This is a genomic window from Pseudomonas morbosilactucae (assembly GCF_023241715.1).
In the GTDB taxonomy this organism is placed as follows: Bacteria; Pseudomonadota; Gammaproteobacteria; order Pseudomonadales; family Pseudomonadaceae; genus Aquipseudomonas; species Aquipseudomonas morbosilactucae.
On the sequence record NZ_JALQCW010000070.1, the window covers coordinates 1 to 55247 of the forward strand.

A 55247-nucleotide genomic window follows, 5' to 3' on the forward strand; every position below is an offset into this window, starting at 1 on the left:
GGCCCTCAACGCCGCCATCGAGGCCGCCCGGGCCGGTGAGGCCGGACGGGGCTTTGCGGTGGTCGCCGACGAAGTGCGCAACCTGGCCCGACGCACCCAGGAGTCGGTGGAAGAAACCCGCACGGTGATCGAAGCCCTGCAGCAAGGCACCCAAGTGGTGGTGGACGCCATGCACAACAGCCACAGCCAGGCCCAAGGCAGCGTCGAGCACGTGGGCCAGGCGGCCAGCGCCCTGCGCCAGATCGGCGATGCGGTCACGGTGATCAGCGACATGAACCTGCAGATTGCCAGCGCCGCCGAACAGCAAAGCGCGGTGGCCGAAGAGATCAACAGCAATGTGGCGACCATCCGCGACGTCACCGAGTCGCTGTCGGAGCGGGCCAATGAGTCGGCGCGGGTCAGCCGCTCGCTCAACAGCCTGGCCAACCAGCAACAAGGCCTGATGGATCAGTTCCGGGTCTGACCCCATCAACCGCCGGGGCCAAGCGCCCCCGGCCAGCGCCCTTTAGCGGTGGGGCAACTCGATCAGCACTTGCAAGCCCCCCAGGGGGCTCTCGTGCAGTTGCAGCACGCCACCCCAGGCATCGACGATGTCGCGCACGATACCCAGCCCCAGGCCGTGGCCATCGGTCTGTTCATCCAGGCGAGTGCCACGGCTGAACACCTGGGCCCGTTGCGCCTCGGGAATGCCCGGCCCGTCGTCCTCCACCTTCAAACAGAAACCCTCGGCGTTGGCCTCGATGCTCAGGTGAATCTGCGCATCCGCCCATTTGCAGGCGTTGTCCAGCAGATTGCCCAACAGCTCCAGCAAGTCTTCCCGGTCCCAGGGCAATTGCAGCCCTGGCACGCCTTGGTAACTCAACTCCAGGTGCTCGCCGTGGATCATGTTCAAAGTGGCCAGCAGGCCGGGGACCTCGGCATCGCAATCGAATAACGCACCGGGCAACGCATCGCCGGCCAGGCGCGCGCGGTTGAGCTCGCGGTTCAGGCGTTGCTGCACTTGCTCCAGTTGTTCCTGGAGCACCTTGCGCAGCTCCGGGTAGGCCTGCAGCTTGGGGTTCGAGGCCAGGCTCAGCAGCACCGCCAAGGGCGTTTTCAAGGCATGGCCAAGGTTGCCCAAGGCATTGCGCGAGCGCTTGAGGCTGTCTTCGGTATGGGCCAGCAAATGGTTGATCTGCGCCACCAGGGGCTCCAGTTCCAGGGGCACCTGGGCATCGAGCTGGGAGCGCTGGCCCTGCTGCAACTGGGCGATCTGTTCGCGGGCGGTCTCCAGGGGGCGCAGGGCCCGACGCACAGTGACCCGCTGCAACAGCAGAATCAGCAGCAGGCCGGCCACACCCAGGCCCACGCCGATCTGGCGCATGCGTTGGAAGCTCTCGCGGACCGGGGTGTAATCCTGGGCCACGCTGATGGAAATCGACTGCCCCAGGCGGCGGTAGTCACTGCGCAGCACCAGCAACTGCTGGCCTTCGGGGCCCAGTTGCAAGTTGCTTTGCAGACCGACCTGGGGCAACTGCGGCAGCTCCTGGTCCCACAGGGAACGGGAGCGCCAGTGCACGTCGGCAAAATCGATGCGGAAGTAATGCCCGGAGAACGGCCGCTGGTAAGCCGGCGACAGGCGTCGCTCATCCAGCTGCAAGCCTTGGGGGCCGCGCACCAGGGCCAGCAGCAGGTTTTCGCTGTCGTTGCGCAAACCGGCTTCAAGGTAACGCTGCAAGCCCACCTCAAACAGCCAAAGGCTGGTCTGGGCCAGCACCAGACCAACCACCAGCATCACGCTGATCAGGCCCAGGCTCAGGCGGCGCTGGATCGACCTCACGCCGCCCCGCCAAACAGGTAGCCCTGGCCGCGACGGGTTTCAATCACGCTTTTGCCGAGCTTGCGCCGCAGGTGGTTGACGTGGACCTCCAGCACATTGGAGTCGCGCTCGGTCTCGCCGTCGTACAGGTGTTCGGCCAAGTGGCTTTTGGACAGGATCTGCTGCGGGTGCAGCATGAAGTAGCGCAGCAGGCGAAACTCGGCGGCGGTCAGCTGGATGTCTTCGCCGTCGCGCACCACGCACTGGCGGCCTTCATCTAGGTGCAGGCCGGCCGCCTTGAGGGTCGGCTGGTTGGCCTGGCCGTGGGAGCGGCGCAAAAGAGCCTGGACCCGCAAGTGCAACTCTTCAGGATGGAAAGGTTTGCTCAGGTAGTCATCGGCCCCCGCCTTGAGCCCCTCGATGCGCTCGGCCCAGGAACTCCGCGCGGTGAGGATCAGCACCGGCGTCGCAAGCCCGCCGGCGCGCCACTGGGCCAGCACCTCCAGGCCCGGCAAGCCCGGCAGGCCCAGGTCGAGAATGATCAGGTCGTAAGGTTCACTGGCCCCCTGGTAGACCGCATCGCGGCCATCGGCCAGCCAGTCCACCGCATAGCCCTGGCGGTTGAGGCCTTCAAGCAGCTCATCGGCCAGGGACACATGGTCTTCCACCAACAACAGGCGCATCAGTCGTCTTCCTCGTCTTTCAATAAACGCCCGGTGGCGGCTTCAAGGTCAATCTCGCGGACCACGCCGTCGGTGGTCAGCAACTCGACTTCATAAATGTACACATCGTGTTTTTCTTCCAGCTCGGCTTCCAGCAACTTGGCCCCGGGGTAGCGGTCCATGGCCTGCTGCAGCAGTTGCTCCAGCGGCAGGATCACCCCCTGCTGACGCAGGCGCAGGGCTTCGTCCTGGTCCAGGTCGCGGGCCAGCGCCACGGAGCAAAAAGCCAGAAGCGCCAGGGCCAATCGACGGCCGGCGCGCAGATTCGACTTCATTAATTATCCTGATGATCCTTGAGGACCTGGCCGCTCACGGCGTCCAATTCCAGGTCCCATTCAACGCCTTGGGGATCGCGCAATTCCACCTGGTAGATGTACTTGCCGTATTCCTCTTCCAGTTCGGTTTCATTGACGGTGGAACCCGGGTGCCGGGCCACGGCCGTGGCGTTGAGTTTTTCGAAGGACACAATAGTACCAGCGTCACGCAGGCGCAGGGCTTCATCGGGGCCCAGATCACGGGCGTGTGCCAGGTTGGCAGTCAGGGTAACGAGGGCAGCGGTAAACAGGACAGTCAGGGTTTTCATCGGAAGTCTCCGGGACATACGGGCTAGCGGATGCTGCGCACGTTAACCGACTGAACTTAATTGAAACTGAATGGCCATCATTGCCGGGGCTGAAGTTTCACTCGGCCGATCCCGCCACTCCTCTTTATACTCACCCGCTTGCCAGAGACTGAGGCCGGTATGACCGCTATCCACATCAAGTTCCCCGCCCTGACCCTCAAGGCCGGCCCCCGCGCCTGGGCACGCATCCGCCAGCAAGGCCTCAGCGCGGCCGATGTGGGCACCCTGCCCGGCGCCGCCGGCGGGCCCAAGGCCCTGGGCATCCAGGGGCTGGACCTGGCGCTGTTCGGTGAGTGGCTGCCGGCGGCGCCAAGGGAGCGCTCGCTGATCGGCGCTTCGGTGGGCTCCTGGCGCTTCGCCAGTGCCTGCCTGCCGAACGCAGTCGAAGGCCTGCAGCGCCTGGGCCGGCTGTACAACGCGCAGCGTTTTGCCAAAGGCGTGACCATGGCGCACATCAGCCAAAGCTCCCAGCGCATGCTCGACGAATTGCTGGACGGCCACGACGCGTCGATCCTCGACAACCCCCATTACCGCCTCAACATCATGGTGGTGAAGAGCCACGGCCTGCTCGCCGATGACCATCGCGGCCGCCTGGGGCTGGGGCTGTCCTCGGTGATCGCCGATAACCTGCGGGGCCGCGCGCGGCTCTCACGGCACTTCGAACGCCTGGTGCTGCACGACCCGCGCCTGGCGCCGCCGCTGCACGCCCTGAACGACTTCCCTTCGCGCTTCGTGCCCCTGGACCTGGGCAACTTGCGCCAGGCCCTGCTGGCCTCGGGTTCCATCCCCATGGTCATGCAAGGGGTGCGCGACCTACCCGGCGCCGGAGCCGGCACCTTCCGCGACGGTGGCCTGCTGGACTACCACCTGGACCTGCCCTACAGCGGTGACGACGTGGTGCTGTACCCGCACTTCACCGACAAGGTCATCCCCGGCTGGTTCGACAAAGGCCTGCCCTGGCGGCGCGGCGATACCGGGCGCCTGCAAGACGTGCTTCTGCTGGCACCGTCGAAGCAGTACCTGGCCCGCCTGCCCTACGGCAAGCTGCCGGACCGTAACGACTTCAAACGCTTTATGGGCGACGACGCCGGCCGGCAGAAATACTGGCGCAGCGCCATGGACGAAAGCCGACGCCTGGGCGATGAATTCCTCGAACTCGCCAGCACCGGCCGCCTGGGAGACCACCTGCTGACCCTTTAGTCGTCGAACTGGCTATTCAACCAAGCGCTGAATACCCAATGAATCAGCGCACACTCGCGCCTTAACGAGCAACGTTAAGCATTCATAGCCATGATTCGAAGCTTCGCATGCGCGGACACGGAAGCGCTCTTCAGAACCGGGAAAACGCGACGCTGGGGCGATATCAAATCCGTCGCCGAACGCAAGCTAGCGGTGCTGGACGCCGCCAATGAGCTTCGCGACCTGGGCTCACCGCCCGGCAACCGCCTTGAGCCCCTGCGCGGGAATCGGGCCGGACAGCATTCGGATCAATGATCAATGGCGCGTGTGCTTCGTCTGGTCCGAAGAAGGCCCTGAAAACGTTGAAATTGTCGATTACCACTGAGGTACATCATGCTCAAAAATGGCATGCGACCCGTACACCCTGGCGAGATCCTGCGTGAGGACTTCCAGAAAGAAATGGGCTTCAGCGCTGCTGCCCTGGCCCGCGCACTCGGCGTCGCCACCCCCACCGTGAACAACATCCTGCTTGAACGCGGCGGGGTTTCTGCCGACATGGCATTACGCCTGGCCATCTGCCTCGACACCACTCCAGAGTTCTGGCTCAACCTGCAGACCACCTACGAGCTGCGCAAGGCTGAACAGGAGCATGGAGCGGAAATAGCCGGAGTCGTACAACGATGGGTTGCCTGAAGCGCAACAAAGCTGGCCTTCCCGGGTGAACGGTGAAGCCCTGAGTCGACAGCACGCCCCCGGGCTGGGCAGTCGAGTTCAGAACCGCCAGAAAGCACTGGCCTTGGCCGCAATACGGTTATCGGAGGATCAGCGAGGGCTGATTCCCAAAACAGGTTAGACTAGGCGCCAATTCGGTCGCCTGGCGCCCATCGGCCATGGTCGAATGGAGCACTTCAATGACGCCCAGTCACGACCCATCAGTACGTTGATCAGTACACCCCCTACTGGCAACCACCTAAAACCCGCGCTACACAAGCCCTACAGGTCACACCGTGGAAATCTTCAAAGAATTTACCTTCGAATCCGCCCATCGCCTGCCCCACGTACCGGAAGGCCACAAATGCGGGCGCCTGCACGGCCACTCGTTCAAGGTGGGCATCCATCTGAGTGGCGACATTGACCCGCACACCGGCTGGATTCGCGATTTCTCGGAAATCAAGGCGATCTTCAAGCCGCTGTACGAGCGCCTGGACCATAACTACCTGAACGACATTCCTGGCCTGGAAAACCCCACCAGCGAAGTGCTCGCCCAGTGGATCTGGAATGAGCTCAAACCCCTGCTGCCCGAGCTCAGTGCGATCCGCATCCACGAGACCTGCACCAGCGGCTGCATCTACCGCGGCGAGTAAGCCCGGCGCACAAAACCACCCCAGGGTGGTTTTTTTATGCCCAGGCGTTCCCACGCCTAAGCTTTACCGCAACCTCAGCCATCCCTGCGCCGGAGCCCGCGTCCCATGTCGCCGATCATTCGTCCCGCCGTCCTCGCCGACCTGCCCGCCATCGAGCGCATTGCCAAAAGTGCCTATGCGCCCTACATCGCCCGCATCGGCCGCGAGCCGGCCCCCATGCTCGAGGACTATTCCTGCCTGGTGCTGGCGCAGCAGGCCTGGGTGCTGGAAGAGGACGAAACGATCGCCGGCTTTATCGTCCTGCTCGACGCCCAGGAAGCCCTGTTGCTGGACAACGTCGCCATCAGCCCCGAGGCCCAGGGCCAGGGGCATGGCCGTCGATTGCTGGCGTTTGCCGAACAACAGGCACGCTTGGCCGGTCACAGCTGTGTGCGCCTGTACACCAACCAGGCCATGACCGAAAACATTGCCCTGTACGGCCGCCACGGTTATGTGGAAACCCACCGCGCGGTGGAACACGGCCTGCACCGGGTGTACATGAGCAAGTCCCTGGATTGAGGAAAGCCCCATGCCCGCGCGTATCTACCTGGCCGGCTTCGATGTGTTCCGCGTCGATGCCATCGCCCACGGCGACTACCTGAAAAGCCTGTGCAGCGCCCAGGGCCTGCAAGGCCTCTACCCCTTCGACAACCAGGTCCCCGAGCACCTGCCGCCACCGCTCAAGGCGCAGCAGATCTGCCAGCAGAACCTGCAGATGATCCGCGACTGCGACGCCGTGCTGGTCAACCTGAACAACTTTCGCGGCCTGGAACCGGACTCCGGCAGCGCCTTCGAAGTGGGCATGGCGGTGGCCCTGGGCAAGCCGGTGTGGGCCTACTTCGACGGCCCCGCGACCTTGCGCGAGCAAGTGCCCCACGACGCCGAAGGTCGCGATGCCCAGGGCTTCCTGGTGGAAGACTTCGGGCTGTCACGCAACCTGATGCTGGCCTGCACCTGGGCCGGCTGCAGCGCCACGGTGGAAGCCGCCGTGCAGCAGCTCCAGCAACACCTGGGCCGCCCCACAGCCGCCAGCGCGACCCCGGACCACTGATCAACCCAACAAGGAATCGTCCATGGAAAGCCACTGGCTGACCCAGGCCAAACGCTTGCAAGCCATCGCCTCGACCGGCCTGCATTTTTGCCGCGACCCGTTCGATCGCGAGCGTTACCAGGAAATCGCCGACATCGCCCACGGCCTGCTGGCGCAACTGGGCAACGTGCCCCTGGAACGCATCACCGGGCTGGTCTCGGACTTTGCCCAGCGCTACTCGACACCCATGGTTGAAGTGCGCGGCGCCCTGATCGAGAACGACAAGATCCTCCTGGTGCGCGAACAGAACGACGAGCGCTGGGCCCTGCCCGGTGGCTACGCCGACGTCGGCTTGTCGGCGGCGGAAAACATCGTCAAGGAGATCCGCGAGGAAGCCGGGCTTGAGGTCGCGGTGCAAGCACTGTACTGCGTGCGGCACAAAGCCAAGGGCCCGTACAAAGCCGACGCCCGGGACTTCTACAAGCTGTATTTCCTCTGTACCCGCCTTGACCAGAGCGCCCCCCGGGCCCAGGGCGAAACCACCGACGCGGGCTTTTTCGCCCTCGACGCGCTGCCCGAACTGTCCCAAGGCCGCACCGTGGAACGGGACCTGGAAGAAGCCTTCGCCTTCCAGCGCGGTGACACCACCCTGACCCTGTTCGATTGATGGCCAAGCGGTGATCCAATCTGTATCACCGCTGCACCGCTTTCGTGCCGAACTGGGCACGGCGCCCCACCTCAACGGCAAAAATCGACGCGTTGGCTATAAACCTTGTGCAGGTTGCACAAGCGGCGCTGTGCGTCGATCACCCCGGGCGGGTTGGCACGACCACTGCAAAGGGCCTGTATCCCCCACCCGACCGGAGCAGGCCCATGACCCAGAACGATCCAGGCAACGACTACCCCTTGAGCGAAGTGCCCATGCACGCCCGCAAAGGCCTGGCCTCCACGGCAATGGTGCTGCTGGGCTTCACCTTTTTCACCGCCACCATGTTCGCCGGCGGCAAGCTGGGGGTGGCCTTCAGCTTCGGGGAAATGCTCGGGGTGATTGTCCTCGGCAACCTGCTGCTGGGGCTGTACGCCGCCGGCCTGGGCTACATCGCCTTCAAGAGCGGGCTGAACTCAGTATTGATGGGGCGTTTCTGTTTCGGTGAAGTGGGCAGCAAGCTCAGCGACCTGATCCTCGGCTTCACCCAGATCGGCTGGTACGCCTGGGGCACCGCCACCGCCGCGGTGGTGCTGGGCAAATACTTCGAACTGAGCCAAGGCACGGTGCTGGGGTTGATGGTGCTGTTCGGCATGGTGTTCTGCGCCACCGCCTACATCGGCTATCGCGGCCTGGAAATCCTCTCCTACATCGCGGTGCCAGCCATGGCCTTGTTGCTGTTGCTGTCGATGTGGGTGGCCACGGTCAAGGTCGGCGGCCTCGACGGCCTGATGGCCGTGGTGCCCAGCGGCAGCCTGGACCTGTCCACCGCCATCACCCTGGTGTTCGGGACCTTTGTCAGCGGCGCCACCCAGGCCACCAACTGGACCCGTTTCTCACGCTCGGCCAAGGTGGCCGTGCTTGCCAGCCTGATCGGCTTCTTTATCGGCAATGGCCTGATGGTGCTGATCGGGGCCTACGGCGCCATCGTCTACCAGCAACCGGACGTGGTCGAAGTGCTGCTGTTGCAAGGTTTCGCCCTGGCGGCCATGGCCATGCTTCTGCTGAACATCTGGAGCACCCAGGACAACACCATCTACAACTTCGCCGTGGCCGGCTGCAACCTGCTGCGCACCGGCCGCCGCAAGACCGTCACCCTGGTCGGCGCGGTGATCGGCACCCTGCTGGCCCTGCTCGGCATGTACGACATGCTGGTGCCCTACCTGATTTTGCTGGGCACGGTGATCCCACCGATTGGCGGGGTGATCATGGCCGACTTCTTCTACCGCTATCGCGGCCATTACCCACGCCTGGCCGACACCCGCTTGCCGGCCTTCAATTGGCCCGGCCTGAGTGCCTACGCCATCGGCACCGTGGCCGCGTTCAGCTCGCCGTGGGTCGCGCCCCTGGTGGGCATCGGCGCGGCGGCCCTGAGCTACGTGCTGATCAGCGCGGTGCTCGGCTCCCGCGCGCCCGTCGCCGTCGACGCCCGGGCATGAGCCTGACTGTCGAAGACGTGCTGGCCCTGCCGGGGCTGGAGTCCATGCAACTGCGGGCCGGCGCGGTCGGCCTGGGCAACCCGGTGCGCTGGCCCTACGTAGCGGAAAACAGCGGCATCGCCGACTGGGTGCTGGGGGGCGAGCTGGTGTTCGTCACCGGCATCAACCACCCGCGGGACGAAACCAACCTCCTGCAATTGCTGGATGAAGCCCGCGAACGCCGGGTGGCCGGGGTGGTGATCCTCACCGGCACCGACTATATCCAGGCGATTCCACCACGGGTGCTGGCCGAGGCCGAGGCGGCCGGGCTGCCGCTGATCGAGCAGCCCTACTGGTTGAAAATGGTGCTGGTGACCCAAGCCATCGGTTCCGCACTGGTGCAGGCCGAACAACTGGGTCGTTCGCGCCACGAGGTGCTGGAGCGGCTGCTGGCCGGCGAGTACCAGTCCCTGGACCTGCTGCTGCAGCGCGCCGGGCAACTGGGCATGGCCCTCCAAGGCCAGTGGCAGGTGGCACAACTGCACCTTGAAGGCGGTGACGGCCTGTTCGTCCAGGGCCATGCCGACGCCGCCCAAGCCCAACTGGACCGCCAGCGCGATAGCATCGCCCGGCACCTGCGGCAACTGGCCCGGGAGCACTGGCCCGAATGCCCGGTGCTCGGGCGTGCCGGGCAATGGCACCTGCTGCTGCCCGCCGCCGATGCCAGCGCCGCCCAAGCCAACCGTCAGCGCCTGGCCACCTGGCTGAAACAGCTGAATCCGCGCCTGGCACCGCTGAAACTGCTGATCGGCCTCAGCGCCGCCGGGCACCGCGCGGCGGATCTGCCCCAGGCCCAGGATCAGGCGCGTCAGGCCCTGACAGCGGCCCGGCGTTTCAGCGAACGTGCCGGCCTGTGTGTCTACGACGAGCTGGGTGTGCTCAAATTGCTCAGCGGCGTGCACAACCGCGCCTTGCTCGACCAGTTTCTGGAGGAACGCCTCGGCCCGCTGTTGCGCCATGACCGGCGCCACGGCCCCAGCCTGATGCCGACCCTGGAAGCCTGGTTCCATGAAAACGCCAACCTGATGGCTGCGGCCCAGCGCCTGGCGGTGCATCGCAACACCCTGACTCACCGTGTCCAGCGCATAGAGGCCCTGACCGGCCTGGCACTGGACCATCCATACGACCGTCTGGACATCGGCGTGGCGCTGATGATCTGGCGGCTATCCGCCTGATTGCCTGAACGAGGAACTGCCCAATGCTTATCACCAACGCCCGCTTGCGCCACCGTGAAGGCTTGCACCAACTGCACCTGGAAAACGGCCGCATCGCCCGCATTGCCCGGCAAACCGAAGCCCCGACCCTGGGCCCCGACGACCTCGACGCCGCCGGCAATCTTGTGGTGCCGCCCTTTGTCGAGCCGCACATTCACTTGGACGCCACCCTCACTGCCGGCGAACCGCGCTGGAACATGAGCGGCACCCTGTTCGAAGGCATCGAGTGCTGGGGCGAACGCAAGGCCACCATCACCCAGGAAGACACCAAGACCCGGGCCAAGAAAACCATCCGCACCCTGGCCGCCCACGGCATCCAGCATGTGCGCACCCACGTCGACGTCACCGACCCGGACCTCACCGCCCTCAAGGCCATGCTCGAAGTGCGTGAAGACAGCGCGCACCTGATCGACCTGCAGATCGTCGCCTTCCCCCAGGAGGGCATCGAGTCGTACCGCAATGGCCGGGAACTGATGGAAGAAGCCATTCGCCTGGGCGCCGACGTGGTGGGCGGCATTCCGCACTTTGAATACACCCGCGACCAGGGCGTGAGTTCGGTGAAGTTCCTCATGGACCTGGCCGAGCGCACGGGCTGCCTGGTGGACGTGCACTGCGACGAAACCGACGACCCTCACTCGCGCTTTCTCGAAGTGCTGGCCGAAGAAGCCCGCAGCCGCGACATGGGCGCCCGGGTCACCGCCAGCCACACCACCGCCATGGGCTCCTACGACAACGCCTACTGCGCCAAGCTGTTTCGCCTGCTCGGGCATTCGGGCATCAGCTTTGTTTCCTGCCCCACCGAAAGCATCCACCTGCAGGGGCGCTTCGACAGCTTCCCGAAACGCCGGGGCGTCACCCGGGTCAACGAGCTGCTGGAAGCCGGGATGAACGTGTGTTTCGGCCAGGACTCCATCGTCGACCCCTGGTACCCCCTGGGCAACGGCAACATCCTGCGGGTCCTGGAAGCCGGGCTGCACATCTGCCACATGCTCGGTTACCGCAACCTGCAGAACGCCCTGGACCTGGTCACCGACAACAGCGCCAAGGCCCTGGCCCTCGGTGACGGCTACGGCCTGGAAGAAGGACGACCGGCCAACCTGCTGATCCTCTCGGCGGACAGCGACTACGAAGTGATCCGCAGTCAGGGCCTGCCGCTGTACTCGATCCGCCACGGCAAGGTGCTGATGCAACGGCAGATGGCGCAGTTCGAACTGCGGGAGGGTTGAAGGCGTGCGCTGGCGGCCTCGCGGTCGCCAGCGTCAAACGGCAGAGTCAGCGCGCGTTCAGGGAATCGAATGCGCGGTGCCGAACAAGCTCACGCGCACCAGCTCACCGTTGTGCTCGTCCAGGCGCAAAGGCGCGGTGCCACCCGGCATCACCACCTCCACCCGCCCGGCCTTGACCCAACCCACCCGCCACGCGGCACTGGCCACCGCGCTGGCGCTGGTGCCGGATGACGCGGTCGGCCCCTCGCCCCGCTCGAATACCCGGGCCACCAGGCGACCCTCGGACTCACGTGCCGCCCATTGCAGGTTGACCCCCGCCGGGCAGGGCTGGCCACTGCCCACCGGCAAGGCAAAAGCCGTCCGGGTCAGGCCCTCGGCCAAGGGCGCCTGGCCCATCTGCTGATTGCTCGGCAGCGCTGCGGCGTCACTCACCAGGGTCACGCAATGGGGGTTGCCGATGCGCACGAACTGGCTGTGCCCCCACTGTTCATGCAAGGCCTGCAACGCCGGCACCCGGCTCAGTTCGCGCCCTTCCAACTGCACCACCTGCACGCCACTGGCCGCCACTGCCTGCGGGCCAAACCCCGGTTGCCCGAGGTCCAGCCAAAACCCCGACTGCCCCTGTACCTGGGCCGGTTCGACCTGGGTCGGCACGGGCGACGGACCGCTCGCCTGATCGTGATGAACCCGCAACTCGCTGGGCCCCTGGGTCGGCAACAGCCCTTGCTCGGTCAGGGCCAGGGAGAAAATCGTCAGGCCATTGCCACTGCGCTCGGCCAGGGTGCCGTCGGTGTTGACGATCAGCAGGTCAAACGGCGGCTGCCTCTGAAACGGCCCCACCAGCAAGCCATCGCTGCGATGGGCCTTGGCCCCGGCCGGACGCTGGCCCGGCGCCCAGTCACAGAGCGCCTCGATGGCCTGCCCGGTCCACTGCGCCCGGGCCTGGGCGGCTTCGCCAGCCTGGGCCGGCAGCGCAATACCCAGCGCACGCAGGGCCTCGGGGGCCACCACACCATAGATATTGCCCCGTGCATCGTAAAAAGCCGCCATGGCCGTTTCTCCAGAAAAATCGTGGCGCAGACAGTACTGCCAATGCCCTGGCGCGGCCAAGCCCAGTTCGTGCCGTGATCAACACTCGGCGCAGCCGGTCCGGCTGTGGTCATTGATCCTGGGCTTGATTCGCCCGGGCGATCCCGCCGCGCCGACTGCAACCTTCAGCGCCCTGACCGGTCACAGCCCTGGGCGCTGGCAACCGGCCCTCGCGGCCGCCGGCCTGATGTGCAAGGATGTCGCGTTTTCTGCCGCCGCTGCACCACAGCCTCTGTACATTCCAGCACCCGCGGCATCCAGCCCAGGGCCGCTGAAACGGCACACTGGGTCAGCCAGGGTTTCCCCGCCGGGGCCTGGCCTGATCGACAAGGACTGATCTATGACCGCTATCAACTCCCATACCCAGGTCACGCCCGGGCGCCTTGAACAGATGTCCACGCGCATCGCCTTTTTCATCGCCGGCTTCGGCATCGCCGCCTGGGCGCCCCTGGTGCCCTACGCCAAGGCCCGGGCCAACCTGGACGAAGGCACCCTCGGCCTGTTGCTGCTGTGCCTGGGGGTGGGCTCGATTCTGTCGATGCCGATCGCCGCGCCCTGGCCTCGCGCTATGGCTGCCGTCGAGTGATGGCCGGTGGTTCGTTGCTCATCTGCCTGGCCTTGCCGCTGCTGGCCACCGTCACCTCGATTCCGTTGCTGGTAGCCGGCCTGTTCCTGTTCGGCGCGGGCCTGGGCTGCGTGGATTCCACCGTCAACCTGCAGGCGGTGATCGTCGAACGGGCCAGTGGCAAGACCATGATGTCGGGCTTCCACGGGCTGTTCAGCCTGGGCGGCATCGTCGGTGCCGCCGGGGTCAGCGCTTTGCTGGGCCTGGGCCTGTCGCCCCTGGGCGCCACCCTGGTGGTGGTCGTGCTGATCCTCATCGCCCTGCTCAAGGCCGCTCCGCACATGCTGCCCTACGGCAGCCAGAGTGCCGGCCCGGCCTTCGCCGTGCCCCATGGCGTGGTGCTGTTTATCGGTTGCCTGTGCTTTATCGTGTTTCTCGCCGAGGGCGCGGTGCTGGACTGGAGCGCCGTGTTCCTCACCGCCGAACGCAACCTGGACGCGGCCTACGCCGGCCTCGGCTACGCCGCCTTCGCCCTGACCATGACCGCCGGACGCCTGACCGGGGACGCCATCGTCCACCGCCTGGGGGCCCGCCGGGTGATCTTCATCGGCGGCGCCACGGCGGCCAGCGGCCTGCTGCTGGCCACCCTGGCACCGGCCTGGGAAGCCGCGCTGGTGGGCTACGCCCTGGTCGGCGCGGGCTGTTCCAACATCGTGCCGGTGCTGTACACCGCTGTGGGCAAACAGACCGTCATGCCGGAAAGCATCGCCGTACCGGCCATCACCACCCTGGGCTACGCCGGCATTCTCGCGGGCCCGGCGGTGATCGGTTTCGTCGCCCATGGCAGCAGCCTGAGCGTGGCCTTTGGCCTGATTGCCGTGCTGCTGTTGGCCGTCGCCGTCAGCGGCAAAATACTCAAGGTCTGAGGGCTGCCGCGCCGACGATTCGCGTTTGTGGGTCAAGGCATTACAGAGCATTTCCCCGACGCTTTGAGTCTGGAATCATGGGCGCCTTCATCAAGACAAGGACTCGGTCTTCCATGCAGCCTTTCTCTCTACGCCACACCCTCTGTGCCCTGCTGCTCACCGGCAGCAGCGCCTTCGCCGCCGACCCGCAGGAAACGCACCTCTACTACGGCATGGTTCCCGGCGAATACGCCGTGATCGGCCAGGAACCGGACGGCGGCGCGGCCTATCGAGGCCACGCCAGCATCCGCTTCGAAAACGGCGCCCTGAGCCTGGTGAAAACCGTCAACGGCATCACCACCCGGGCCATCGGCAAGGTCACCCGCACCACCATCGCCAAAGCCGACGTCCTCAGCTTCACCTGGCCCGAGCACGGCGCCACCTGTCTGGTAAGGGGCGACCTGGACAACTACAGCCGCCTGACCTGCTACTGGACCCGCAACGGTGTGGACCACAAGGCCCCGGGGCTGGAAGCCTATTTCCCCACCGCCACCTGGCCACAAGCCGAATAAGGCCCGGCGCCAAGGGCCACCCCAGCGCCTCGATCCTGCCCTCTTCATTCAGGTAATGTCATGACCGCAGCAACCCCTACCGCCAACGCCGCCGAACGCACCTTCTGGGACTGGTTCACCCGCCAGGAAGCACGCCTGTTCGCCTTCGAATTTCCCGACGAGCCCCTGCTGGATGAACTGGCCAAGGCCCTGTCGCACGTTGCCCCTGAACTGACCTTCGAACTGGGCCCCATCACCGATGGCAAACGGGAGTTTGTCATCAGCGCTGGCGGCATCCTCGAAGCCTTCCCGGCCGTGGAGTCGCTGCACCGCTGCGCCCCCGACCTGCCACGCTGGCACTGGACCGCCTTCCGGCAGCGCATGCAAACCCTCTATGACCTGGGCATGGGCGAACATCGGGTGAGCGCCGACGACGTGCATTACCTGTTGGCGGCGGACGAGCCGAAAGTCGGCATCGCCTTGTTCTTCGACGACTACCACGAGGAGCGCCACAGCGAGTTCCAGCAACTCGCCTACCTGTTCCTCGACCAGGCCCTGGGGGAATACGCGGTGGAAACCCAAGTAGGCTTTATCGAAGTCCTGCCACGCACCTCGGAGTACTTCCAGCGCGCCTACCCCCTGCGTGAACTGCCCGGGCACTTTGATCATTACTGGGGCAACACCACCACCTGAACCACCTGCACGGGCGCGCCCTTGCTCGCCCTATCCGACATTGGCCAGCGCTGGGACAAACAGTTGCCGCCCCAACTCCAGCGCCGCCGCCTCATGGGCGGCCGGGTCCTGAGTTTCCGAGTCCAGGCACAGTTGCCAGGTGCGGACCGGGGCGCCGCAGTAATCGAAAATCCCGTGTTCGATCTGGGTGCGCATGGCGTGCTCGTAGCCGTGGCGCTCATAGGTCGGGGCGTCGGCGCCGCCCACGGCCAACAGGTGCACCGGCAAGCGGCCGAGCTTCTTCACCAGCTTGGCCTCAGGGCTGAAATCAAAGGCCCAACCATTGGCGAACACCCGGTCGATCCAGCCCTTGAGCAGCCCCGGCATCGACCACCAGTACACTGGGAACACCAGCACCAGAGCGTCGGCGCGGTCGAGCCGAGCCTGCTCGGCGGCCACATCCGCCGGGGGTGCGGCTTGCTGGCGATGCACGGCGTGGTCCGCCGGGCCGAAGCGCGGGTCGAACCCTTCGGCCCAGAGGTCGGCGGTTTCATGGGAATGCCCGGCCTGCGTCCGGTCGATGCCCAGGGCCACCTGGGCCGCGAGATGGTGGGTCAGGGAACGGGGATCGTGATGGGCAACAACGATAAGCGCATGCATGGGCACACTCCTGGGCAATGATTGCGAGGGCAGCACGGACCTTATATGCTGCATCAAGTTACTTTTAGTAAGTTACTTTTGGTAGGTTATTCATGTCAAGCCACCCACACGATCCTTCTGCTGCGCCCCCCAAACGCCGCCTGGCCCGGGATGAACGGCAGCGCCAACTGCTCGACGTCGCCTGGCAACTGGTCCGCGACGAAGGCAGCGACGCCCTGACCCTGGGCCGCCTGGCCGAGCTGGCTGGAGTCACCAAGCCCGTGACCTATGACCATTTCGGCACCCGGGCCGGGTTGCTGGCGGCGCTGTATCAGGATTTCGACGGCCGCCAGACCCGGCTGCTGGACACAGCCCTGGAACACAGCGACGCCACCCTGATCAGCCGGGCCCGGGTGATTGCCGGGGCCTATGTGGCCTGCGTGCTGCTGCAAGGGCGGGAAATTCCCGGGGTGATCGCGGCCCTGGCCAGCTCGCCGGAACTGGAGCAGATCAAGGGCGAGTACGAGGCGATCTTCATGGACAAGTGCCGTGCCGCCCTCGCCCCCTTTGTCGGCACCGGCCAGATCTCCAACGCCGGCTTGCGGGCCATGCTCGGGGCGGCGGAAGCCCTGTCCCACGGCGCGGCCACCGGCGAGCTCAGCGCCGAGCAGGCCGAGGAAGAGTTGTTTGCGGTGATCGTGGCGATGGTCGAGCGCAGCCAGCGCTGAAGCGCTCGGGCCCCGATCCACTCGCCAGCAGATGGATGCCCCAGACAAAAATGCCCGGGCCAAAGGCCCGGGCATTGCCGTCACGCGTTGGGTCGGCGCCGATCAACCGGCGCTTTCACCCGCACTCGGTTCAGCCCCTTTGTACAGGCCCTGCGCCGGCTTGCGCCGCAACAGCGAGATGGCCAGGATCACCCCCGCCACCGCAGCGGTCATCAGGGTTTCGTAGCGGTAGTTCGGGCTGATCAGCATGTAGCCCAGCACCAGGGTAATCAGGCCGATCACCAGCCAGGTCAACCAGGGGAACAACCACATCTTGAACGCCAGGACCGTGCCTTCCCGGTCAGTGATGGCGCGCATGCGCAGTTGGGACACCGCGATCACCAGGTACACCAGCAAGGCAATGGCGCCGGTGGTGGACAGCAAGAAGCCGAACACCTTGCCGGGGAAGGCGTAGTTGAGGAAGCAGCCGACAAAGCCTGCCAGGGTCGACAGCACCACCGCCACGGTCGGCACGCCATTGCCCGAGATGCGCGCCACCTGGCGCGGCGCCTCGCCACGAGAAGCCAGGGAATAGAGCATCCGCGAAGCGGTGTACAAACCGGAGTTCATGCAACTGGTCACGGCCACCAGCACCACGATGTCCACCATCAGCTTGGCGCCGGGCACATTGAGGATTTCCAGGGCACGCTGGAACGAGCCCACCTGCAACAGCCGCGGATCGTTCCAGGCCACCAGGGACACGATAAAGAAGATCGAGAAGATGTAGAAAATCGCGATGCGGTACACCACCAGGTTGGTGGCCTTGCGGATTTTCTCCCGAGGGTTGGCGGTTTCATCGGCGGCAATGGTCACGATCTCGGCGCCGAAGAACGAGAAGATCGTCACCAGCACACCGCCCAGCACCGCGCCGAAGCCGTTGGGCATAAAGCCGCCGTTCTGCCACAGCTGCTGCACCCCGGAGGTTTCGGCCAGGGGCCAGAAACCCAGGACCGCCATGGCGCAGACGATGATGAAGCCGAGAATGGCGATCACCTTTATCAAGGCGAACCAGTACTCGAATTCGCCAAAATTCTTCACGCTGATCAGGTTGGTGCACGCCAGCGTGATCATGATCAGGAACGCGAACAGCCAGGACGGCACTGCCGGAATCCAGGCGTGAAGAATGTCCGCGCCGGCAATGGCTTCCACCGGGATGATCAGCACCCAGAACCACCAGTACAGCCAACCGATGGTGAACCCGGCCCAGGGCCCGATGGCCCGCCCGGCGTAGGTGGAAAAGGAACCGCTGTCGGGGTTGGCGATGGCCATCTCGCCAAGCATGCGCATCACCAGCAGCACCAGCAGGCCGGTCATGCCGTAGGAAATCAGAATCGCCGGGCCCGCAGTGGCGATGGCGTTGGACGAGCCGATAAACAGGCCGGCACCAATGATGCCGGCAATGGAAATCATCGAAACCTGGCGTGACGTCAAGCCGTGTTTCAACGAGCGTTTCTGACGTTTTTCATCTGTGGTCATGATCCACCCTCAAGGTCAAAAAGCCGCGCGCGCCGACACCCGCCCAAGCGGACGCCGCACGCCCGACTCGGGTTTGCACAAGCGTTTTTGTTAGTTCAGCCCGCAGGCTGTTTTATGGCTCTTGCCCTCAGGCGCCCGGCATGGGCGGACCTTGGGTTGCAGTGAGAGCGGTGACGGCGTGCCAAGACATCGTCAGGGGGTCAACAGCGGGGTCACGGCGATAACAACCGTGCAGTGAAGGTGCCATTTGCTTGTCCTTTCATGGTTCCGGCGGCAGCTGAAATTGCATGGGGTTTTCTTGTTTTATGGCGTGAAGCGGTTACAGCACGACGCGCAGGCACTGCCCGGCGTGGTAGAGACTGAAGCCGGCGTCATAGGCCAGGCTGCGCAGGCCCCGGACGCTGACGGCCGGTTTGCCGGAGAAGGCCACCGGCAGCGCCTTGGCATCCCCGCTCAACAGGTAATCGGCAAAACATTTGCCCACCAGGGTCCCAGTGGTTACCCCGCGGCCGTTGAAGCCGGTGGCCGCGAGCAAGCCCGGCGCCGGCTCGAACAGACGCAACAGGTGATCGGGGGTAAAGCCGATGCGCCCGGTCCAGGTGCATTGCCACTCGACCTGGCCCAACTGCGGAAAATAGTGACGCTGGATGCGGTCGGCCCATTGCCGGATAAACCACAACGGGTAGTTCGCCGCGTTGCCCAGGCTGCCCAGCACCAACCGTCCATGGGCGTCCCGGCGAATGCTGCTGAGCACCGTGCGCGTGTCCCACTAACCCTGGCCGCCCTGCAGAATGCCCGCCTGCTCCGCTCCGCTCAGGGGCAGCGACGCCACCTGGTAGTAGTAGCCGGCGAAGATGTGTTCCTTGACCTGGCTCCACTCACCCTCGGTGTAGGCGTTGGAGGCGATGATCACTTGCTCGGCGCGCACACGGCCGCGCTCGGTCAGCACCTGCCAGCCATCGCCACTGCGTTGCAGGCCGGTGACCGGAGAGTCGCCAAACAACTGACCGCCGAGACGAACCACATTGCGCGCCATGCCCGAAGCGTACGCCATGGGGTTGACCGTGCCCGCGCGGTGATCCAGCAAGGCCCCCGCCACCTGGTCAGTGCCACAGGCGTCGGCGCAGGCCTGGCCGGTGAGCAACTCGACGTTGGCGCCACGGCGCTGCCACTGCTCGACCCGGCTGCGCAGGTCATCCAGGCCGGCAGCATTGTGGGCCATGTGCAGGGTGCCGGTGCGGGTGTCCTGGCAGGCGATGCCGTATTTGTCGATGGTCGAGAAGACCAGCGCCGGGGCCGCGCCCAGGGCCATGTTCAAACGGTTGCCCTCGGCCTTGCCCAGGGTTTGCTCCAGGTCGTCCGGTGGCACCCAGGTCCCGGCGTTGACCAGGCCGACGTTGCGCCCGGAACCGCCGTGCCCCACCTGATGGGCTTCCACCAGGCACACGCTTTTGCCGTTTTCCAGCAGTTGCAGGGCTGCGGAAAGCCCGGTGAAACCTGCCCCGATAATGCATACATCCGCTGTACGCTCGCCCACCAGGGGCGGGTTGATCGGGCGCTCCGGCGTCAACTGTTCCCAGAGACAGCCGCGATGAAATTGCGCCATGTGAAAACTCCAGACCACAGGCCAGGCCGAGCCCCGAAGGGCCCGGCACCAAGGGTTCAGTCGAAAACGATGCCCTGGGCCAGCGGCAGCTCGCGGGAATAGTTCACGGTGTTGGTCTGGCGGCGCATGTAGGCCTTCCAGGCATCGGAACCGGACTCGCGACCGCCGCCGGTTTCTTTCTCGCCACCGAAGGCACCGCCGATTTCCGCACCGCTGGTGCCGATGTTGACGTTGGCGATCCCGCAGTCACTGCCCGCCGCGCTCTGGAAGGCCTCGGCCTCACGGATGTCCGTGGTGAAGATGCACGACGACAGGCCCTGGGGCACTTCGTTGTTCAGGCGCAGGGCCTCGTCGAAATCGTCGTAAGCCAGCACGTAGAGAATCGGGGCGAAGGTTTCGTGGCGCACCACCGCACTCTGGCCCGGCATCTCGACGATGGCCGGGGCCACGTAGTAGGCGTTGGGGTACTGGGTCTGCAATTGACGCTCGCCGCCAAACACCTGGCCGCCTTCGTCACGGGCCCGGGTCAGGGCGTCCTGCATGGCGCTGAACGCCTGCTTGTCCACCAGCGGCCCCACCAGGTTGTCCTGGCGCGGGTCGCCGATGCGCACCTTGGCGTAGGCGGCCTTGACCCGTGCCAGCACTTCGTCCTTGACCGAACGGTGCACGATCAAGCGGCGCAAGGTAGTGCAACGCTGGCCGGCGGTGCCCACGGCGCTGAACAGAATGGCGCGCACGGCCATGTCCAGGTCGGCGCTGGGCGCCAGGATCATCGCGTTGTTGCCCCCGAGTTCGAGGATGCTGCGGCCGAAGCGTGCGGCTACCCGCGGCCCGACTTCACGGCCCATGCGGGTGCTACCGGTGGCGCTGATCAGCGGTACACGAGGGTCGTCCACCAGGGCTTCGCCCGCCTCACGGTCGCCAATCACCAGTTGCGCCAGGCCCGCCGGGGCCTCGCCGAAAATCTTCAGCGCCTTGTCGAACAGCGCCTGGCAGGCCAAGGCGGTGAGCGGGGTTTTCTCGGAAGGTTTCCAGATCACCGGGTTGCCGCAGACCAAGGCCAGGGTGGTGTTCCAGGCCCAGACCGCGACCGGGAAGTTGAAGGCGCTGATGACCCCGACCACGCCCAGGGGCTGCCAGGTTTCACGCATGTGGTGGCCCGGGCGCTCGGAAGCGATGGTCAAGCCGTACAACTGGCGCGACAGGCCGACGGCGAAGTCGCAGATGTCGATCATTTCCTGCACTTCACCCAAGCCTTCCTGGGTGATCTTGCCGGCCTCGATGGACACCAGCTCGCCCAACTCGGCCTTATGCTCGCGCAGCACTTCACCGAAGATCCGCACCAACTCGCCACGGCGCGGCGCAGGCACATTGCGCCACTGCAAAAAGGCTGCGTGGGCCTGTTCGATACGGCTCAGGACCTGGTTTTTATTCTCCAGGCTGACGGCGGCAATCTGGCTGCCATCAATGGGCGTATACACGGGATAAGTCCCGTCGCTGAAGGCACTTTTGTTCACACCAAGACGAACTAATAGGTCGGCAACCACTTTATAAATCCCCTGCAACTGACGCTGGTTGAATGTGTTGATGTAGGTCAGTATTCATGCTCCCAGCGCCTCCCCACAAACGACGTTTTAGAAAAACATGATTCCTTTTTGGAATGAACCAGCGTCCGTTCTTCTGCAGGTAGATTCGCCATGTCCAAGCGTTTGATGCCCTCCACCACCGCCTTGCAATGCTTCGAGGCGGCCGCCCGCCACCTGAGCTTCACCCGCGCCGCCCAGGAGCTGCACCTGACCCAGAGCGCCGTCAGCAAACAGGTGGCGCAGCTTGAGGAAATGCTCTGCAACCCGCTGTTCCAGAGGGTTCGCCGGCGCTTGCACCTGACCCCGGCCGGGGCTCTGTACCTGGCGGAGGTGAACAAGATCCTGATCCAGGTGGACATGTCGAGCCGCTACATCCTGTCGTACGGCGGCGAGACCGAAGTGCTGAAAATCGCCACCCAGCCCACCTTCGGCGACCGCTGGCTGGTGCCCAATCTCAAGGGTTTCAGCGGCCAGAACCCGAGCATTCACCTGGACATCCGCAGCGTGCTGGAGCCCTTCGACCTGGTTCAGGCCAAGGCCGACATCGCCTTTTTCTTCGGCCAGGGCACCTGGCCCGGCGCCACGTGCATTGAGCTGTTCAAAGAGCAGGTGATTCCCGTCTGCGCCCCGGAATTGCTGGCCGGCACGGCCTTCGACAGCGCCGAGGCGCTGACCCGGCACATCCTCTTGCAATGCACCTCGCGCCCCGAGGCCTGGCACGAATGGTTCCTGGCCCAGGACCTGCACTCGCAGAACAGCTACCACGGCCCGCGCTTCGACACCTTCTACATGTGCATTCGCGCAGCCCAGGCCGGCTGCGGCATTGCCCTGGTGCCGCGCTACCTGGTCAGCGAGGAACTGGCCCAGGGCAAACTGGTGATCCCCTGGGACTACCCGATGCAAAGCGACGGCTCGCACTTTATTGCCCACGCCGAACATTCGGCCGAGGTGCCCAAGGTCCGCGCCTTCGTCGAATGGATCCGCCAGCGGGTGGCCCTGGGCAACCCGCTGTAACAGCAAGTTTCAGAATTAAAGGAATGACAGGGCGATTTTATTTCGTTTGTGAGGCACCGGGCTTGTTCGCTTAGATAGAAAAAACAGCTACCCGAGCAGGTGCCCCCTTGTCTTCGTGCCCGACCCCCAACCTTGCACTGATCCCTGGAACGCCCTGCACTCACACGTTGCCGGAGAACGTTCTGTCATGAGCCGTGAAAACATCAGCCAATCCATCTCCACCGTTCACCCCATTACCTTGTCACACGGCAAGAATGCCGAAGTCTGGGACACCGCCGGCAAACGCTACATCGACTTTGTCGGCGGCATCGGCGTACTGAACCTGGGGCACTGCAACCCGCACGTGGTGCAGGCGATCCAGCACCAGGCCACGCAACTGACCCACTACGCTTTCAACGCCGCGCCCCACACCCCGTATTTGCAATTCATGGACCGCCTGGAACAGTTCATTCCGGTGTCCTACCCGTTGAGCGGCATGCTCACCAACAGCGGCGCCGAGGCGGCGGAAAACGCCCTGAAAATCGTCCGCGGCGTCACCGGGCGCAGCGCGGTCATTGCCTTCGATGGCGCCTTCCACGGGCGCACCCTGGCCACCCTCAACCTCAATGGCAAAGTGGCGCCTTACAAGCAGCGAGTCGGCGTCTTGCCGGGGCCGGTGTTCCACCTGCCCTACCCGAGCCCGGATACCGGGGTCAGCACCGAACAGGCGCTCAAGGCCATGGACCGGCTGTTCAGCGTCGAGATCGACATCAACGACGTGGCTTGCTTCATCCTTGAACCGGTGCAGGGCGAAGGCGGCTTCCTGGCCCTGAACCCGGACTTTGCCCAGGCCCTGCGCCGCCTCTGCGATGAGCGTGGAATCCTCCTGGTGATCGATGAGATCCAGTCCGGCTTCGGCCGCACCGGACAGCGCTTTGCCTTCAGCCGCCTGGGCATCGAACCGGACCTGTTGCTGCTGGGCAAAAGCATTGCCGGCGGCGTACCGCTGGGCGCCGTGGTCGGCCGCAAGGCCTTGCTCGACACCTTGCCCAAGGGCGGCCTGGGCGGCACCTATTCCGGCAACCCGATCGCCTGTGCGGCGGGCCTGGCGACCCTGGAGCAAATGAGCGATGCTCAGCTGTCCCGCTGGGGCGAGCAGCAAGAAAGCGCCATCGTCTCGCGCTATGAGTCCTGGCAGGCCCGTCAACTGTCGCCCTACCTGGGCCGGTTGACCGGCGTCGGCGCCATGCGCGGCATCGAGTTGCTGACCCCGGAGGGCGCACCGGCCACCGCCCAGCTTGCCGAATTGCTGGCCAGCGCCCGCGACGCCGGCCTGTTGCTGATGCCCAGCGGCAAGGCGCGGCACATCATTCGCCTGCTGGCCCCCCTGACCATCGAACCCGAGGTGCTGCACGAAGGCCTCGATATTCTCGAACACTGCCTTGCGGGAATCCGCTGAGCCCATGATTGCCAAGATTGCTCCGCCGGCGGCCCTCGCCACGCTGTATCGTGAGTTTCTCGAAGCCCTGCACCACGCAGGCTTCAGCGGTGAAATCGCCACCGACCACGCCAACCGCAGCGTGCTGGCCACCGATAATTCGATCTACCAGCGCCTGCCCCAGGCGGCGCTGTTTCCGCGGCACGTAGCGGACGTGACGCTGCTGATGGGCCTGGCCGCCGAACCACGCTTTCGGCCCATCGTGCTGACGCCCCGGGGCGGCGGCACCGGCACCAACGGCCAGTCCCTGACCCACGGCCTGGTGGTGGATCTGTCGCGGCACCTGAACCGGATTCTGGAGATCAACCCCGAGCAACGCCGGGTGCGGGTGCAGTCGGGGGTGGTCAAGGACCAGCTCAACGCCGCCCTCAAGCCCTATGGCCTATTCTTCGCCCCGGAGCTGTCCACCTCCAACCGCGCGACCCTGGGCGGCATGATCAACACCGATGCCAGCGGCCAGGGCAGTTGCACCTACGGCAAAACCCGCGACCACGTGCTGGAACTCAAGACCGTGCTACTGGGCGGCCAATGCCTGCACAGCGCGCCCCTGGCCGCCGAGGCCTTGCGCCAGGCCCTGGCCGCGCCCGGCATTCTCGGCGACGTGCACCGCTGCGCCGAACAGATTCATGCCCGCCACGGCGCGCTGATCGAGGCGACTTTTCCGCGCCTCAACCGCTGCCTGACCGGCTACGACCTGGCCCATATCCACGATGAGCAAGGGCGCCTGAATCTCAACAACCTGCTGTGCGGCTCCGAAGGATCCTTGGGCCTGGTGGTGGAGGCCACGCTCAATGTCCTGCCGATTCCCCGGCATTCGGTGCTGGTGAATGTCTCCTACGCCAGCTTTATGGACGCGCTGCGCGATGCACAGGCGCTGATGGCCATGCGGCCGCTGTCGATTGAAACCGTCGACTCCAAGGTGCTAGGCCTGGCCATGCAGGACATCGTCTGGCATGACGTCGCCGAGTTCTTTCCGGCCTACCCGGCGGCGGCCACCCAGGGCATCAACCTGGTGGAGTTCAGCGGCGACGATCAAGACCTCTTGCTGGAACAGGTGGCGGCCTTTGTCGCGCATCTGGAACGCGACACCAGCGTGCAGCGACTGGGCCACACCCTGGCCCAGGGCGCCCAAGCGGTGAGCCGGGTCTACAGCATGCGCAAGCGTTCGGTGGGCCTGCTGGGCAATGTCCAGGGCGAGGTCCGGCCCCAGCCCTTTGTCGAAGACACCGCGGTGCCGCCGGAACACCTGGCCGACTACATCGCCGAGTTCCGCGCCCTGCTCGACCGCCATCAACTGCACTACGGCATGTTCGGCCACGTCGACGCCGGGGTACTCCACGTGCGCCCGGCCCTGGACATGAAAGACCCGGCCCAGGCCGCCCTGGTGCGGGTGATTTCCGACGCCGTGGCCGAGCTGACCCACAAGTACGGCGGGCTGTTGTGGGGCGAGCACGGCAAGGGCGTGCGCTCGGAATACGCGCCGAAATTCTTCGGCGAGCTGTACCCGGCGCTGCAGCAGCTCAAGGCCGCGTTCGACCCCTTCAACCAGCTCAACCCGGGCAAGATCGCCACGCCCACCGACAGCCACGATGCGTTGCTGAAAATCGACCAGGTGCCGACCCGGGGCGAGCATGACCGGCAAATCGATGAGCGGGTGTGGACCGATTACGCCTCGGCGGTGCACTGCAACGGCAACGGCGCCTGCTACAACTTCGACCCCAACGACGCCATGTGCCCGTCGTGGAAGGCCACCCGCGACCGCACCCAGTCGCCCAAGGGCCGGGCCTCGCTGATCCGCGAATGGCTGCGCCTGCAACAGCAGGCCGGGGTCGATGTGCTGGCAGCCGCGCAACGCATCCGCCAGTCCAACCCATTGGCCACGCTGCCGGCCAAGGCCTGGAACAGCCTGTTTGGCCGCAGCGCGGAGCACGAGTTCTCCCATCAGGTGTTCGACGCCATGGCCGGCTGCCTGGCGTGCAAGTCTTGCGCGGGGCAGTGCCCGGTCAAGGTCAATGTGCCGGAGTTTCGCGCGCGCTTTCTCGAGCTGTACCACGGGCGCTACCTGCGTCCACTCAAGGACTACCTGATCGGTTCCCTGGAATACAGCATCCCCTACCTGGCCCGGGTGCCCTGGCTGTACAACGGCCTGATGGCCGCCGCGCCGGTGCGCCGCCTGCTGGAAAAGGCCGGAGGCATGGTTGACAGCCCGTTGCTCAGTCGCTTCGACCTCAAGTCGGTACTGCGCCAGGCCGGGGTCGAACTGGCCACCCCGCAACGCCTGGCGGCCCTGACCCCGGAACAGCGGCAGCGCAGCGTGATCCTGGTGCAGGATGCCTTCACCCGTTACTTCGACACCCAGGTGGTGGGCGACTGGATCCGCCTGATCCGGCGCCTGGGCTACCAGCCCTGGCTGGCGCCGTTCAGCGCCAATGGCAAGCCGCTGCAAGTGCTGGGGTTTCTCGGCGCCTTCGCCAAGGCCGCGAGAACAAACGCCCGGCGCTTGCAGCCATTGAGCGGCTTCGACATCCCGTTGTTGGGCCTCGACCCGGCCATGACCCTGGTCTATCGCCAGGAGTATCAGAAGCTGCTGGGGCAACAGGCCGCGCCCCAGGTGCTGCTGCCTCAGGAGTGGCTGGCGCGCCTGCCCCTGGCGCAGATCGCGGGACCGTCGACAGCCGGCGCTGGCGCTTACAAGCTACTGGCCCACTGCACGGAAAAAACCAACGCTCCGGCCAGCACCGCGCTGTGGCCGTCGATTTTCCAGGCCCTGGGCCTGGAGTTGCAGGTGCTGGCCAGCGGCTGCTGCGGCATGTCCGGCACCTACGGGCATGAAGCCCGCAACCTGGCCACGTCGCAGCAGATTTTCAGCCAGTCCTGGCAACCGCTGTTGCAGCAACACGGCGCGTCGGGCCAAGTGCTGGCCAACGGTTATTCGTGTCGCAGCCAGGCGGCGCGCTTGCAGCACCTGGCATTGCAGCACCCGCTCCAGGCGCTGTTGCGCCACCTCGACACCCAGCCGACGTAACCCGCCACGCCCGCGCCCCCTCATTGCTGCATGAGGGGCGCACCCGCCCTGTATTCCCCCCATGACTGACCTTCAACCGCCTCGAATCGACGCCCCCTAGGTGCGTGCCCTGCCGGCTATGCTCCAGGGCGAATGGGCAATGGCCAGCCGCGCCAGACGGCGCAACGCGAGGGGCCGGCGACGCCCTGAAGGTCAGTATTTTTTGGAATGACACGCGGCCATTTATTCGTTTGAAGCAGCTCCGGCCAGCCCGCAGAATTCACCCCACAGGCACTTCCAAGGCAACCTGCCAAACCGTTTGCGGAGAACGATCCACATGAGCACCGCCCAGTTCGCCAATCGCGACCAGATCCGAGCCGACTTTTCCCGCGCCATGTCGCAGATGTACAAGGACGAAGTGCCGCTCTACGGCACCCTGATGGACCTGGTCGCCGCGACCAACCAGCAGGTCATGAATCAGGACCGCGCGGTTGCCCAGAGCCTGCAACAGACCGGCGAAATCCAGCGCCTGGACATGGAGCGTCACGGCGCGATCCGCGTCGGCACGGCGGCCGAACTGGCGACCCTGGGCCGCTTGTTCGCGGTGATGGGCATGCAGCCCGTGGGTTACTACGACCTGACGCCGGCCGGGGTGCCGGTGCACTCCACGGCGTTTCGCGCGGTGCACGAGGACGCCCTGCAAGTCAGCCCGTTCCGTGTCTTCACGTCGTTGCTGCGCCTGGAACTGATCGAGGACGACGGCCTGCGGGCATTCGCCGAATGGGTCCTGAGCCGCCGCAGCATCTTCACCCCACGGGTCATTGAGCTGATCGAGCAATCCGAACTCGACGGCGGCCTGAGCCCGAGCGATGCCAAGGACTTCGTGCAGCAGGCCCTGGAAACCTTCCGCTGGCACAACCAGGCCACGGTGTCGCTGGCCGAGTACCAGAAACTCAACGCCCAGCACCGGCTGATCGCTGACGTGGTGGCCTTCAAGGGGCCCCACATCAACCACCTGACGCCGCGCACCCTGGACATCGACGCCGTACAGGCCGGCATGCCCCGGCACGGCATCACCCCCAAGGCGGTGATCGAAGGCCCGCCCCGTCGCCAGTGCCCGATCCTGCTGCGCCAGACCAGCTTCAAGGCCCTGGAGGAAACCATCCGCTTTGTCGGCCAGCACGCCGATGAAAGCGGCAGCCACTCGGCACGCTTCGGTGAAATCGAACAACGCGGCGCCGCCCTGACCCCCAAGGGCCGGGCCCTGTACGACCAACTGCTGAACAGCGCCCGCGAGCAACTGGGTGAATTCCCCAACGAAGCCAACGCCGAACGCTACATGGCCACCCTTGAAAACAGCTTCAAGGACTTTCCCGATAACCACGACGACATGCGCCGCCAGGGCCTGGCCTACTTCCGCTACTTCCCCACTGCCAAAGGCATCGCCGCCCGCAGTAACGAGCTGCCCCTCAAGGAACTGGAAGCCTTGATCAGTGCCGGGCACATCGCCTTCGAACCCCTGGTCTACGAAGACTTCCTGCCGGTCAGCGCCGCGGGCATCTTCCAGTCCAACCTCGGCGACGATGCCCAATCCCACTACAACACCCATTCCAACCAGGCCGAGTTCCAGCGCGCCCTGGGCCGCGACACCCTCAACGAGCTGCAACTGTACGCCGACACCCAGCGCCGCTCGCTGCTCGAATGCGCCACCGAATTGCGGGTAGCGCCGCTGGTGTGATCGTGGCGCCGGGCACGCTCTGTGCCTGGCGCTGAAAGCGGCAACAGTGCGAATATTGCGGCGCAGGATGAGCCCGAGCGCCGGAATACTCGCCGTATCAGCCCACTGAACGCGTCGCAGGCGACACCCTCTGTCGTCACCGGGAAAAATCAGCGCATCGGCTTCTGGATAAAATCCGCCACAGGGTTCATCCTCCGCGACTTTTTCCGGCCCCTTCGGCCCCTTCAGGAACCTCAACATGCACGACCAGCCCCTGACCGCCGCCGACTTCGAATTCATCGAAGACACCCTGCTCAAGTACGGCGACGACCATTCCGTGCTCAACCCGTCGGAGCTCGACGGCTACTTCACTGCCCTGGTCTCCAGCCCGGCACAGGTGGACATCGCCGAGTGGTTCCCGACCATCTGGGGCGGGCAGAACCCGGACTGGGAGAGCCCCGCCGAGTGCAAACAGTTCATCGAACTCTGCGTGCGCCACATCAACACCCTGGCCAGCCAACTGGCCCTCAAACCGCAGAGCTTCAGCGCCCGTTTCGAAGAGACCGAACACAACGGCCAGCCCCTGACCCTGGCCGAAGAATGGTGCTTCGGTTACCTGCGTGGCGTGGCCGTGGGCAACTGGCCCGACCTGCCGGCCCCGCAAGCAGCCCTGCTGCAAGCCATCAGCGACTGTGCCGACCAGGACAACTTCGAACTGCCGGTGGACCTGGACGTGGAGCTGCACCGCCAGCGCGTGGCCGCCTTGGAACCCGCCGCCCGCGCCCTGCACGACTTCTGGTCGAGCCGGCGCTAGGCCGGGCCGAACAGCCCGTTCATCTAGCGAGTCGAAGCCCCATGTCCGTCTACTCCATCGCCGTGACCGTCGCCCCCCACACCCCCAGCCTGATCAAGCTGCTGCGCCCGTACACCACGGCCAGCGTCGGCGAACTGGCGGGCAAACTGGGCAGCGAGCAGCCCGTGGTCGAAATCGACACCACGGACTTCCCCCTGAGCGTTGATGATGACGCAGGCCTGCAGCAACAACAGCAAACCTTGCTCGACCTGATCGACCGCCTGGAAGGCGCCGGCGCCAGCGTGCTGGTCCGCCAGCACCTGGACGAACTGACCGAGACCTTGTCACGGCAACAGCTGTTGAACCAGTTCGAGAGCGAGCGCGGTTACCGGGCGCAGGAGCACGATTGAGGGTTGGGCCAACGGCATCATGGACGGCGCCCGACACATCACCGGGCGCCAGCGTTGCTCACGCCCCGTAGTGGACTTCCACGCTGCGCCCAGTACGCACCGACGCCAGCGCGCAGTCGGCCAGGTGCAGCGCATACAGGCCATCGCGGGCACTGGTGGGCAGCGGCCTGCCCTGGTTCAAGGCATCGATAAACTGCCCCAGTTCATTGCGATAGGCATCGGCGTAACGCTCAAGGAAAAAATGCAGTAACGGCTCCCGGGCCTCCGTGTGCTCGGCACTCCAGTGGCGCAAGGTGCTGGGGCGATGATTGTCGGTCAGCAACACGCCTTGGGACCCCGAGACTTCCACTCGCTGGTCATAGCCATAGGGCGCCTCGCGGCAGCCGTTGATGTGGCATTGCTTGCCCGAGGCGGTACGCAGCATGACCATGACGCTGTCATAGTCATCGATCGCCTCCAGCCCGGGGTCCACCAGGCGGCTGGCAATGGCGCTGACTTCCACCGGTTCCTCCCCCAGCAGGTGGCGGGCGGTGTCAAAGTCATGAATGGTCATGTCGCGCAGGATGCCCCCGGAATGGGCCAGGTACTCTCGGGAGGCAAGGCCTGGGTCGCGGCTGGTGATGATCACCTGGCGCACGTCACCGACATGACCGGCATCGATGGCCTGGCGCAAACGCAGCATGTCGGGGTCGAAGCGTCGGTTGAAACCCAGCATCACCCGGCCCTTGAGACGCTCGACTTCAGCCACCGCGTACCGCGCCTTGTGAATATCCAAGTCAATGGGCTTTTCGCAGAGCACCGCCTTGCCCCGAGTCACCGCGCCCAGCAGCAGATCAATGTGGGTGTCCGTGGGGGTGCCGATCACCACCGCATCGATGTCGTCCCGGGCCAGCGCCGCCGCGCAATCGTAGGCCACCTCACAGCCCAATTGCGCGCCCAGAGCGTTCACGCCCTCGCGCCAGGGATCCGCCACCAGCACCAGGGTCGCCCCGGGATGAGCGGCGACGTTGGCCGCGTGGATCTTGCCGATGCGCCCGGCACCGAGAACCGCGATACGTAACATGGTCTGACTCCTTGCTCTTGTTATGAGGGGCTTGGGTGAAATCAGTGGGGCAGATTGAACGGGGTCACCACCTGGACCTGGGATGCCGGGATTGGCCCGGCCTTCCACAGGCGATGGAATTGCAGGATGTGCAGCAATACATGCCGGGCATCGACCTGCAGGTTGTGGTCGATGATTGCGGCGATCTTTTCCTCGGCCAGCAGCTGGCGGTTTTCTTCATCCAGGTCGTGGCCGATAAACACCTCCAGCGGGCGCCCGAGAGCGGCAAAGGCATCGACAATTGCCCGGTTGCCGCCACCGACGCTGTACACCGCCTGGAGGTCGGGGTGGTGTTGCAGCGCCTCGCTGACCCGCTCGAAGGTGCGCTCGTACACCCCATAGCCGCCGCTGATATCCAGGACCCGCAAGTGCGGCGCGCGCCCGCGCAGCCACATGCGAAAGCCCATTTCGCGCTCTTCCTCGCCGCGAAACAGCTCGCTGCCGATCACCACCGCCACGTCCTGGGGGCGGCTGTCGAGCCAGCGCGACACCAGATAGGCAGCGGTCTGCCCTGCGGTGCGATTGTCCATGCCGACGTAGCCGATGCGTTCGCTTTGCGGCAAGTCGGTGACCAGGGTCACCACCGGAACCCCCGCAACCGTCAACTGCTTGACCGCCTGGTTGACCGCCGGCTCGTCGGCCGCCTTGAGCACCACGCCCTGGCTGCCCTTGGCCGCACAACGCAGCAGCAGGTCGTGCATCTGCTGGCTGTCGATGTCTTCGAACAGATGGAAACGCGGGGCGATGCGAAACGGCGCCAGACTGCTCAACTGCGCGGTCATGGCCGCCTGCACCGCGTTACTGAAACGCAAGGGGGTGTGCATGACCACGTCGACATGAATGGTATGCCCCACCGCCAGGCCGTTTTTCTCTTGGGCTTCGAGCTCGTCCAGGGCCTGTTCGATACGCCGGTTAGTCTGGTAATGCACGCTGCCACGCTGATGCAGGACTCGGTCCACCGTGGCCTTGCTGACCCCCGCCTGGGTGGCGATCTGCTTGATGGAAAAGTGTTTGGCGCGTTCGAGCATGGTGAGCACGGCCCTTGAGATTGAGGTTTTCTTGATGTCTTTTTGGGGATTTATGAGGCTTTCTCAATGCTAGTCTCTTGCTCGTCGGGTGTATAGCCAGCCTCGTAAAAAGACCTTGAGCAGCCGCTGTCGCCCCACTGAGCAGAACAAAAACAACTCAGGAGAACCTCATGTCCGACACTGAATTCGCCACCGCCTTCAGCGGCCAGTTTTTTATCGTCACGGGCAGCACGCAAGGCCTGGGCGCCGCCGTGGCCCACACCCTGGCGCGGCGCGGCGCCGCCGGCCTGATCATTTGCGGCCGTAGCCGCGACAAGGGCCAGGAGCAGGTGCGGCAACTGGCGCAGCTCGATTGCCAGGCGTTTTTCGTCGAGGCCGACATGGAGCAGGTCGCGGATTGCCGGCGGGTCATCGACGCCGCCCGGTCCCACTTCGGCACCCTCCATGGCCTGGTCAACTGCGCCGGCATGTCAGACCGGGGCACCATCCTCGACACCTCGCCGGAACTGTTCGACCGCCTGTTCGCGGTCAATGTGCGAGCGCCGTTCTTCCTGATCCAGGAGGCCATCAAGCTGATGATCAGCCAGGGTGTGGAAGGCTCCATCGTCAACATCCAGAGCGTCACCGGCCATGGTGGGCAGTCGTTTCTTTGCGCCTATGCCGCGTCCAAGGGCGCCCTGGCGATCCTCACCAAGAACGTCGCCTTCAGCGCCCTGCGCAACCGTATCCGGGTCAATGGCCTGAATATCGGCTGGATGGACACGCCCCACGAAGATGAAATCCAGCGCCAGTACCACGGCGCCGAAGACGGCTGGCTGGAGACCACGGAACAGGCTCAGCCGTTCGGACGCCTGCTCAAGCCTCGGGAAGTGGCGCAAAGCGTAGCGTTCCTGCTGTCCCGGGAGTCGGGAATGATGACGGGGGCGGTGATCGACCTGGAGCAAGGCGTGATCGGCTGCGGCGACAGCTCGACTCCACGCCCGGACGCGCCCTTGAGCCTGGCCGAACCGGGAGCCCGGCCATGAGCGCCGCCACCTTGGTGTTCGCCAGCCAGGACGCGCTGAACCTGGAGACCTTTGCCGCCCTCTGCCAGCAACCGGTGCCGACCGAGGCCTACCCCCATTGCCAAGCCGTACTCAACCGGGTACCGATCTATCACGCCGCCACCCTGCACCAGGCTTTGCAGGGGGACCCGAGCGTCCTGAAAAGCGAACTGCATCGTTTGTTCAGCCAGGGCCCCGGCGTCATGGTGGTACGCCAGGGCTTCGCTGACCCCGCGGTGGTGGACCGGCACAGCCAGGTGTTCGATGCGATCTTCGCCGCCGAGGCCGAACACGCGGTAGCCGCGGACCACTTCGCCAAAGCCGGCAGCAACGGGCGGATCTGGAACGCCCTGCAAAAAGCCGCCCTGCATGCCCCCGAATCCTTTGTCGAGTACTACGCCAATCCGCTGCTGGGGCTGATCGCCGAAGCCTGGCTGGGGCCGCACTACCAGGTCACCGCCCAGGTCAACGTGGTGCATCCCGGTGGCCAGGCCCAGCAACCTCATCGCGACTACCACCTGGGCTTCCAGAGTACGGAGGAGGTGCAGCGCTTTCCCCTGCCCCTGCATGTGTTGTCCCAATACCTGACCCTGCAAGGCGCGGTGGCCCATTCCGATATGCCCCTGGAAACCGGCCCAACCCTGCTGCTGCCGTTTTCCCAGCAGTACGAGCTGGGCTACCTGGCTTGGCGCCACCCGGCCTTTATCGACTATTTTCAGGCCCACGCGGTGCAACTGCCACTGAACAAGGGCGACCTGCTGTTCTTCAACCCGGCACTGTTCCATGCCGCTGGCAGCAACCGCACCACCGATCGCCAGCGCATGGCCAACCTGTTGCAGATCTCCTCGGCCTTCGGCAAACCCATGGAAAGCCTCGACCGCGACGCCATGATGCAGGCGCTCTATCCCACGCTGCTCAAGCGCCTTGAGCAGGGCGAGTTGGACGAGGCGGGGCTGACAGCCGTGATCGCCACAGTCGCCGACGGCTATTCCTTCCCCACCAACCTCGACACCGACCCGCCACTGCACGGCCTGGCGCCCCAGACCGGCCAGCAACTGCTCTACCAGGCCCTGGATCAACGCTGGCCCTACGCCGACTTTGCCGAGCAGGTACAGCGAATGCGCGACAAACGCCGGGCCTGAATCACAGGCCCGACGGCCACACACGATCGTTCCAAGGTTTGCCAAAACAACAAGACAGGACCGAAACCATGAAGCAGAGATTGTTTGCCTTGCTCCTTGCCATTGTCTTTGCCCCCCTGGCGCTGGCGGATATCCGCATCGGCGTGAGCATTGCCCAGGTCGACGATGTGTTCTTGGCGCAGATGCGTGAATACATGGCTGCCCACGCCGGGCAATTGCCCGGGGTCAGCCTGCAGTTCGAGGATGCCCAGGGCGATGTGGTGCGCCAGTTGAACCAGGTACAGAACTTCACCAGCCAAGGCGTGGACGCGATCATCGTCAACCCGGTGGACACCGCCGCCACCCAGAAAATCACCACCGACGCCACCCAGGCCGGCATTCCCCTGGTCTACGTCAACCGTCGCCCAGACTCACCCGAGCTGCCCAGGGGCATCGCTTATGTCGGCTCGGACGAGGTCAAGGCCGGGGAAATGCAGATGCAGTACCTGGCAGAAAAAATGAACGGCAAAGGCAACCTGGCAATCATGCTCGGCCTGCTCTCCAACAACGCCACCCACAACCGCACCCTGGGGATGAAGACGGTGCTCAAGCGCTACCCGCAGATCCATGTGGTGGAGGAGCAGAGCGCCGAGTGGCAACGCAGCAAGGCCATGGACCTGATGAACAACTGGATCGTCTCTGGCAAAAAAATCGACGCCGTGGCGGCCAACGCCGATGAAATGGCCATCGGCGCGGCCATGGCCATTACCCAGGCCGGGATGCGGCCTGGCCAGGACATCCTCATCGGCGGCAGCGACGGCGGCCCGGCGGGCCTGGAAGCCGTCCGCAAGGGACAGTTGCTGGTCACCGTCTATCAGGACAACAAGGGGCAGGCGGTGGGCTCCATCGACCTGGCGCTGAAGATGATCCGCAAGCAAGCCTACACCGCCGAAGTGACCATTCCCTATCAACTGATTACCCAGGCCAACTACCAGCAATTCCTCAACCCTTGAGCCGCTCGGGCGCCTTGGGCCGGGGCTGGAAAATGCCCCGCCTCGCCGCCTACCGCCGCTTCAATACACCCAGCTCAAGGTCAGCGTGGCGTTGCGTGGGTCGCCATAGAAGTTGTTGCCACCACGGTGACGGTTGGAGACCGGGATGTAGTAGGTCTTGTCGGTGAGGTTGTTGCCCACCAGGCTCAGGGTGGTGTGCTGGTCGACGCGGTAGGCGAGGTTGGCGTTGAACAGGGTGTAGCCGCCCTGGTACATGTCGCGGGTGGTGTCGGTGCTGCTCTGGGTGGTCAGGCCGCCGCCGATGCTCCAGCGCTCGCCATCGCCGGCCAGGCGGTAGTCGGTGTAGAGCCGGAACAGGTGCTTGGGGAACCATTCGTTGAACGGGTCCCCGGCCTTGACGGTGCTGGACACGTCCTCCAGGTATTCGCTGCGAGTGAAGGTGTAGCCGGCGGACAGCTGCCAGCGCGGGCTGAGGGCGCCGGACGCTTCCAGTTCCAGGCCCTGGCTGCGGACCTTGCCCGAGGCCTCGTTGCAGTTGTCCTGGCAGGTCGGGTTGCCGTTATCGATGCCGCGGTTTTCCTGGAGGATGCGGAACAGCGCCGCCGACAGGTTGAGGTCGCCGCCGAAGTATTCACCCTTGATCCCGGTTTCATAATTGGCGCCGACGATGGGCTTGAGCGGGGTGTTGGACTCGTCCACCAGGTTCTGCGGTTTGAAGATGCTGGTGTAACTGGCGTACCAGGACAGGTGCTCGCTGAAGTCCCAGACCAGCCCGCCGTACGGCGTGAGTTTACCGTCTTCGCGGTACGGCGAACGGCTCTCGACACCGGTGCCGAGGTTCTTGAAACGGGAGTTGAAATAGAAGCTGCTGTAGCGGCTGCCGAGGATCAGCTTGAGCTCGTCGCTCAGGTTGAACCGCGTGGTGGCGTACAGGCCACGCTGGTAGTTGTCGTAGCGGTAACGGTTGCGATACGGCACCTCGGGCTTATCCAGGCTGGCGGGGTCGAAGCCATAGACGTCGATCACCGCTGTCTGCGCGCCGATGCCCCGCAGGTTGTCGTAGAGCTCTTTCTGATAATCCCCACCCAGCACCAGTTCATGCTCACGGCCCAGCAGCGGGAACTTGCCGGACAGGTTGAGGTTGGCCGAATACTGGTCGCCCTGGTTGTGCCGGGCGATGTAGTTGTTCAAGCGCGCCGTACCGGCCGCCCCCACTCCCGCCGTGCCGTTGCCGAACACGCCGATGAACTGCCCCTCGGCGTCAGACTGGGTGTAGTTGAGGGCACTGCTCAGGGTCCAGTTGTCGTCCAGGTGATGCTCGACCTCGGCGAACAGGTGGGTCTTTTCATAGGTCATGTGGTTCCAGCTGGCGCCCAGGAAGGTCGAGCGCGACAGGTCAAGGCTGCTGTAGTCGGTGGACATGGGCACGCCGTAGAGGTTGGGCACGCTGTGGCTTTTTTGCCAGTTGAAGCCGGTGGTCAGGCTGGTGTCGGGGGACAGGTCATAGGCCAGGCTGGCGAACAGTACCTGGCGGTCGCCGCCGACGTAATCGACGAACGACTGATTCTGCTGATACACCGTGACCAGCCGCCCACGCAGCGACGCATCGCTGTTCAAGGGGCCGGAGACGTCGATCTCATTGCGGTACTTGTCCCAGGAACCGGCACTCAAGCGAGTGGACAGTTGAACGTCCCGGGTCGGCGCCTTGCGCACCAGGTTCACCGTGCCGCCCGGTTCGCCGGTGCCCTGGGTCAGGCCAGAGGCGCCACGCAGCACTTCGACCCGGTCGTAGATCGCCAGGTCGGGGGAGTCGCTGGAGGCTTCGGCCGACCCCATGCCCGGCACACTGCCCTGGAACTGCGAGCTGACGCCGTTCTGCTGGACGTTGTCCATGGCAAACCCCCGGGAATAGAAACGCGCCTGGTCCGGCGTCTCGTACAGCACATTGACCCCGGTCACCTGGCTCAAGGCGTCTTCCAGGCGAGTCATGTTCTGGTCGTCCATGCGCTGGCGCGTGACCACACTCACCGACTGCGGGGTTTGCCGCGGGCTCAGGTTGAGCTTGGTCGCGGTGCGCATCTCGCCGGTGGTGTAGGAACCGCTGCCCTCGGTGGTCGAGCCCAATTGCCCGCCACGAACCGTGGTGGCAGCGAGGTTCAAGGCCCCTGGCAGGTCTTCCATGATCAGCCACACCGGCCCTTGCTGGCGGGCACTCAGGCCGGTGCCGGCGAGCAGCAGGCGCAGGGCTGCATCGGGTTCGAAACGGCCGCTCAGGGCCGGCGCCAAACGCTGGGCCACCAGGCGATCGTCCACCGCCAGGGTCAGGCCGGCGAGGCTGCCCAATTGGCGCAGGGATTGACCCAGGGGCTGGGCCGGCAAGGCCAGTTCCAGCGGGGCGGCCTGGGCGTGCAACACGCCGGCCAGGGCACTGGCGGCGATCAGGGTATTGAGCGAAATGCGCAGCATGGTGTTTCTCGTTAAGGGTCGGCAGATACCCATTGACGAAGGGGGTGAGCAAATCCCTGATGTCGGCTGCGAAAAAAATTCAGCGGGCCACCAGCACGGTAAAGCTGCCCCGCTCCTCCACCCGCACCGCCGCCAACTGCGGCAGGCTGTGGAGGAAGGTGTCGACGTCGGCGGTCTGCACCACCGCCGTCAGGCTCAGGCTCGACCGGCCCTCCACCCGCAGCGGCCGTTGCCGGTAGCGCGACAGCCCAGCGGCAATCTCCACCAGGTCGGCGCGGTCGAAGGTCAGGCTGCCCTGCTCGAAACTGAAGGCCCCCGCCGCCGCCCGCTGAATGCGCTGTACCTGCCCCCGCTCATCCGCCTCGGCCACCTGATCGCGCTCCAGCACCAGGCGCTGCCGGGCACTGCCGAACTCCACCCGGCCGCGATCGACACTGACCTGCACCCGCCGCTCGAAACGCTCCACCACAAAACGCGTGCCCAGTACCCGCACCTGGGCCACACCGGCCTCCACGGTGAACGGTCGCTGCGGGTCGGGGCGCACGTCGAAAATCGCCCGCCCCTGCAACAGAAACAGCTGGCGGCCGTGTTCGGTAAAAGTCACGTGAATGCGGGTGGCAGCGTCCAGCACCAACTGGCTGCCGTCCGACAGCGTCTCCCGGCGCCGCTCGCCAATGCCCGTGACCAGTTGCAAATCCCCCAGGGCGCGGTAACGCAGGGTCAGCAGCGACGCCAGGCTGGACAAGGCCGCCAAACCTAGCAGCCCGTTGCGCACAAACCGCCGACGGCCGAGGGACTCCATGGCGCCGGCCAGGGCCGCGGTTTTCGGGGTCGAGGAAAAATCCCCCCACAACTCGCTGAACACCTGGTACTCGGCGGCGTGGCGCGGGTCGGCAGCGAGCCAGGCCTGGAACGCCTGGCGCTCGGGATGATCGGCGGGCAAATCGAGCAACCGGGTGAACCAGCGCGCTGCCTGCTGACGGGTCGAACTCACGGCGCCAGCACCTCACGGGCCTGGCGCAAATCCAGCAAGGCCCGCATCAGATGACGCTCCACCATCGACAGGCTGATGCCCAACATGCGGGCGATTTCCGGCTGCCGATGGCCCTCGATCCGTGCCAGCCAGAACACTTCCCGGCAGCGCGGCGGCAAACAATCAAGGATGCGCTGCAAGGCCAGCAGACGCTGCTGCAGATCCGCCAGATGTTCCGCCGAAGGGGCAAAGTCCGCGTTTTCCTGCCGGTCCATCCAGGGCTCGCCCTGTTCCTCGGGCATCGGGTAATAGCGCGCCGCCTCACGGAAATGGTCGATCAACACCGAGTGCGCCACCCGGCGCAAATAGGCATTGGGCTGCTCGATGGGCGTGCGCTGGCTGGCCAACAGGAAACGGATAAAGGCATCGTGCAGCACATCGTAGGCCCGCTGCACACACTGAGTCCGGCGACTCAGGCTCAAGAGCAAGTCGGTGTAGGCCCAGCGCAAATTGATTCCGTTCCAATCCATCCCGGCAGCCTCTGATCGGGCAGACAACACGTCGAACGCTCGACGCAAGGGGCACCGGCCCCAGCCAGCGGGGGCGGCGCGGCGAGGATAGAGCCTGGAAAATCAAAACGCAAATAGGAAGCGTTATTATTAGTGCGCTTTGGAGGGGCGGATAAATCCCCGCCCGGGGCTGGCGTCAGGGCTGTGGCTGGACGGATCTGCGCGATGATTTGCGCGTGACGCTGAACGGACTGGCCCGCTGTGGAAAGGCCTCTTTCGGGTAGTAGGCGACGCCGTACTCGACACTCCCATCACAGGACTTTGCCAGCCATTGCTCGCTGCGGTAGCCGTTGAGGCCCGTCGTAATCATGCCGAACTTTTCAATGCTGACCGGACAACGGCTGCCGATGTCCTGTTTGATCAGTTGCAGCCATTGCTGATCGAGATCGCTGGCCAGAGCGCTGTGGGAAATGATTAGAAGCAGGGCTGCGGAGAAGTAGCGCATGGTTTTTTTCATGAGTGGCCGAGTATTTAAGTTGAAGAACATTTGGGGTGGGCGTGTGCTGTAACACCAACCAAACGTGGATAGTGCCGCAGCCTGAACGACACTGGTCATTGAGCCAAGGTATCAAAGCAATACCCTCAGAAGTCAAAATGCCATTATTCTAAGCGCCATCGCTTGCGCCTCAGTGATCAATGAGCGCAGAGCTTCAAACGTGCAGGATCCACCGACAAGGAGTCTAAATGCTATCCCCTGAACTCTCACTGCCCGGGAAGCTTGATAACAGCCTGACCAAAGGTTTTTGTTTTCTGTTTGGTGGGCTAGTTAATGCATTGATTTGGCTATTGGGTCTTTTTTCTCTGGCCGCCTTAGTTTCAGAAATTTTCGAATATGGCGAGGGCCTAGCCGACGTTTCATGGGATGAGTGGGGGTTTATGCTGTTTTTCGTATTGTTGCTTTGGAGGCATATCCGTTATAGCCAGTACTTTGCTACAGGGTTTTGGAAAGGACTAAGTCGATTGTTAACTTTTCAAGGGCGGTTGGCTTGCGCATGGCTTAGTGTTTTCGGACTTTTAGTCATTTTCGAGCAGCAAGCGGGGGCTCCAATTGATCTGATCAACACTGTTGCGGATCCTGTAGCAGAGCTCACTGTATTAGGTTTTGCCCTTTTGGCGCTCTACTTGGCGGCACCTACCGCGCCTGCTCAACGCTCTCGGTCAACCACCACTTCTAGCGTGGAACCCACGCTGACTAACGCCGAAAAGGAAGTCACCGCGTGAAAGTCTTTAACCTTGCACTTTCTCTAGTGCTCAGTGGCGCTACTACTTCTTATGCTTTGGCCAATGATGATGCTGAACACCTGATCATCAGTTGCCAGGAGCTGCTGAAAATTTACTCAAAGCGCGATCAACAACATCTGCTTGCTGGTCTTACAACCTCTACGTCTGAAGCCCTAAGGGCAGGTTACTGCCGTGGCGTACTCGATGAGTTTCGGCGCAGCAATGAGTCCTGCACACAGAGCAACTGGTACGTTCAAGCCGAAAGTATCGCAAAGTACTCAGTGTATGCAGAGAAACAGTCGTCAGTTAAATCACTGTTGAAGCAATCCTGTGAGCTCTAATCCAGACCAGTGGCCTGAGCATACAAAGGTGTTGGAAAGACTGCTTTGCCCGCCGCTATCGGCTCCTCTTTCTCAAAAGCAATACGGTGCACTCAGAGTCTCGCTTAATACGCTGATTGAGGCGCTTGCGAGTGCGGGAAAGGGCCGCGGGGCGCTGAAAGCAACACTACCACCACTCATAGACATGAAGCGCAGCAGACTCAATGGACCTGGCGCTAGAGGTAGTCGCGAACGTTGGCAGCTCAATCCTGACAATGAGGTGCTGATCTGGAACGCCATCTTATTGCAGGGGCTGTTTGGTGTACCCAAAATCGCGATTACGCTCATCAGGGAGCATTCAGAGCGAAAGGCCTATGTGGGTTGGGCCAGTCAGCTCTTTCTGGGTCGCCAATCTGTGGCAGGGCTTGGACTGTTACGCCAGGAGATGATCATTCTCCTTGAGCGATTAGCCGAAGCGGATCTTTCCAAAGAAAAACTACCGAATCCATTTGCAGATGCCTTGCCACAAATGGGATTCGGTCCCCACGAAGGTAATTTGCTGAAAACTCTGGCGAGTCAGACAGCTGTACTTTCGATGGGAGACAGCATGATGGCTCACTATCTAAACGACGAACTAGAACTGGCCTATAAGAGGGCCAATGAAGTGGTGACAGATAATGCTCTCCTGCTGAAGTACCGTGATCTCATCATCAGCGAATACCAGGAAGCGAAGGAGTTTGATGATTTGTTGGATTTCCTTCGCTGACCTATTGGTTGTGGAATCCACACAACGAAACTGGTTCCGTCATCACACACGGAGCCAGTCATGCACACCATTCAATCCATTCTCTCCTGCTGTCCACACCAGGTCAGCGCCTGTCACCAAGCCAGAGCCATCGACATTGATCAAGCGCTGTTATCGGGAACGCCCTTTACCATTTTGGGCGGCAAGCGCGTGCGCTGTCGTGAAGGGTTGCTACGCTTCAAACTCGGCAGTGACTGGCGTTTGCTATATCAAATCACAGCTACCGGCTACTTACCTTGCGCGCTAGTCAGTCGTCAATGTTTCGAACGTGAGCTGAAGCGAAGGCGGGCCATCAAGGCCTGCAACCTTCAATCACAGGAGAAACACACATGAATGCAGTCGTATCGCTGAACTCGCCACTGCTGGCGGAAAACGGCCTGGACATGCGCTTCAGCCGTCTGGATTTCGAGCGTTTGAAGCACAAGTACACTGAGTCCTCGGAGGCAGAAATGTCAGCGGCTGAATGGGATATGGCCGAACAAGAGTACCGCCGTTTTCTGACACTAAAGAGCTTCTACCCTTCTGTTGTATTGGTGCCCAGCAAGATGGTGGATACCCTCTGGCATGCGCATATTTTGGATACTCGCGCATACCGCGAAGACTGCCAGCAGGTATTCGGTCGCTTTATTGATCATTACCCCTACTTCGGCATCTACGGCCAGGATGATTACCAAGAGCTAAAGAATGCCTTTGCTCAAACGGTCACCCTGTATGAAAAGCACTTTGGTGCGTATCCGGGGGGCGGTGACGAGACTCAGGCCATGCGTTGTGGTGACGACCATAAGTGCCATGCACCGACCCCTTGCGCCTGCCGCGTAGAAGGCGCTTGTAAATAACCCCTGCCCAACGCATTTAGGAAGCAATAATCATGAGCAAACAACCGGCAAAACCAAGCCGTCCGAACTCCCAGAACACACCTCGTCCGGTAGTTCCTAATCTGCCAAGTACCACGGGTAATAAGTCCGGCGGTGATCGCGCAAACTATCCACCAGCGAAATCTAAGTAAGCGTGTAGGGATGACAGGCTGTAGGAGATGGAATTCGCCTCTGCCTGTCATGCTTTAATCCGCATCAATCGAGATGGCTTACCTTGATATCGTGCTCGAAAAATGGTTTCGGAAGAGCGCCCCTGGCCAAAACCAGCCCCCGTCTAAAAAACGCCGCTTCTCTCCCACCCAAAGCGGCGTTCAAACGACCTCACCTCCTACTTAAACCTCTCCCCGCTCCTGCAACCCGAACCCCACATCATCAATCACCGCCTTGCCCATTTCCGCGAGGAAGTGCGAGGCCCAGGCGTAGCGTTCGCCGTGTTCTTGCATGGCAGCGTCGAGGGCGAGTTTCTTTGCGTAGTAGAGCAAGGTCGAAGCCTGCTCCAAGGCCTGTTGCAACGGCACATCGGCGTTGACACGAAACAAGCTATGGTTGGGCACGCCGCACTCTCCGAAGGTAACGAAACCCAGGGTTTTAACAGCGCTTGACGTGCTCATAGCCAGTCTCCTGACGGCGCCAGGAAGCGGCTTTGTGTGAGCAGAGAACAGCGAGAGGGAAGGCAGTGAGGTACAAACGGGTTACCGGCGTACATGCTTGAAACTCCCATATCAAAGTGAGAGCTACCACGTTCGTTACCAAGCGAATGGGTGGCAGCCGTGCGCAGGTTGGTAAACCGGAGATACAGGAACCCGGCAGGGACGAGCCCTCCCACGCACAGCCGCCATTGCACGATTATGCGGACACAAAAAAGCGCCACCATCGTGTACTGCGGCGCTGTTGCGCCTGTATCAACACGGGTTACCAAGCCCGGTCGCTGATTGTGCAGCGACGGGCGAAGGTTAGCGTTGCGTCCGGTGCGATGCAACCGCCAAGGCGTGGCTATTTATGTACCTTAGTGAGGCTCCAAAAGTCGCCGTGATCTTCACAAATCGGGTGATCTTAGGCCCCGCGTTACGGATGCTCCAGCGCCGCCAACGCATCGTCCTGGATGCCATCGGCGAACTTGCGCATCAGGCGCACCAGGTTCTCCACGTCCTGGTCCTCCCACGAGGCGAAAATCGCCAGGCCAATGCGCTCTCGCGCTTCATCGACACGGTCGGTCATCGCCTTGCCCTTCTCGGTGATGACCGACTCGCGTACACGGCGGTCGGTGGCGCTTTCCTGGCGATTGATCAGCCCCAGGCTTTCCAACTTGGTCACCTGCCGGCTGACGGTGGTGTAGTCGCGCCCCACACGGTCGGCCAGTTCGACGACGCCAATGGGCCCTACCCGCTCCACCAGAACCAGCAACGGAAACAAGGCGCGGTCCAGGGAAATGCCCGCTTCGCGCACCATGGCCTCGTCACGCTGCGGGCGGTTCATGACCGCGACAATCTCCAGCAGTGCGCCATGGAGCTCGCGAAGCTGTGCGCTTATATGTGTATTTTGCACATTATTTGTTGACACGTTTTTTCCTTCGCTTAACTATGTGCATATTGCACATATCGGAGAGCGTGATGAAACAGCCACTCGCAGTTGACGTATTGATTTGCGGCGCGGGCGCTGCCGGTCTGATGCTGGCGATTGACCTGGCACGAAGGGGCATTTCGTTGCGCCTGATCGAAAAAAACGCCCTGCCCTTCCACGGGTCCCGCGGTAAAGGTATTCAGCCTAGAACCCAGGAAATATTCGAGGACATCGGCATCCTCGGCCGAATCGTTGCTGCGGGGGGAGTCTATCCGACTGAGCGGCGATACCGCGACGATGGCAGCCACAGCGACGCGGATGTGATCGAGCATTTCGATCCCACGCCGGCCGAACCTTATCCCGTGCCGGTGATGCTGCCGCAATATCTGACCGAACGGGTGATGCGCGAGCGCCTGCTGGAACTGGGGCACCACGCGGACTTTGACTGCGAGCTGGTCGGCTTCGAACAGGATGCCGATGGCGTCACCGCCCGCCTGACAGGCAAGAGCGGAGCAGAAACCCTGCGCGTGCAGTGGCTGGTGGGCGCCGATGGTGGCCGCAGTTTTGTGCGCCATACCCTGGGCATCGACTTCCCCGGCAAGACCCTCGGCGTTCGCGCCCTGGTGGCCGATGCGGTGATAACGGGCCTGTCCCGTGATTACTGGCACCGCTTCAGTGATGGCGACATGACGCGGCAGATCTCGCTGTGCCCACTGGCCGGTACCCATCTGTTTCAAATCCAGGGCCCGATCCCCCTCGACGGCGACGTTGATCTGTCCGCTGAAGGGCTGACGACCCTGGTGGCGCAGCGCACCGGCCGCAACGATATTCAGGTGCAATCCGTGTCCTGGTCTTCGCCCTACACCATGAATGCCCGGCTGGCCGACCGTTACCGCACCGGCCGCGTGCTCCTGGTGGGGGATGCGGCGCACATCCACCCGCCCACCGGTGGCCAGGGCCTGAATACCAGCGTGCAGGACGCCTACAACCTGGGCTGGAAGCTGGCGGCAGTGATCCAGGGGGCGCCCGAGGCGCTGCTGGACAGTTATGAGGAGGAGCGCCGGCCGGTGGCCGCGTCGATGCTCGGCTTGGCGACCCGGCTGCTTGAAGCGCAGAAAAAAGGCGATATGCGCCGCGGCCGCGACGTGCACCAACTCGATATCGGCTACCCCGAATCCAGCCTGGCCCTTACGCACGCCGATCGCAGCGGTCGTCTGTCGGCGGGCGATCGAGCACCGGATGCGCCGATCTGGGGTGCAGCCGGTCACCCGTCGCGGCTGTTCAACCTCTACCAAGGCACCCATTGGACCTTGCTGGGCTACGGCCTGGAGCGCGATGCGGTGCCGCCCCGCGCAGGGCTGCGCATCCACACCTTCAGCCCCCACGGCGACCTGTTCGATGACCAGGGGCATTTCCATGAAGCGTACGAGCCAGCCATCGATGATTGGGTATTGGTGCGCCCGGATGGCTACGTCGGCGCGATCGTCGCCCAGGGCGATGTGCAGAGCCTGGAGCGCTACCTGCAGCAGGTCGGCCTGGGGGCTGGCAACAACAGCCACGACTGACACAACGGCCCCGCGTCTTTTTTCAACCACATCGCCAGCCTGGATGCCGGGTATTTCTCCCACTGGCTGCCCATCGCTTTCACCGAGCGATCGGTGAGCTCTCCCCTGTGCCCGAGGAGATACCCAGGCGGTGCGTTCGCGCCTTTCAGCAGCATCCTCCGGCACCGACACGCTCCCCCCCAACGCCCTGCGCAGCACGGGTCATGCGGATATCCACCCCCACGGACCTCAGGTGCAGGTATCGTATGCCCTCCTCTATTTCCAGCCTCGAAACAGGCAACCTGCCGTTGCCGCACCGGCTGCACAAAAACAACAAGGACATGCAATGCAGTACCGAACTGGAGCGCAAGCCTTCGCGCACGGCGTTCGAACCCTGATGCCATTGACCCCCGGCGTGGTGCCCTTCGGGTTGGTCACCGGAGTGATGGCCATTGAAATGGGCATGTCACCCGGCATGACCCTGGGCATGACCCTGCTGTTTTACTCGGGCTCGGCCCAGATGGTTGCCCTCCAGCTGCTGCACAATAACGTCCTGCCGGTGGCGATTGTGGTCACTGCGTTGATCATCAACCTGCGCTTTATCATGTACAGCGCCTCGCTGGCGCCGCACCTGCACCACTTGCCCCGTCGCTGGACATGGCCCATGTCCTACCTGCTGTCCGATCAGTCGTTCGCGCTGTACAGCCTCAGGTTTTCGTCGGGCGAACCCGGGCGCTTCGGGCATTACTTTTACGCCGGTACGGCGGTGGCCATGTGGCTGGTCTGGCAGCTGTCGGTATTGGCCGGGGTCTTCTTGGGGGCCAGCATCCCCGAGTCATGGTCATTGAGCTTTGCCATTCCCCTGTCTTTCCTGGCACTGCTGGTGCCCAACCTGCGCAGTGCGGCGAGCCTGGGCGCCGCATCGGTCGGCGGGTCGATCGCCGTGTTGGCCATCAACATGCCCTACAACCTGGGGTTGGTCATGGCTTCGATCGGGGGCGTTGTGGCCGGCTTACTGATTGAGAAACTGCGTAGCCGCCCCTCGAACACCGAACGTCCTGACAATGTTGAGAGGGAAACCCAATGAGCGATCTGGCGTTGTGGGGGCTGTTTCTGGCGGTCGGCGTAGGGACCTTTGTCATGCGCCTTTCGTTTGTCGAACTCTATGGTCGCTGGCGCATCCCCGAGTGGCTGAACCGGGCCTTGCTCTATGTACCGGCCAGCGTGCTGGCCGCGCTGGTACTGCCCGCCGTGGTGTACCCCAATGGGCACACTGAATTCGAGCTCGCCAACCCGCAAATCCCCGCCGCCATCATCGCCGCCTGGGTCGCGTGGAAAACTCGAAATACGCTCCTGACCCTGGCGGTCGGCATGGCCGCACTGCTGCTTTTCAAGTTGATTGGGGGGTGAAGCGCTGACCTTTAATGCGTTGACGCGCCCTCTCAAACAGCCCTGCGCTGGCGGTTGGTTTTCCAAGCTACGCACAAGCCAGAGTCTGCGACAACGACCCCGTGTACAGCCACGCGAGCTGATCATTGTCGAGGGGGATTTGAGTTGAAGGTGTGTGGTTCAAGGGGGTCGCTTCGGGGCGATTGCCGCCCCTCACGCCCAGTGGCTCTCGGCCAATGACGACCACTGCAGATCGCTGCATAAACCTCACGGGCATCAGGCTCTACGACAAACCGCTGCTGTGACTTGCACCGAACAGCGTTGCTTGCTCTTTGGCCATCTTGAGCAAGGCATCGACGACAACCCTCACTTTCGGCTGGATGTAACGCGTACGCGGCCAAATGACGTGTATGGGCATGGTTGCTCCTGCGTAGTTGTCCAGAACAGTGACCAAAGCCCCACTGCGCAAATGCTCCGAAACCAGCCAGGTGGGCAATTGACAAAGTCCGCAGCCATCTAGGGTCGCGCGCAACATCATTTCACCGTCACCGAACTCATGGCGCACGCGCACTTCCTGCTCTTCTGCCTCGCCTTTGGCATTCCTTAGCAACCACGCCATGCGCAGCCCTTTACGCCAGGCAATGATGCAATCGCATTCCTTTAACGCGGACGGATGCAGAATCGGCGGGCAGCGGCTCACGTAGTCGGGCGCCGCACAAACCACCAGATGCTGCTCACCGAGCCGGCGTGCGACTAACTCCGGGTCATCCTTGAGGTCGCCGATTCGTACCGCCAAATCAATGCCATCGTTGATCATGTCGACCGTCCGCTCACCGAAGGTCACCGTCAAGTCGAGCTGCGAGTATTGCCGGGCCAGAGCAATCAGCATGGGGGCAATATGGCGTCGGCCAAATGCAGCAGGAAGATCGATACGCACACGTCCCTTGGGCTCGGCGACGCCGTTGAGAAAGCTCCCTTCAATACCCCGCAATTCATCCATGACTCGCAAGCAACTGGCGAGGTAAACCTCTCCCTCACTGGTCAAACTCAGTTTGCGCGTGGTGCGGTGCAGCAGCTTGATACCGAGGCGTTTTTCCAGGCGGGTGACGCTTTTGCCCACTGCCGAACTGGTCACGCCCAGTTGCAACGCAGCCGCCGTGAAACTCCCGCATTGAGCCGCCTGGGTGAACTCCGGGATGCCATCGAATTGAAAGGAATCCATGACGGGCTCCACATTGCTGAAAGCTCGATTCTATCCCTGGAGGATCAACTGATTGTAATTTTCCCGAATTAATAGATTTTTTTGACTGGATTAAGGTGGCCTTCCTTTTGAACGCCCTTCCCCTGAAGGCCACTGTGAACGCCGATGTGAACCGACTGCTCACCCTTGAAGCGATCAGGAACCTGCGACTGCGCTACTGCCATCATCTCGATGCCAATCGGATGGATGCACTCGTACAGTTGTTTACCGAGGACGCCATTTGCCAGGTTGATCGCGGTTGCTGGAGGGGCCGTGACGCCATCCAGCAGGGCTTGTCCCAAGCCTTTTCAGCATTCGATGTGCAACAACGCGGGGCGTATCCCTTCATGCACGCTGTGTCGAATCACTGGATCGAGATTCTCGGTGAGAACCGGGCCGAAGGGCGTTGCTACCTGATCGACTTCGCCACGCAAAGGGCTGCCGACGAAAACCCGCTTCTGCTGGTTGGGCTGTATGCCGACGAGTATCGCCGCGTGAAGGGCCAATGGCTGATCAGCCGTACCCGCCTGGATGTCGTCTGGCCTGAGCCCGATGTCGGCGGCGGCGATCCAGGCAATGGGCTGGTTCTGCCGTCCTGATCCCTCTCCCCTTTTCCCTGACTTCCCGAGTTTCTGATGAACACATTATTCAAACCCTACGATCTGGCCGGTACCGAGTTGGCCAATCGCGTGGTCATGGCGCCTATGACACGGGCAAGAGCCCTTGACGATATTCCGGATGAACACACGGTTCTCTACTACGCCCAACGAGCCTCTGCCGGGCTGATTATCAGTGAAGGCATCCCGATCTCCCGCGAGGGCTGTGGTTACCTGTTCAACCCCGGTCTGTATAGCGATGAACACACTCGAGCCTGGCGGCGAGTCACTGATGCCGTCCACGCCAAAGGCGGGCGGATCTTCGCGCAACTGTGGCATGTCGGACGCATGTCCCATGTGTCACTTCAGCCTGGGGGCGCCTCTCCGGTGTCATCGGTCGCTACCGTTGCCGCCAGCTCGAATGCCTACGGCTGGGTTGAAAAAGACAAGCCCGGCCCCGTGCAGGCAAGCCTCCCAAGAGCCTTGAGCACAGCCGAAGTGCATCGGGTCACCGGTGACTTTGCAAGCGCCGCGCGACGTGCGCTGGACGCTGGTTTCGACGGCATCGAATTGCACGGTGCCAACGGCTATCTCTTCGAGCAATTCCTGAACGGTGCGTTGAACACTCGCCAGGACACCTACGGCGGCTCCATCACCAATCGCCAACGCTTCCTGCTCGAAACACTGGATGCCTTGGCCGCAGCAATTGGCAGTGCCCGGGTAGGCGTGCGGTTGTCCCCATTTGGTCGCCTTTTCGACATGCACCCCTACGCCGAAGAAACCGATACCTGGCTGAGCCTGGCCTCGGCGCTCAATGACCGAGACCTGGCGTATGTGCATTTGAGTGATCAGCTCACGATTGGCGCAGAAGCGATTCCCGAGGGTTTTGCCGTTCGATTCCGCCAAACGTATCAAGGCACCTTGATCGCTGCGGGAGGCTTTAATCGGGAGCTGGCAGAGACTGTGCTGGAGGCCGGCGATCTGGATCTGATCGCCTTTGGTCGCCCATTCATTTCCAATCCCGACCTTGTCGAACGGATGCAAAACGGCTGGCCGATAGCAGAAGGTGATCGGGCTACTTTTTATGGCGTCAACGGCAGCCCAACCAAAGGCTATACCGACTATCCCGCGTACAGCGAAACGGTGACGAATTAAGTCGCGCAAAGCCCGGGGGGAGATTCGTCTCCCTCCAACGATTAAATCTCGCAACCGGCCAAACGCAGCCTTTAGAACACCTCACCAGGACGACACAATATGGGTTCGGGTGGGCGCCATCGTTACCAGGGGATCCTTGCAATTTCCGCTGGGCTCATCGCACGCCAATCAGTCTGCAGAATGCCGTAATCAACACGGGCAGACTCAAGGGCATCTTCCAAGGACAGCATCAGATGGTCGCCATCAATCTGCTGGCCGGCGTAATCGATGAAGCGAATCTCCAGATAAACCGGTGGTTCGCCCTCTCCCTCGACCTCAAGGCCAAACAGCACGATAGCCGTGACGCAGGGGCGATATTCACAGGGTTGCCGCACCTTGGCGACTAGGTAAACGGGCGTTTGCGACATTCGGGCACTCATGAAGGTTGGATGTCCTCGGGGTTCAGGTGCGCCATGAGGCATGCCCGCAAACGCCATGGGAATTCAAGCCTCTCTCGCGTCTGATCGCATCCCGCGAAACATCACTACAGGCCGGGATGGGTATCGATAGAGGGCTTGAAGTCGGGGTTTTCGAAACGACGCTCGCGGTAATAGGTGTTGGCCGTGGGCCCGGCGTATTTATAAGTGACCTCCGGGTTGGGCGTTAGATGCCACCCGGAGCCTTCTTTGTCGCGCTCGATCAGCGAAGGGTACAGCGTGCAAGTGCCTCCCGAACCCGACGTCATTCTGAACTGATAATAACGCCCGGCCTGTGGCGTGAACTGCGCTGTCACGGAGCAAGACTGGGTAAGCGGCCCCTCCCAAAACATCCCCACATGGGTTTCGATGCCGGGTCGGACGGGTGTTTCAAAGTAGTCGGACGTCAGGTTTTGCCCTGCTTTAGGCAGGCCCGCATCCTGTGTATTGATAAAGGGCAAGGGCCCTCGGCGAACGACACCTCCCGAACGCACACCGTGTTCGTATTGGTATATATCGGCATGCTGGGTGAAGTTGACGATACGGATCCAGGCGGGGTTCGGCTCGTGTTCCGGTGCAATGAAGTAGTGGGTCTGTGGGAGGTATTGGCAGCCGGCAAACAACGGCAGGATCAGCAGGCAGTGGGTACGACGAACAGACATGACGCGGGTCCTTGGCGGCGTTGGTGTACAGACCACAGCACCGGGAATGCATTCCGCAGCGGCCCCAAAATGTTCCTCTTGGCCATTGACCACACACTGAATCAACGATGATGGTGTAGACCCTTACTCGCCGCCCCCCGGCTACCGCATGGAAGGCACATCCATCCTTTTTCCCTTCAGAACTCTTCAGTCGTGATGGATGCCGTGATGTAGAAATACGTTATTTTCGACCATGATTCCCGTTGGTTGACGGGCGTTTCCTCGGACCCCATACCGAGCGTGTACCAACGCTGTGTTGTTGTATCGCGATAGGAATAAATCGTTGAATCCCAGCCGCAGCAGATGTACCGGAGCTTCGGCTGCCTGAAGCTCCGGCTCATGTACCGCTCAGCCTCAAGGGCCTCCGAGCCTTTTACGCGGTAGCGAGCAACGATGGGTTTTCCCAGCTCGTCGTTGTTTTTAGTGCACTCCAGAAACTCTACAACCTCAGGCTTTTCGCTGAGTTCCGCCAGCAGGTCCCCGCATTGCGGCTCAGCCATCGCGTGGCTGGCAACCAGTGACCCACCTACCAAGACAAGTCCGCCAATCAGTCTGTTCATTGATGCTCCCAAGATAGGCGTGCCAATGTATTCCTTCTCCCCTCTATACGCCTGATGCCCCATCAAGTCCTCCCAGTAGAGAGAGGAAAACGCTTGTTGGGTCGCTTCCGACATGAGGCGCGCGCGCCCATTAACGCCTGACCCTGTACAACCTACTGGCGGGGAAGCTCGCGAATCTCCACTGTGCCGCCGGCCTCAAAAACCGGGTTGCCGGCAAGGAAGGCTTTCGCTTCTTCAAGATTTTTTGCCCGAACTCGAATAAATCCACTGATATCCGCCACGGCCGCCACGCTCGTGTGTCCTTTGCGCAGGCATTCGCCCTCACCGATGGAACTCCCCCCGTCGAATAGCCCGGTGCCGCGCAGCCTGGTGAAGTACTGCGCCCACAGCTCTGGATCACCGGCTGCAGCCGGGTCGCTCGCATCTCGGTGCATGAAGAGTATGTATTCGTTCATGGGCGTTCTCCTGGTTCATGCGGTTGCGGGGATGCTGCCTGAACAGTGGGGTTGGCTAAAGCGTTTGCCCACTCTGGGCCAATGGAGCCTTTTATGAGCGACAACTATCGGCCCAAGGCTGAACTGCTCTGGCGAAATTCGCAGCTGGTGTTATCTGATGCATCAGGGATGCTACTGACGCCGGACAGCTGCGGCAATCTGCGTTTTGCCGAGACAGTCGCCGCTGTATTCATGACTGAACGCATTGCTCTAGTCGGTTTAAAGGCACCGCCAAACAATCGAAATGGGTACTCTTACCTCAATGCTGAAACCGTGTGGCTCGTCGACAAAACGGAGGTTGATATGGGAAATGGTCAGGGCAAACGCGTCGTTGTCATTGGTGCAGGTATCGTGGGTGCGTCACTGGCGTATCACCTGGCTGGTAAAGGCGCGAATGTAACGTTGATCGAGGCTGAAGGCATCGCGTCAGGAGTGACTGGACGCTCATTCGCGTGGATCAACACCTCACACCACGAACCTGACCCCATTGCGCAGCTGCGCGGTGCTGCAATCGAGGAGTACCGCCGACTCGAAACGCAGCTGCCTAACCTGAAGATACGATGGACCGGCGCCTTGTCTTACAGTGCGAAGTCGGATGAAGAACTCGCGCCTTCAGGTCACCAGGCGTTGGACAACAAGGTGTCGCGATCACAGATTCTCGACCTTGAACCCAATCTCAAGAACCCTCCCCAATCTGGTTTATTTGCGGCTGAAGAAGGAGCGTTGGACGCCGTGGCCGCTGCGCATGCGTTGATCGCCGGCGCCGAGGCATATGGGGCGAAGGTTCTCACTCATACCCGAGTTCAGGGTTTTGTAACTAAGGGTGCGAAGGTGACCGGAGTCGAAACAACAATCGGCACCCTCGATACCGATATCGTTGTATTGGCGGCCGGGACAGGTATCAACAAGCTGGCAGACATGCTTGAAGTGTCCCTTCCGATTGAGGCCTCGCCTGCCATTTTCATCCGTTACAAATCACAACCCGACCTTGTGCACACCCTGATCTCCAGCCCTGAAATGGAAGTGAGGCAAAGCGCGGATGGTGCGTTGCTGGCGGCAGAGGATTACTTGGACGACACCCTGGAGAATCAGCCAACAGCGATAGCGCTTCGAACTGCCAAGGCAATCCAGAACGAACTCCATGGGGTGGTTTCCATAGATCCGGAATCAGCGTGTATCGGACTCAGGCCCATGCCTGCCGATGGTATTCCCATCGTCGGTTATCTACCAAAAGTGGGCGGCGTCTATGTGTGTGCAATGCACCCTGGCATTACTTTGGCGGCGATAGTTGGACGCCTTGCCAGTGAGGAGATCATCGACGACAAGGCATCCAGTGCCCTTTGCCTGTGTCGGCCCGCTCGATTCTTATAGCCGCAGTGAGTCCTCTTGTGGGGCAGCAAACTTTACTCAGGAATTAACCATGCACTGCCCCACCTGCGGTGAATACGGGGACCTTGCCGTGTTCAGCGTCAAGCAGACAAAAGCACAGGTCATTGCCTGTACCGAGTGTGATTCGCTGTGGAAGACCGCGGATATGACGGCCATTGGCGAAACGTTTTTAGACGTCGCCGATTACCTGCGTGAACAGCATCTGGCGCCGGACTGGAGCGCGTTGACGCTGTTGCGCAGGATCTGACTCCGCCTGTAGGTGCTCGCTCGGTCATCCGGCCCATAGCGGCTACGGCTAAGGCGTAAAGCGCCAATACACCCCGTTCCCATCAGTGACCTGGGAGAGTTTTTGCCGCTGCCCTGGGCGTTTGCCGGTGTTGATGATGTTGTAGATGTCGTAGATCAGCGTGGTCGAATCGCCGTAGTACGAGTGGCTGAGAAAGTCGGTCTTGACCAGGCTGGCGTCGACCGTATCGATGCCGGGCGCCACCATCAGGTTGTCGGATACAAAGCCCGCGCGGGGGTATTTGTGAAAGGTCTTGGAGGCCAGCAACGCCCAGTCCTTATCCGAGACATACAGGGTCACCGGCCATTTGGCGGGGGTGATGCCGGGGACGATTTCATCGGCAAAGACATCGGAATCGATATCCGGCGCCGCCAGGATGACTTCCTTGATTTTCCCCCTGAGCTGCGGGTGCTGCATGTTCAGGGTCACCAGGCTACTGGCCACGGCGCGATTGCCCATGCTGTGGGCGATCAGGTAGACCTTCTTCACACTGGGCTTTTTCAGGTAGTCCACCAGGAACGCGTAAAACTTGGTCTTGGCCGCCTCGATCGCCGCTTCATCCGGCACGTACTCTTGGGGCTTGCCCGCCGAGGGCCAGCTATAGAACGCCGGCACCCCTTTAAAATCGAGATCGTAGGCCATCTGCGCAGTGCGCTTGGCGGCGTCTTCAAACGTCACGTTGTAGCCGTGCACATAGATGAAACTGGAGCCGTTTTCTTTCAGGCGATGGCTGATCAGTTGATCGAACTCGGCCTTGGCCACCACGCCCCCGCCGAGGATGGCAATATGTTTATCCGGGTTCTCGGACCACTCGAGCTTGAACCAGGACGGCGATTCGATCACCCCGGTCTTGTGGTCGAACGGAATCTTCACATGGCAGTAGCCGTACACCAGCAATTTGCCGCGCTTTTGGCCCAGCGCATCAACGCAGCCTGTGTCGGAAAGCACGTTGCGGTTAGTGGCAAAGAACACCGTGACGATCCCGGTCATCTTGTCGACGAACGCATTGCGCGCCGGGTCGGACACCTTGGGCAGGGTGCCGGTTGCCGCGCCTTCGACAGAGGGCTGTCGGTACGGGTCATAAGCGCCCTCGTCCCCCAGGTCTCTGCCGGCACTGCCACACGCGCTCAAAAGAGCCAGCGCGGCCAACAACACTATGCGCACGATCGCATCCATTCGTATCGATTCCTGGGGTTCAAGCAGCGGGAAAACAGGCCGCAGATTTAATCGAAATCAGCCCTGGGTGTCCAATCCGCATCCACCCCATCGCCCGATTCACGCCCATAAAAAACGCCGCTTGCCCGTCAGGCCAAGCGGCGTTTCAACGGCAGCAGTGCCGCTCGCGTCGCGTTTACAACAGGCGACGCTGCACGGCTTCTTCCAGGGTGCTGCGGGCCAGTTCCTGGACCACGTCGCGGGTGTCTTGCTGGAAGGGAATCGCCACGATCAGCAGCAATTGCATCCAGGTGCGCACCGATTCGCTTTTACGGATGCGCCCCACTTCCTGACCGTCCTTGTCTTTGAACACGGTTTCCAGGGTGAAGGTGTTTTTCGCCGTGGACGGAATGATAAAGAAGGTCGCGCCCGTGATGATCGCCGAGGCCATGCTGAACTGTTCGTTGTTGTACAGGGTGGCTTCGGCATAGAGGTCCGATTCGACCTTGTCGGTGCTGACCCGGGTAAAGCGCCCGGA

General features: G+C 62.9%; 58 protein-coding genes and 4 pseudogenes (1 of these 62 running past the window's edge). 38 read left to right on the forward strand and 24 right to left on the reverse strand.

Annotated features, from left to right (window positions below; translation table 11 throughout):
• The coding region (locus tag M1B34_RS24500; RefSeq protein WP_268266445.1) for a methyl-accepting chemotaxis protein at positions 1-463 on the forward strand (463 nt) is incomplete at its 5' end.
• Between the two features lie 42 nt (positions 464-505).
• On the opposite strand, the gene M1B34_RS24505 is transcribed toward M1B34_RS24500, so the two are convergent.
• Genes M1B34_RS24505 through M1B34_RS24520 form a run of 4 tightly spaced genes read right to left on the reverse strand, consistent with a single transcriptional unit; the run spans position 506 to position 3103 of the window.
• The gene (locus M1B34_RS24505; RefSeq protein WP_268266446.1) at positions 506-1819 is read right to left on the reverse strand and encodes a sensor histidine kinase; all 1314 of its coding nucleotides are present in this window, start codon (positions 1817-1819) and stop codon (positions 506-508) included.
• Positions 1816-2481, reverse strand: coding sequence for a response regulator transcription factor (locus M1B34_RS24510; protein WP_123335336.1), 666 nt, complete (start codon positions 2479-2481; stop codon positions 1816-1818). The genes M1B34_RS24505 and M1B34_RS24510 overlap by 4 nt, the downstream gene beginning before the upstream one ends.
• A complete protein-coding gene (locus M1B34_RS24515; RefSeq protein ID WP_123335334.1) occupies positions 2481-2795 on the reverse strand; it encodes a PepSY domain-containing protein in 315 nt (104 codons plus the stop codon). Before M1B34_RS24515 ends, M1B34_RS24510 begins: the two co-directional genes overlap by 1 nt.
• Complete coding sequence (locus tag M1B34_RS24520; protein WP_268266447.1) at positions 2795-3103, reverse strand: PepSY domain-containing protein; 309 nt, start codon at positions 3101-3103, stop codon at positions 2795-2797. The genes M1B34_RS24515 and M1B34_RS24520 overlap by 1 nt, the downstream gene beginning before the upstream one ends.
• Before the next feature lie 159 nt (positions 3104-3262).
• Between M1B34_RS24520 and M1B34_RS24525 the strand changes: the two genes are divergently transcribed.
• From M1B34_RS24525 to codA, 11 genes and pseudogenes are all read left to right on the forward strand, one after another.
• Positions 3263-4342 carry a patatin-like phospholipase family protein gene (locus M1B34_RS24525; protein ID WP_268266448.1) on the forward strand — a complete coding sequence of 360 codons (1080 nt, stop codon included), beginning with the start codon at positions 3263-3265 and terminating at the stop codon, positions 4340-4342.
• A 90-nt stretch (positions 4343-4432) separates the two neighbouring features.
• Positions 4433-4706, forward strand: a pseudogene (locus M1B34_RS24530) (type II toxin-antitoxin system RelE/ParE family toxin).
• Between the two features lie 8 nt (positions 4707-4714).
• Positions 4715-5014: a HigA family addiction module antitoxin gene (locus M1B34_RS24535; RefSeq protein WP_123335328.1), complete on the forward strand. Its 300-nt coding sequence runs from the start codon at positions 4715-4717 to the stop codon at positions 5012-5014.
• Positions 5015-5187: 173 nt separating this feature from the next.
• Positions 5188-5265: pseudogene (locus M1B34_RS33880) on the forward strand (helix-turn-helix transcriptional regulator); the annotation flags it as partial.
• Between the two features lie 63 nt (positions 5266-5328).
• Positions 5329-5685, forward strand: a complete 357-nt coding sequence (gene queD / locus M1B34_RS24545; RefSeq protein ID WP_123335326.1) for a 6-carboxytetrahydropterin synthase QueD — start codon at positions 5329-5331, stop codon at positions 5683-5685.
• A 105-nt stretch (positions 5686-5790) separates the two neighbouring features.
• Entirely contained in the window at positions 5791-6243 is a 453-nt protein-coding gene (locus M1B34_RS24550) for a GNAT family N-acetyltransferase (protein ID WP_268266449.1), read from the forward strand.
• A 10-nt stretch (positions 6244-6253) separates the two neighbouring features.
• Complete coding sequence (locus M1B34_RS24555; protein WP_268266450.1) at positions 6254-6775, forward strand: nucleoside 2-deoxyribosyltransferase; 522 nt, start codon at positions 6254-6256, stop codon at positions 6773-6775.
• Positions 6776-6797: 22 nt separating this feature from the next.
• Positions 6798-7421 (forward strand): NUDIX hydrolase, encoded by a 624-nt coding sequence (locus tag M1B34_RS24560; RefSeq protein WP_268262466.1) that lies wholly within the window; start codon positions 6798-6800, stop codon positions 7419-7421.
• 206 nt (positions 7422-7627) lie between these two features.
• Positions 7628-8899 carry a cytosine permease gene (gene codB, locus M1B34_RS24565; protein ID WP_268266451.1) on the forward strand — a complete coding sequence of 424 codons (1272 nt, stop codon included), beginning with the start codon at positions 7628-7630 and terminating at the stop codon, positions 8897-8899.
• Positions 8896-10113, forward strand: a complete 1218-nt coding sequence (locus M1B34_RS24570) for a PucR family transcriptional regulator (protein ID WP_268266452.1) — start codon at positions 8896-8898, stop codon at positions 10111-10113. The genes codB and M1B34_RS24570 overlap by 4 nt, the downstream gene beginning before the upstream one ends.
• 23 nt (positions 10114-10136) lie before the next feature.
• The gene (gene codA / locus M1B34_RS24575; RefSeq protein WP_268266453.1) at positions 10137-11378 is read left to right on the forward strand and encodes a cytosine deaminase; all 1242 of its coding nucleotides are present in this window, start codon (positions 10137-10139) and stop codon (positions 11376-11378) included.
• A gap of 57 nt (positions 11379-11435) precedes the next feature.
• Here codA and M1B34_RS24580 read toward each other — a convergent pair whose 3' ends face one another.
• On the reverse strand, positions 11436-12428 hold the full coding sequence (locus M1B34_RS24580) for a diaminopimelate epimerase (RefSeq protein ID WP_268266454.1): 993 nt from the start codon (positions 12426-12428) through the stop codon (positions 11436-11438).
• 379 nt (positions 12429-12807) lie between these two features.
• On the opposite strand from M1B34_RS24580, the pseudogene M1B34_RS24585 reads away from it, so the two are divergent.
• From M1B34_RS24585 to M1B34_RS24595, 3 genes and pseudogenes are all read left to right on the forward strand, one after another.
• A pseudogene (locus M1B34_RS24585) lies at positions 12808-13958 on the forward strand (MFS transporter).
• 113 nt (positions 13959-14071) lie between these two features.
• A complete protein-coding gene (locus M1B34_RS24590) occupies positions 14072-14509 on the forward strand; it encodes a hypothetical protein (RefSeq protein WP_268266455.1) in 438 nt (145 codons plus the stop codon).
• Positions 14510-14569: 60 nt separating this feature from the next.
• Entirely contained in the window at positions 14570-15181 is a 612-nt protein-coding gene (locus M1B34_RS24595) for a hypothetical protein (RefSeq protein ID WP_268266456.1), read from the forward strand.
• A gap of 30 nt (positions 15182-15211) precedes the next feature.
• Here the strand turns inward: M1B34_RS24595 and M1B34_RS24600 are convergent, their stop codons facing one another.
• Positions 15212-15820: an NAD(P)H-dependent oxidoreductase gene (locus M1B34_RS24600; protein ID WP_123335305.1), complete on the reverse strand. Its 609-nt coding sequence runs from the start codon at positions 15818-15820 to the stop codon at positions 15212-15214.
• Positions 15821-15912: 92 nt separating this feature from the next.
• Between M1B34_RS24600 and M1B34_RS24605 the strand changes: the two genes are divergently transcribed.
• Entirely contained in the window at positions 15913-16527 is a 615-nt protein-coding gene (locus tag M1B34_RS24605) for a TetR/AcrR family transcriptional regulator (RefSeq protein WP_268262459.1), read from the forward strand.
• Positions 16528-16629: 102 nt separating this feature from the next.
• On the opposite strand, the gene M1B34_RS24610 is transcribed toward M1B34_RS24605, so the two are convergent.
• The 3 genes and pseudogenes from M1B34_RS24610 to amaB form a co-directional block, all read right to left on the reverse strand.
• Positions 16630-18042: an amino acid permease gene (locus M1B34_RS24610; RefSeq protein WP_123335301.1), complete on the reverse strand. Its 1413-nt coding sequence runs from the start codon at positions 18040-18042 to the stop codon at positions 16630-16632.
• Between the two features lie 319 nt (positions 18043-18361).
• Positions 18362-19648: pseudogene (amaA, locus tag M1B34_RS24615) on the reverse strand (L-pipecolate oxidase).
• 56 nt (positions 19649-19704) lie between these two features.
• Positions 19705-21195 carry an L-piperidine-6-carboxylate dehydrogenase gene (gene amaB, locus M1B34_RS24620; RefSeq protein WP_268266457.1) on the reverse strand — a complete coding sequence of 497 codons (1491 nt, stop codon included), beginning with the start codon at positions 21193-21195 and terminating at the stop codon, positions 19705-19707.
• A gap of 150 nt (positions 21196-21345) precedes the next feature.
• On the opposite strand from amaB, the gene M1B34_RS24625 reads away from it, so the two are divergent.
• The 6 genes from M1B34_RS24625 to M1B34_RS24650 all read left to right on the forward strand — a co-directional run bounded on the left by M1B34_RS24625 (position 21346) and on the right by M1B34_RS24650 (position 29649).
• Positions 21346-22248 (forward strand): LysR substrate-binding domain-containing protein, encoded by a 903-nt coding sequence (locus M1B34_RS24625; RefSeq protein ID WP_123335296.1) that lies wholly within the window; start codon positions 21346-21348, stop codon positions 22246-22248.
• A gap of 187 nt (positions 22249-22435) precedes the next feature.
• Complete coding sequence (locus M1B34_RS24630; RefSeq protein WP_268266458.1) at positions 22436-23686, forward strand: 2-aminoadipate transaminase; 1251 nt, start codon at positions 22436-22438, stop codon at positions 23684-23686.
• 4 nt (positions 23687-23690) lie between these two features.
• Positions 23691-26750 (forward strand): D-2-hydroxyglutarate dehydrogenase YdiJ, encoded by a 3060-nt coding sequence (ydiJ, locus tag M1B34_RS24635; protein ID WP_268266459.1) that lies wholly within the window; start codon positions 23691-23693, stop codon positions 26748-26750.
• Between the two features lie 316 nt (positions 26751-27066).
• Positions 27067-28467 (forward strand): 2-oxoadipate dioxygenase/decarboxylase HglS, encoded by a 1401-nt coding sequence (gene hglS, locus M1B34_RS24640; RefSeq protein WP_268266460.1) that lies wholly within the window; start codon positions 27067-27069, stop codon positions 28465-28467.
• A 238-nt stretch (positions 28468-28705) separates the two neighbouring features.
• Complete coding sequence (locus tag M1B34_RS24645; protein ID WP_268266461.1) at positions 28706-29260, forward strand: UPF0149 family protein; 555 nt, start codon at positions 28706-28708, stop codon at positions 29258-29260.
• 41 nt (positions 29261-29301) lie between these two features.
• Positions 29302-29649 carry a hypothetical protein gene (locus tag M1B34_RS24650; RefSeq protein WP_268266462.1) on the forward strand — a complete coding sequence of 116 codons (348 nt, stop codon included), beginning with the start codon at positions 29302-29304 and terminating at the stop codon, positions 29647-29649.
• Positions 29650-29707: 58 nt separating this feature from the next.
• Here the strand turns inward: M1B34_RS24650 and iolG are convergent, their stop codons facing one another.
• Both iolG and M1B34_RS24660 read right to left on the reverse strand, forming a co-directional pair.
• The gene (gene iolG, locus M1B34_RS24655; RefSeq protein ID WP_268266463.1) at positions 29708-30712 is read right to left on the reverse strand and encodes an inositol 2-dehydrogenase; all 1005 of its coding nucleotides are present in this window, start codon (positions 30710-30712) and stop codon (positions 29708-29710) included.
• A gap of 41 nt (positions 30713-30753) precedes the next feature.
• Positions 30754-31779, reverse strand: a complete 1026-nt coding sequence (locus M1B34_RS24660) for a LacI family DNA-binding transcriptional regulator (protein WP_268266464.1) — start codon at positions 31777-31779, stop codon at positions 30754-30756.
• A gap of 170 nt (positions 31780-31949) precedes the next feature.
• On the opposite strand from M1B34_RS24660, the gene M1B34_RS24665 reads away from it, so the two are divergent.
• The 3 genes from M1B34_RS24665 (at position 31950) to M1B34_RS24675 (ending at position 34956) form a co-directional block, all read left to right on the forward strand.
• Positions 31950-32804, forward strand: a complete 855-nt coding sequence (locus M1B34_RS24665; RefSeq protein ID WP_268266465.1) for an SDR family oxidoreductase — start codon at positions 31950-31952, stop codon at positions 32802-32804.
• On the forward strand, positions 32801-33964 hold the full coding sequence (locus tag M1B34_RS24670; protein ID WP_268266466.1) for a phytanoyl-CoA dioxygenase family protein: 1164 nt from the start codon (positions 32801-32803) through the stop codon (positions 33962-33964). The genes M1B34_RS24665 and M1B34_RS24670 overlap by 4 nt, the downstream gene beginning before the upstream one ends.
• Positions 33965-34032: 68 nt before the next feature.
• Positions 34033-34956: a sugar ABC transporter substrate-binding protein gene (locus M1B34_RS24675; RefSeq protein WP_268266467.1), complete on the forward strand. Its 924-nt coding sequence runs from the start codon at positions 34033-34035 to the stop codon at positions 34954-34956.
• A 60-nt stretch (positions 34957-35016) separates the two neighbouring features.
• Here the strand turns inward: M1B34_RS24675 and M1B34_RS24680 are convergent, their stop codons facing one another.
• The 4 genes from M1B34_RS24680 to M1B34_RS24695 all read right to left on the reverse strand — a co-directional run bounded on the left by M1B34_RS24680 (position 35017) and on the right by M1B34_RS24695 (position 39409).
• Positions 35017-37422 carry a TonB-dependent siderophore receptor gene (locus M1B34_RS24680; protein WP_268266468.1) on the reverse strand — a complete coding sequence of 802 codons (2406 nt, stop codon included), beginning with the start codon at positions 37420-37422 and terminating at the stop codon, positions 35017-35019.
• A 79-nt stretch (positions 37423-37501) separates the two neighbouring features.
• Complete coding sequence (locus tag M1B34_RS24685) at positions 37502-38416, reverse strand: FecR family protein (protein WP_268266469.1); 915 nt, start codon at positions 38414-38416, stop codon at positions 37502-37504.
• Entirely contained in the window at positions 38413-38925 is a 513-nt protein-coding gene (locus M1B34_RS24690; RefSeq protein WP_123335286.1) for a sigma-70 family RNA polymerase sigma factor, read from the reverse strand. The genes M1B34_RS24685 and M1B34_RS24690 overlap by 4 nt, the downstream gene beginning before the upstream one ends.
• A gap of 175 nt (positions 38926-39100) precedes the next feature.
• Positions 39101-39409: a hypothetical protein gene (locus M1B34_RS24695; protein WP_268266470.1), complete on the reverse strand. Its 309-nt coding sequence runs from the start codon at positions 39407-39409 to the stop codon at positions 39101-39103.
• Between the two features lie 239 nt (positions 39410-39648).
• Here M1B34_RS24695 and M1B34_RS24700 point away from each other — a divergent pair, with 239 nt between their 5' ends.
• Genes M1B34_RS24700 through M1B34_RS24720 form a run of 5 tightly spaced genes read left to right on the forward strand, consistent with a single transcriptional unit; the run spans position 39649 to position 42146 of the window.
• Positions 39649-40185, forward strand: a complete 537-nt coding sequence (locus M1B34_RS24700; RefSeq protein WP_268266471.1) for a hypothetical protein — start codon at positions 39649-39651, stop codon at positions 40183-40185.
• Positions 40182-40526, forward strand: coding sequence for a hypothetical protein (locus M1B34_RS24705; RefSeq protein WP_268266472.1), 345 nt, complete (start codon positions 40182-40184; stop codon positions 40524-40526). The genes M1B34_RS24700 and M1B34_RS24705 overlap by 4 nt, the downstream gene beginning before the upstream one ends.
• Positions 40527-40554: 28 nt before the next feature.
• On the forward strand, positions 40555-41271 hold the full coding sequence (locus tag M1B34_RS24710) for a hypothetical protein (RefSeq protein WP_268266473.1): 717 nt from the start codon (positions 40555-40557) through the stop codon (positions 41269-41271).
• Positions 41272-41331: 60 nt separating this feature from the next.
• Positions 41332-41643 (forward strand): ParE family toxin-like protein, encoded by a 312-nt coding sequence (locus M1B34_RS24715; protein ID WP_268266474.1) that lies wholly within the window; start codon positions 41332-41334, stop codon positions 41641-41643.
• Positions 41640-42146, forward strand: a complete 507-nt coding sequence (locus tag M1B34_RS24720; protein WP_268266475.1) for a glycine-rich domain-containing protein — start codon at positions 41640-41642, stop codon at positions 42144-42146. Before M1B34_RS24715 ends, M1B34_RS24720 begins: the two co-directional genes overlap by 4 nt.
• A 371-nt stretch (positions 42147-42517) precedes the next feature.
• Here the strand turns inward: M1B34_RS24720 and M1B34_RS24725 are convergent, their stop codons facing one another.
• Both M1B34_RS24725 and M1B34_RS24730 read right to left on the reverse strand, forming a co-directional pair.
• On the reverse strand, positions 42518-42796 hold the full coding sequence (locus M1B34_RS24725) for a DUF3077 domain-containing protein (protein ID WP_268266476.1): 279 nt from the start codon (positions 42794-42796) through the stop codon (positions 42518-42520).
• A 454-nt stretch (positions 42797-43250) separates the two neighbouring features.
• Positions 43251-43661 carry a MarR family winged helix-turn-helix transcriptional regulator gene (locus M1B34_RS24730; RefSeq protein ID WP_221178442.1) on the reverse strand — a complete coding sequence of 137 codons (411 nt, stop codon included), beginning with the start codon at positions 43659-43661 and terminating at the stop codon, positions 43251-43253.
• A gap of 134 nt (positions 43662-43795) precedes the next feature.
• On the opposite strand from M1B34_RS24730, the gene M1B34_RS24735 reads away from it, so the two are divergent.
• From M1B34_RS24735 to M1B34_RS24750, 4 genes are all read left to right on the forward strand, one after another.
• The gene (locus M1B34_RS24735) at positions 43796-45310 is read left to right on the forward strand and encodes an FAD-dependent oxidoreductase (RefSeq protein WP_268266477.1); all 1515 of its coding nucleotides are present in this window, start codon (positions 43796-43798) and stop codon (positions 45308-45310) included.
• Between the two features lie 245 nt (positions 45311-45555).
• Complete coding sequence (locus tag M1B34_RS24740) at positions 45556-45687, forward strand: hypothetical protein (protein WP_259740438.1); 132 nt, start codon at positions 45556-45558, stop codon at positions 45685-45687.
• Positions 45636-46376, forward strand: a complete 741-nt coding sequence (locus tag M1B34_RS24745; protein ID WP_268266478.1) for an AzlC family ABC transporter permease — start codon at positions 45636-45638, stop codon at positions 46374-46376. The genes M1B34_RS24740 and M1B34_RS24745 overlap by 52 nt, the downstream gene beginning before the upstream one ends.
• Complete coding sequence (locus tag M1B34_RS24750) at positions 46373-46699, forward strand: AzlD domain-containing protein (RefSeq protein ID WP_123335278.1); 327 nt, start codon at positions 46373-46375, stop codon at positions 46697-46699. The genes M1B34_RS24745 and M1B34_RS24750 overlap by 4 nt, the downstream gene beginning before the upstream one ends.
• 262 nt (positions 46700-46961) lie before the next feature.
• On the opposite strand, the gene M1B34_RS24755 is transcribed toward M1B34_RS24750, so the two are convergent.
• Positions 46962-47900 (reverse strand): LysR family transcriptional regulator, encoded by a 939-nt coding sequence (locus M1B34_RS24755; RefSeq protein WP_268266479.1) that lies wholly within the window; start codon positions 47898-47900, stop codon positions 46962-46964.
• 107 nt (positions 47901-48007) lie between these two features.
• On the opposite strand from M1B34_RS24755, the gene M1B34_RS24760 reads away from it, so the two are divergent.
• Positions 48008-48517: a nuclear transport factor 2 family protein gene (locus M1B34_RS24760; protein ID WP_268266480.1), complete on the forward strand. Its 510-nt coding sequence runs from the start codon at positions 48008-48010 to the stop codon at positions 48515-48517.
• A 36-nt stretch (positions 48518-48553) separates the two neighbouring features.
• Positions 48554-49669 (forward strand): alkene reductase, encoded by a 1116-nt coding sequence (locus M1B34_RS24765; protein ID WP_268266481.1) that lies wholly within the window; start codon positions 48554-48556, stop codon positions 49667-49669.
• A 122-nt stretch (positions 49670-49791) separates the two neighbouring features.
• On the opposite strand, the gene M1B34_RS24770 is transcribed toward M1B34_RS24765, so the two are convergent.
• From M1B34_RS24770 to M1B34_RS24785, 4 genes are all read right to left on the reverse strand, one after another.
• Positions 49792-50076: a hypothetical protein gene (locus M1B34_RS24770; RefSeq protein WP_268266482.1), complete on the reverse strand. Its 285-nt coding sequence runs from the start codon at positions 50074-50076 to the stop codon at positions 49792-49794.
• A gap of 116 nt (positions 50077-50192) precedes the next feature.
• Positions 50193-50786 (reverse strand): hypothetical protein, encoded by a 594-nt coding sequence (locus tag M1B34_RS24775; RefSeq protein ID WP_268266483.1) that lies wholly within the window; start codon positions 50784-50786, stop codon positions 50193-50195.
• 176 nt (positions 50787-50962) lie between these two features.
• Positions 50963-51385, reverse strand: coding sequence for a DUF4952 domain-containing protein (locus M1B34_RS24780; protein WP_268266484.1), 423 nt, complete (start codon positions 51383-51385; stop codon positions 50963-50965).
• Positions 51386-51537: 152 nt separating this feature from the next.
• A complete protein-coding gene (locus tag M1B34_RS24785) occupies positions 51538-51840 on the reverse strand; it encodes a YciI family protein (protein ID WP_268266485.1) in 303 nt (100 codons plus the stop codon).
• 342 nt (positions 51841-52182) lie between these two features.
• Between M1B34_RS24785 and M1B34_RS24790 the strand changes: the two genes are divergently transcribed.
• Together M1B34_RS24790 and M1B34_RS24795 are read left to right on the forward strand one after the other, a co-directional pair.
• Positions 52183-53250: an NAD(P)/FAD-dependent oxidoreductase gene (locus M1B34_RS24790; RefSeq protein ID WP_268266497.1), complete on the forward strand. Its 1068-nt coding sequence runs from the start codon at positions 52183-52185 to the stop codon at positions 53248-53250.
• A 49-nt stretch (positions 53251-53299) separates the two neighbouring features.
• Positions 53300-53515, forward strand: coding sequence for a hypothetical protein (locus tag M1B34_RS24795; protein ID WP_268266486.1), 216 nt, complete (start codon positions 53300-53302; stop codon positions 53513-53515).
• Between the two features lie 48 nt (positions 53516-53563).
• On the opposite strand, the gene M1B34_RS24800 is transcribed toward M1B34_RS24795, so the two are convergent.
• Positions 53564-54730, reverse strand: coding sequence for an alpha/beta hydrolase (locus tag M1B34_RS24800; RefSeq protein ID WP_123335249.1), 1167 nt, complete (start codon positions 54728-54730; stop codon positions 53564-53566).
• Positions 54731-54905: 175 nt separating this feature from the next.
• Positions 54906-55247 carry the 3' portion of a hypothetical protein gene (locus tag M1B34_RS24805; RefSeq protein WP_123335247.1) on the reverse strand. 246 nt of this gene lie beyond the right edge of the window, so 342 of the gene's 588 nt are visible here — the last part of the coding sequence; its start codon lies beyond the right edge, outside the window — the gene reads right to left on this strand; the stop codon is at positions 54906-54908.

Coding starts and splice junctions, on each gene's coding strand:
- M1B34_RS24600 (WP_123335305.1), bottom strand. CDS start 15,820: ATGCATGCGCTTATCGTTGTTGCCCATCACGATCCCCGTTCCCTGACC.
- M1B34_RS24780 (WP_268266484.1), bottom strand. CDS start 51,385: ATGAACAGACTGATTGGCGGACTTGTCTTGGTAGGTGGGTCACTGGTT.
- M1B34_RS24700 (WP_268266471.1), top strand. CDS start 39,649: ATGCTATCCCCTGAACTCTCACTGCCCGGGAAGCTTGATAACAGCCTG.
- M1B34_RS24665 (WP_268266465.1), top strand. CDS start 31,950: ATGTCCGACACTGAATTCGCCACCGCCTTCAGCGGCCAGTTTTTTATC.
- M1B34_RS24625 (WP_123335296.1), top strand. CDS start 21,346: ATGTCCAAGCGTTTGATGCCCTCCACCACCGCCTTGCAATGCTTCGAG.
- M1B34_RS24580 (WP_268266454.1), bottom strand. CDS start 12,428: ATGGCGGCTTTTTACGATGCACGGGGCAATATCTATGGTGTGGTGGCC.
- M1B34_RS24775 (WP_268266483.1), bottom strand. CDS start 50,786: ATGTCTGTTCGTCGTACCCACTGCCTGCTGATCCTGCCGTTGTTTGCC.
- M1B34_RS24590 (WP_268266455.1), top strand. CDS start 14,072: ATGCAGCCTTTCTCTCTACGCCACACCCTCTGTGCCCTGCTGCTCACC.
- M1B34_RS24675 (WP_268266467.1), top strand. CDS start 34,033: ATGAAGCAGAGATTGTTTGCCTTGCTCCTTGCCATTGTCTTTGCCCCC.
- M1B34_RS24795 (WP_268266486.1), top strand. CDS start 53,300: ATGCACTGCCCCACCTGCGGTGAATACGGGGACCTTGCCGTGTTCAGC.
- M1B34_RS24745 (WP_268266478.1), top strand. CDS start 45,636: ATGCAGTACCGAACTGGAGCGCAAGCCTTCGCGCACGGCGTTCGAACC.
- M1B34_RS24680 (WP_268266468.1), bottom strand. CDS start 37,422: ATGCTGCGCATTTCGCTCAATACCCTGATCGCCGCCAGTGCCCTGGCC.
- iolG (WP_268266463.1), bottom strand. CDS start 30,712: ATGTTACGTATCGCGGTTCTCGGTGCCGGGCGCATCGGCAAGATCCAC.
- M1B34_RS24515 (WP_123335334.1), bottom strand. CDS start 2,795: ATGAAGTCGAATCTGCGCGCCGGCCGTCGATTGGCCCTGGCGCTTCTG.
- M1B34_RS24605 (WP_268262459.1), top strand. CDS start 15,913: ATGTCAAGCCACCCACACGATCCTTCTGCTGCGCCCCCCAAACGCCGC.
- M1B34_RS24630 (WP_268266458.1), top strand. CDS start 22,436: ATGAGCCGTGAAAACATCAGCCAATCCATCTCCACCGTTCACCCCATT.
- M1B34_RS24730 (WP_221178442.1), bottom strand. CDS start 43,661: ATGAACCGCCCGCAGCGTGACGAGGCCATGGTGCGCGAAGCGGGCATT.
- M1B34_RS24755 (WP_268266479.1), bottom strand. CDS start 47,900: ATGGATTCCTTTCAATTCGATGGCATCCCGGAGTTCACCCAGGCGGCT.
- M1B34_RS24520 (WP_268266447.1), bottom strand. CDS start 3,103: ATGAAAACCCTGACTGTCCTGTTTACCGCTGCCCTCGTTACCCTGACT.
- M1B34_RS24525 (WP_268266448.1), top strand. CDS start 3,263: ATGACCGCTATCCACATCAAGTTCCCCGCCCTGACCCTCAAGGCCGGC.
- hglS (WP_268266460.1), top strand. CDS start 27,067: ATGAGCACCGCCCAGTTCGCCAATCGCGACCAGATCCGAGCCGACTTT.
- M1B34_RS24510 (WP_123335336.1), bottom strand. CDS start 2,481: ATGCGCCTGTTGTTGGTGGAAGACCATGTGTCCCTGGCCGATGAGCTG.
- codB (WP_268266451.1), top strand. CDS start 7,628: ATGACCCAGAACGATCCAGGCAACGACTACCCCTTGAGCGAAGTGCCC.
- M1B34_RS24770 (WP_268266482.1), bottom strand. CDS start 50,076: ATGTCGCAAACGCCCGTTTACCTAGTCGCCAAGGTGCGGCAACCCTGT.
- M1B34_RS24750 (WP_123335278.1), top strand. CDS start 46,373: ATGAGCGATCTGGCGTTGTGGGGGCTGTTTCTGGCGGTCGGCGTAGGG.
- M1B34_RS24570 (WP_268266452.1), top strand. CDS start 8,896: ATGAGCCTGACTGTCGAAGACGTGCTGGCCCTGCCGGGGCTGGAGTCC.
- M1B34_RS24560 (WP_268262466.1), top strand. CDS start 6,798: ATGGAAAGCCACTGGCTGACCCAGGCCAAACGCTTGCAAGCCATCGCC.
- ydiJ (WP_268266459.1), top strand. CDS start 23,691: ATGATTGCCAAGATTGCTCCGCCGGCGGCCCTCGCCACGCTGTATCGT.
- M1B34_RS24555 (WP_268266450.1), top strand. CDS start 6,254: ATGCCCGCGCGTATCTACCTGGCCGGCTTCGATGTGTTCCGCGTCGAT.
- M1B34_RS24800 (WP_123335249.1), bottom strand. CDS start 54,730: ATGGATGCGATCGTGCGCATAGTGTTGTTGGCCGCGCTGGCTCTTTTG.
- M1B34_RS24645 (WP_268266461.1), top strand. CDS start 28,706: ATGCACGACCAGCCCCTGACCGCCGCCGACTTCGAATTCATCGAAGAC.
- M1B34_RS24595 (WP_268266456.1), top strand. CDS start 14,570: ATGACCGCAGCAACCCCTACCGCCAACGCCGCCGAACGCACCTTCTGG.
- M1B34_RS24785 (WP_268266485.1), bottom strand. CDS start 51,840: ATGAACGAATACATACTCTTCATGCACCGAGATGCGAGCGACCCGGCT.
- codA (WP_268266453.1), top strand. CDS start 10,137: ATGCTTATCACCAACGCCCGCTTGCGCCACCGTGAAGGCTTGCACCAA.
- M1B34_RS24720 (WP_268266475.1), top strand. CDS start 41,640: ATGAATGCAGTCGTATCGCTGAACTCGCCACTGCTGGCGGAAAACGGC.
- M1B34_RS24690 (WP_123335286.1), bottom strand. CDS start 38,925: ATGGATTGGAACGGAATCAATTTGCGCTGGGCCTACACCGACTTGCTC.
- M1B34_RS24790 (WP_268266497.1), top strand. CDS start 52,183: ATGGGAAATGGTCAGGGCAAACGCGTCGTTGTCATTGGTGCAGGTATC.
- M1B34_RS24610 (WP_123335301.1), bottom strand. CDS start 18,042: ATGACCACAGATGAAAAACGTCAGAAACGCTCGTTGAAACACGGCTTG.
- M1B34_RS24740 (WP_259740438.1), top strand. CDS start 45,556: ATGCCCTCCTCTATTTCCAGCCTCGAAACAGGCAACCTGCCGTTGCCG.
- M1B34_RS24735 (WP_268266477.1), top strand. CDS start 43,796: ATGAAACAGCCACTCGCAGTTGACGTATTGATTTGCGGCGCGGGCGCT.
- M1B34_RS24695 (WP_268266470.1), bottom strand. CDS start 39,409: ATGCGCTACTTCTCCGCAGCCCTGCTTCTAATCATTTCCCACAGCGCT.
- M1B34_RS24535 (WP_123335328.1), top strand. CDS start 4,715: ATGCTCAAAAATGGCATGCGACCCGTACACCCTGGCGAGATCCTGCGT.
- M1B34_RS24725 (WP_268266476.1), bottom strand. CDS start 42,796: ATGAGCACGTCAAGCGCTGTTAAAACCCTGGGTTTCGTTACCTTCGGA.
- M1B34_RS24660 (WP_268266464.1), bottom strand. CDS start 31,779: ATGCTCGAACGCGCCAAACACTTTTCCATCAAGCAGATCGCCACCCAG.
- M1B34_RS24550 (WP_268266449.1), top strand. CDS start 5,791: ATGTCGCCGATCATTCGTCCCGCCGTCCTCGCCGACCTGCCCGCCATC.
- M1B34_RS24715 (WP_268266474.1), top strand. CDS start 41,332: ATGCACACCATTCAATCCATTCTCTCCTGCTGTCCACACCAGGTCAGC.
- M1B34_RS24670 (WP_268266466.1), top strand. CDS start 32,801: ATGAGCGCCGCCACCTTGGTGTTCGCCAGCCAGGACGCGCTGAACCTG.
- M1B34_RS24765 (WP_268266481.1), top strand. CDS start 48,554: ATGAACACATTATTCAAACCCTACGATCTGGCCGGTACCGAGTTGGCC.
- M1B34_RS24650 (WP_268266462.1), top strand. CDS start 29,302: ATGTCCGTCTACTCCATCGCCGTGACCGTCGCCCCCCACACCCCCAGC.